This window comes from Streptococcus oralis, assembly GCF_004127215.1.
Taxonomy (GTDB): domain Bacteria; phylum Bacillota; class Bacilli; order Lactobacillales; family Streptococcaceae; genus Streptococcus; species Streptococcus oralis_BD.
Genome location: NZ_QEWJ01000002.1, coordinates 1 through 56,548, shown reverse-complemented (window position 1 = coordinate 56,548; position 56,548 = coordinate 1). Strand labels below are relative to the sequence as shown.

Annotated in this window: 70 protein-coding genes (1 of these 70 cut by a window edge); 4 read left to right on the top strand and 66 right to left on the bottom strand. The window is 40.7% G+C overall.

The window, feature by feature from the left end:
• From DF216_RS02795 to DF216_RS02735, 13 genes are all read right to left on the bottom strand, one after another.
• Positions 1–1,107 carry the 5' portion of an MATE family efflux transporter gene (locus tag DF216_RS02795; RefSeq protein WP_129325897.1) on the bottom strand. 174 nt of this gene lie to the left of the window's left edge, so the window shows 1,107 of its 1,281 coding nt (coding positions 1–1,107); the start codon lies at positions 1,105–1,107; its stop codon lies off the left edge, out of view.
• A 59-nt stretch (positions 1,108–1,166) separates the two neighbouring features.
• The gene (gene thrC, locus DF216_RS02790) at positions 1,167–2,651 is read right to left on the bottom strand and encodes a threonine synthase (RefSeq protein ID WP_129325896.1); all 1,485 of its coding nucleotides are present in this window, start codon (positions 2,649–2,651) and stop codon (positions 1,167–1,169) included.
• Positions 2,652–2,725: 74 nt separating this feature from the next.
• Positions 2,726–4,003, bottom strand: a complete 1,278-nt coding sequence (locus DF216_RS02785) for a gamma-glutamylcysteine synthetase (protein ID WP_129325895.1) — start codon at positions 4,001–4,003, stop codon at positions 2,726–2,728.
• 207 nt (positions 4,004–4,210) lie between these two features.
• On the bottom strand, positions 4,211–5,590 hold the full coding sequence (bglA, locus tag DF216_RS02780) for a 6-phospho-beta-glucosidase (protein ID WP_129325894.1): 1,380 nt from the start codon (positions 5,588–5,590) through the stop codon (positions 4,211–4,213).
• A gap of 203 nt (positions 5,591–5,793) precedes the next feature.
• A complete protein-coding gene (locus tag DF216_RS02775) occupies positions 5,794–7,647 on the bottom strand; it encodes a proline--tRNA ligase (protein ID WP_129325893.1) in 1,854 nt (617 codons plus the stop codon).
• A gap of 12 nt (positions 7,648–7,659) precedes the next feature.
• Positions 7,660–8,919: an RIP metalloprotease RseP gene (gene rseP / locus DF216_RS02770; RefSeq protein WP_129325892.1), complete on the bottom strand. Its 1,260-nt coding sequence runs from the start codon at positions 8,917–8,919 to the stop codon at positions 7,660–7,662.
• Between the two features lie 15 nt (positions 8,920–8,934).
• Complete coding sequence (locus tag DF216_RS02765; protein WP_129325891.1) at positions 8,935–9,738, bottom strand: phosphatidate cytidylyltransferase; 804 nt, start codon at positions 9,736–9,738, stop codon at positions 8,935–8,937.
• Positions 9,739–9,746: 8 nt separating this feature from the next.
• Complete coding sequence (locus DF216_RS02760) at positions 9,747–10,505, bottom strand: isoprenyl transferase (RefSeq protein ID WP_125827800.1); 759 nt, start codon at positions 10,503–10,505, stop codon at positions 9,747–9,749.
• 210 nt (positions 10,506–10,715) lie between these two features.
• Positions 10,716–11,300 carry a nucleotidyltransferase family protein gene (locus tag DF216_RS02755; protein ID WP_129325890.1) on the bottom strand — a complete coding sequence of 195 codons (585 nt, stop codon included), beginning with the start codon at positions 11,298–11,300 and terminating at the stop codon, positions 10,716–10,718.
• Complete coding sequence (gene ruvB, locus DF216_RS02750; RefSeq protein WP_129325889.1) at positions 11,281–12,279, bottom strand: Holliday junction branch migration DNA helicase RuvB; 999 nt, start codon at positions 12,277–12,279, stop codon at positions 11,281–11,283. Before ruvB ends, DF216_RS02755 begins: the two co-directional genes overlap by 20 nt.
• Before the next feature lie 383 nt (positions 12,280–12,662).
• Positions 12,663–13,079, bottom strand: coding sequence for a GNAT family N-acetyltransferase (locus DF216_RS02745; protein ID WP_129325888.1), 417 nt, complete (start codon positions 13,077–13,079; stop codon positions 12,663–12,665).
• 11 nt (positions 13,080–13,090) lie between these two features.
• Positions 13,091–13,786, bottom strand: a complete 696-nt coding sequence (locus DF216_RS02740) for a GNAT family N-acetyltransferase (RefSeq protein ID WP_129325887.1) — start codon at positions 13,784–13,786, stop codon at positions 13,091–13,093.
• A gap of 56 nt (positions 13,787–13,842) precedes the next feature.
• The gene (locus DF216_RS02735) at positions 13,843–14,025 is read right to left on the bottom strand and encodes a hypothetical protein (RefSeq protein WP_129325886.1); all 183 of its coding nucleotides are present in this window, start codon (positions 14,023–14,025) and stop codon (positions 13,843–13,845) included.
• A gap of 222 nt (positions 14,026–14,247) precedes the next feature.
• Between DF216_RS02735 and DF216_RS02730 the strand changes: the two genes are divergently transcribed.
• The 3 genes from DF216_RS02730 to DF216_RS02720 are packed head-to-tail and all read left to right on the top strand — an operon-like array spanning position 14,248 to position 17,176.
• Complete coding sequence (locus DF216_RS02730) at positions 14,248–14,544, top strand: helix-turn-helix transcriptional regulator (protein ID WP_129325885.1); 297 nt, start codon at positions 14,248–14,250, stop codon at positions 14,542–14,544.
• Positions 14,545–14,562: 18 nt separating this feature from the next.
• The gene (locus DF216_RS02725; RefSeq protein ID WP_129325884.1) at positions 14,563–15,528 is read left to right on the top strand and encodes a dsDNA nuclease domain-containing protein; all 966 of its coding nucleotides are present in this window, start codon (positions 14,563–14,565) and stop codon (positions 15,526–15,528) included.
• Positions 15,509–17,176, top strand: coding sequence for an endonuclease (locus tag DF216_RS02720; protein WP_129325883.1), 1,668 nt, complete (start codon positions 15,509–15,511; stop codon positions 17,174–17,176). The genes DF216_RS02725 and DF216_RS02720 overlap by 20 nt, the downstream gene beginning before the upstream one ends.
• A gap of 222 nt (positions 17,177–17,398) precedes the next feature.
• Here DF216_RS02720 and DF216_RS02715 read toward each other — a convergent pair whose 3' ends face one another.
• The 6 genes from DF216_RS02715 to DF216_RS02690 form a co-directional block, all read right to left on the bottom strand.
• On the bottom strand, positions 17,399–18,550 hold the full coding sequence (locus tag DF216_RS02715) for a tyrosine-type recombinase/integrase (protein WP_129325882.1): 1,152 nt from the start codon (positions 18,548–18,550) through the stop codon (positions 17,399–17,401).
• Entirely contained in the window at positions 18,543–18,743 is a 201-nt protein-coding gene (locus DF216_RS02710; protein ID WP_125827668.1) for a DUF3173 family protein, read from the bottom strand. Before DF216_RS02710 ends, DF216_RS02715 begins: the two co-directional genes overlap by 8 nt.
• Positions 18,736–20,064, bottom strand: coding sequence for a Rep family protein (locus DF216_RS02705; RefSeq protein ID WP_129325969.1), 1,329 nt, complete (start codon positions 20,062–20,064; stop codon positions 18,736–18,738). The genes DF216_RS02710 and DF216_RS02705 overlap by 8 nt, the downstream gene beginning before the upstream one ends.
• Before the next feature lie 503 nt (positions 20,065–20,567).
• A complete protein-coding gene (locus DF216_RS02700) occupies positions 20,568–20,987 on the bottom strand; it encodes a hypothetical protein (RefSeq protein ID WP_129325881.1) in 420 nt (139 codons plus the stop codon).
• 17 nt (positions 20,988–21,004) lie between these two features.
• The gene (locus tag DF216_RS02695; RefSeq protein WP_129325880.1) at positions 21,005–21,472 is read right to left on the bottom strand and encodes a hypothetical protein; all 468 of its coding nucleotides are present in this window, start codon (positions 21,470–21,472) and stop codon (positions 21,005–21,007) included.
• Positions 21,462–21,716 (bottom strand): hypothetical protein, encoded by a 255-nt coding sequence (locus DF216_RS02690; RefSeq protein WP_129325879.1) that lies wholly within the window; start codon positions 21,714–21,716, stop codon positions 21,462–21,464. Before DF216_RS02690 ends, DF216_RS02695 begins: the two co-directional genes overlap by 11 nt.
• 287 nt (positions 21,717–22,003) lie before the next feature.
• Between DF216_RS02690 and DF216_RS02685 the strand changes: the two genes are divergently transcribed.
• Entirely contained in the window at positions 22,004–22,303 is a 300-nt protein-coding gene (locus DF216_RS02685; RefSeq protein WP_129325878.1) for a helix-turn-helix domain-containing protein, read from the top strand.
• A 571-nt stretch (positions 22,304–22,874) separates the two neighbouring features.
• On the opposite strand, the gene DF216_RS02680 is transcribed toward DF216_RS02685, so the two are convergent.
• From DF216_RS02680 to DF216_RS02455, 47 genes are all read right to left on the bottom strand, one after another.
• Positions 22,875–23,288, bottom strand: coding sequence for a YjdF family protein (locus DF216_RS02680; protein ID WP_129325877.1), 414 nt, complete (start codon positions 23,286–23,288; stop codon positions 22,875–22,877).
• A gap of 139 nt (positions 23,289–23,427) precedes the next feature.
• Positions 23,428–24,660 (bottom strand): acyl-CoA thioesterase/BAAT N-terminal domain-containing protein, encoded by a 1,233-nt coding sequence (locus tag DF216_RS02675; protein WP_129325876.1) that lies wholly within the window; start codon positions 24,658–24,660, stop codon positions 23,428–23,430.
• A 55-nt stretch (positions 24,661–24,715) separates the two neighbouring features.
• Positions 24,716–25,171 (bottom strand): MarR family winged helix-turn-helix transcriptional regulator, encoded by a 456-nt coding sequence (locus DF216_RS02670; RefSeq protein WP_129325875.1) that lies wholly within the window; start codon positions 25,169–25,171, stop codon positions 24,716–24,718.
• Between the two features lie 194 nt (positions 25,172–25,365).
• On the bottom strand, positions 25,366–25,830 hold the full coding sequence (gene tnpA, locus DF216_RS02665) for an IS200/IS605 family transposase (protein WP_129325874.1): 465 nt from the start codon (positions 25,828–25,830) through the stop codon (positions 25,366–25,368).
• Between the two features lie 189 nt (positions 25,831–26,019).
• Entirely contained in the window at positions 26,020–28,521 is a 2,502-nt protein-coding gene (gene leuS / locus DF216_RS02660; protein WP_129325873.1) for a leucine--tRNA ligase, read from the bottom strand.
• 158 nt (positions 28,522–28,679) lie between these two features.
• A complete protein-coding gene (locus DF216_RS02655) occupies positions 28,680–29,372 on the bottom strand; it encodes a histidine phosphatase family protein (protein ID WP_125827795.1) in 693 nt (230 codons plus the stop codon).
• 236 nt (positions 29,373–29,608) lie between these two features.
• Positions 29,609–30,946 (bottom strand): PFL family protein, encoded by a 1,338-nt coding sequence (locus DF216_RS02650; RefSeq protein ID WP_125827794.1) that lies wholly within the window; start codon positions 30,944–30,946, stop codon positions 29,609–29,611.
• A 9-nt stretch (positions 30,947–30,955) separates the two neighbouring features.
• Entirely contained in the window at positions 30,956–31,222 is a 267-nt protein-coding gene (locus DF216_RS02645) for an ACT domain-containing protein (protein WP_125827793.1), read from the bottom strand.
• Between the two features lie 264 nt (positions 31,223–31,486).
• On the bottom strand, positions 31,487–31,873 hold the full coding sequence (gene rplQ, locus DF216_RS02640) for a 50S ribosomal protein L17 (RefSeq protein WP_000331493.1): 387 nt from the start codon (positions 31,871–31,873) through the stop codon (positions 31,487–31,489).
• 11 nt (positions 31,874–31,884) lie between these two features.
• Positions 31,885–32,820, bottom strand: coding sequence for a DNA-directed RNA polymerase subunit alpha (locus DF216_RS02635; RefSeq protein WP_000568993.1), 936 nt, complete (start codon positions 32,818–32,820; stop codon positions 31,885–31,887).
• A 42-nt stretch (positions 32,821–32,862) separates the two neighbouring features.
• Positions 32,863–33,246, bottom strand: a complete 384-nt coding sequence (rpsK, locus tag DF216_RS02630; RefSeq protein WP_001118386.1) for a 30S ribosomal protein S11 — start codon at positions 33,244–33,246, stop codon at positions 32,863–32,865.
• 17 nt (positions 33,247–33,263) lie between these two features.
• On the bottom strand, positions 33,264–33,629 hold the full coding sequence (gene rpsM, locus DF216_RS02625; protein WP_005591288.1) for a 30S ribosomal protein S13: 366 nt from the start codon (positions 33,627–33,629) through the stop codon (positions 33,264–33,266).
• 17 nt (positions 33,630–33,646) lie between these two features.
• Positions 33,647–33,763, bottom strand: a complete 117-nt coding sequence (gene rpmJ / locus DF216_RS02620; protein ID WP_001808836.1) for a 50S ribosomal protein L36 — start codon at positions 33,761–33,763, stop codon at positions 33,647–33,649.
• A 24-nt stretch (positions 33,764–33,787) separates the two neighbouring features.
• Positions 33,788–34,006, bottom strand: a complete 219-nt coding sequence (gene infA / locus DF216_RS02615; RefSeq protein ID WP_001029883.1) for a translation initiation factor IF-1 — start codon at positions 34,004–34,006, stop codon at positions 33,788–33,790.
• A 116-nt stretch (positions 34,007–34,122) separates the two neighbouring features.
• Positions 34,123–34,761, bottom strand: coding sequence for an adenylate kinase (locus DF216_RS02610; RefSeq protein ID WP_061453959.1), 639 nt, complete (start codon positions 34,759–34,761; stop codon positions 34,123–34,125).
• Between the two features lie 160 nt (positions 34,762–34,921).
• Entirely contained in the window at positions 34,922–36,232 is a 1,311-nt protein-coding gene (gene secY, locus DF216_RS02605; protein WP_061453958.1) for a preprotein translocase subunit SecY, read from the bottom strand.
• A gap of 12 nt (positions 36,233–36,244) precedes the next feature.
• Positions 36,245–36,685, bottom strand: coding sequence for a 50S ribosomal protein L15 (rplO, locus tag DF216_RS02600; protein ID WP_061453957.1), 441 nt, complete (start codon positions 36,683–36,685; stop codon positions 36,245–36,247).
• A 145-nt stretch (positions 36,686–36,830) separates the two neighbouring features.
• Entirely contained in the window at positions 36,831–37,013 is a 183-nt protein-coding gene (rpmD, locus tag DF216_RS02595) for a 50S ribosomal protein L30 (RefSeq protein ID WP_000057241.1), read from the bottom strand.
• 13 nt (positions 37,014–37,026) lie between these two features.
• Entirely contained in the window at positions 37,027–37,521 is a 495-nt protein-coding gene (rpsE, locus tag DF216_RS02590) for a 30S ribosomal protein S5 (RefSeq protein ID WP_125394927.1), read from the bottom strand.
• Between the two features lie 17 nt (positions 37,522–37,538).
• Positions 37,539–37,895, bottom strand: coding sequence for a 50S ribosomal protein L18 (gene rplR / locus DF216_RS02585; RefSeq protein WP_004251098.1), 357 nt, complete (start codon positions 37,893–37,895; stop codon positions 37,539–37,541).
• Between the two features lie 83 nt (positions 37,896–37,978).
• The gene (gene rplF / locus DF216_RS02580; RefSeq protein WP_084971906.1) at positions 37,979–38,515 is read right to left on the bottom strand and encodes a 50S ribosomal protein L6; all 537 of its coding nucleotides are present in this window, start codon (positions 38,513–38,515) and stop codon (positions 37,979–37,981) included.
• 62 nt (positions 38,516–38,577) lie between these two features.
• Positions 38,578–38,757: a hypothetical protein gene (locus DF216_RS02575; RefSeq protein ID WP_129325872.1), complete on the bottom strand. Its 180-nt coding sequence runs from the start codon at positions 38,755–38,757 to the stop codon at positions 38,578–38,580.
• 166 nt (positions 38,758–38,923) lie between these two features.
• Complete coding sequence (gene rpsH, locus DF216_RS02570; protein ID WP_000245504.1) at positions 38,924–39,322, bottom strand: 30S ribosomal protein S8; 399 nt, start codon at positions 39,320–39,322, stop codon at positions 38,924–38,926.
• Between the two features lie 284 nt (positions 39,323–39,606).
• Complete coding sequence (locus tag DF216_RS02565) at positions 39,607–39,792, bottom strand: type Z 30S ribosomal protein S14 (protein ID WP_001085697.1); 186 nt, start codon at positions 39,790–39,792, stop codon at positions 39,607–39,609.
• Positions 39,793–39,809: 17 nt separating this feature from the next.
• Positions 39,810–40,352, bottom strand: coding sequence for a 50S ribosomal protein L5 (gene rplE, locus DF216_RS02560; protein WP_000013542.1), 543 nt, complete (start codon positions 40,350–40,352; stop codon positions 39,810–39,812).
• 23 nt (positions 40,353–40,375) lie between these two features.
• The gene (gene rplX / locus DF216_RS02555; RefSeq protein WP_000497691.1) at positions 40,376–40,681 is read right to left on the bottom strand and encodes a 50S ribosomal protein L24; all 306 of its coding nucleotides are present in this window, start codon (positions 40,679–40,681) and stop codon (positions 40,376–40,378) included.
• 182 nt (positions 40,682–40,863) lie between these two features.
• Positions 40,864–41,232 (bottom strand): 50S ribosomal protein L14, encoded by a 369-nt coding sequence (rplN, locus tag DF216_RS02550; protein ID WP_000616548.1) that lies wholly within the window; start codon positions 41,230–41,232, stop codon positions 40,864–40,866.
• A gap of 25 nt (positions 41,233–41,257) precedes the next feature.
• Positions 41,258–41,518 carry a 30S ribosomal protein S17 gene (gene rpsQ / locus DF216_RS02545; protein WP_000440801.1) on the bottom strand — a complete coding sequence of 87 codons (261 nt, stop codon included), beginning with the start codon at positions 41,516–41,518 and terminating at the stop codon, positions 41,258–41,260.
• 24 nt (positions 41,519–41,542) lie between these two features.
• A complete protein-coding gene (gene rpmC, locus DF216_RS02540; RefSeq protein WP_000772918.1) occupies positions 41,543–41,749 on the bottom strand; it encodes a 50S ribosomal protein L29 in 207 nt (68 codons plus the stop codon).
• Between the two features lie 9 nt (positions 41,750–41,758).
• Positions 41,759–42,172 carry a 50S ribosomal protein L16 gene (gene rplP / locus DF216_RS02535; protein ID WP_000960948.1) on the bottom strand — a complete coding sequence of 138 codons (414 nt, stop codon included), beginning with the start codon at positions 42,170–42,172 and terminating at the stop codon, positions 41,759–41,761.
• Positions 42,173–42,175: 3 nt separating this feature from the next.
• Positions 42,176–42,829: a 30S ribosomal protein S3 gene (rpsC, locus tag DF216_RS02530; protein WP_000529936.1), complete on the bottom strand. Its 654-nt coding sequence runs from the start codon at positions 42,827–42,829 to the stop codon at positions 42,176–42,178.
• A 12-nt stretch (positions 42,830–42,841) separates the two neighbouring features.
• Positions 42,842–43,186, bottom strand: a complete 345-nt coding sequence (gene rplV, locus DF216_RS02525) for a 50S ribosomal protein L22 (RefSeq protein ID WP_129325871.1) — start codon at positions 43,184–43,186, stop codon at positions 42,842–42,844.
• An 11-nt stretch (positions 43,187–43,197) separates the two neighbouring features.
• Positions 43,198–43,479: a 30S ribosomal protein S19 gene (rpsS, locus tag DF216_RS02520; RefSeq protein WP_000533766.1), complete on the bottom strand. Its 282-nt coding sequence runs from the start codon at positions 43,477–43,479 to the stop codon at positions 43,198–43,200.
• Positions 43,480–43,581: 102 nt separating this feature from the next.
• Positions 43,582–44,415, bottom strand: a complete 834-nt coding sequence (gene rplB, locus DF216_RS02515; protein WP_006144707.1) for a 50S ribosomal protein L2 — start codon at positions 44,413–44,415, stop codon at positions 43,582–43,584.
• 17 nt (positions 44,416–44,432) lie between these two features.
• Positions 44,433–44,729 carry a 50S ribosomal protein L23 gene (locus tag DF216_RS02510; RefSeq protein ID WP_001055347.1) on the bottom strand — a complete coding sequence of 99 codons (297 nt, stop codon included), beginning with the start codon at positions 44,727–44,729 and terminating at the stop codon, positions 44,433–44,435.
• Positions 44,729–45,352, bottom strand: a complete 624-nt coding sequence (gene rplD, locus DF216_RS02505) for a 50S ribosomal protein L4 (protein WP_000024537.1) — start codon at positions 45,350–45,352, stop codon at positions 44,729–44,731. The genes DF216_RS02510 and rplD overlap by 1 nt, the downstream gene beginning before the upstream one ends.
• 24 nt (positions 45,353–45,376) lie before the next feature.
• On the bottom strand, positions 45,377–46,003 hold the full coding sequence (gene rplC / locus DF216_RS02500; RefSeq protein WP_000160197.1) for a 50S ribosomal protein L3: 627 nt from the start codon (positions 46,001–46,003) through the stop codon (positions 45,377–45,379).
• Positions 46,004–46,085: 82 nt separating this feature from the next.
• Positions 46,086–46,394: a 30S ribosomal protein S10 gene (gene rpsJ, locus DF216_RS02495; RefSeq protein ID WP_001284513.1), complete on the bottom strand. Its 309-nt coding sequence runs from the start codon at positions 46,392–46,394 to the stop codon at positions 46,086–46,088.
• Positions 46,395–46,658: 264 nt separating this feature from the next.
• Positions 46,659–47,285: a uridine kinase family protein gene (locus DF216_RS02490; protein ID WP_061453955.1), complete on the bottom strand. Its 627-nt coding sequence runs from the start codon at positions 47,283–47,285 to the stop codon at positions 46,659–46,661.
• Complete coding sequence (gene nrdG / locus DF216_RS02485) at positions 47,282–47,878, bottom strand: anaerobic ribonucleoside-triphosphate reductase activating protein (protein WP_129325870.1); 597 nt, start codon at positions 47,876–47,878, stop codon at positions 47,282–47,284. The genes DF216_RS02490 and nrdG overlap by 4 nt, the downstream gene beginning before the upstream one ends.
• A 5-nt stretch (positions 47,879–47,883) precedes the next feature.
• On the bottom strand, positions 47,884–48,390 hold the full coding sequence (locus DF216_RS02480; RefSeq protein WP_061453953.1) for a GNAT family N-acetyltransferase: 507 nt from the start codon (positions 48,388–48,390) through the stop codon (positions 47,884–47,886).
• 9 nt (positions 48,391–48,399) lie between these two features.
• Complete coding sequence (locus DF216_RS02475) at positions 48,400–48,900, bottom strand: GNAT family N-acetyltransferase (RefSeq protein WP_129325869.1); 501 nt, start codon at positions 48,898–48,900, stop codon at positions 48,400–48,402.
• Between the two features lie 38 nt (positions 48,901–48,938).
• A complete protein-coding gene (locus DF216_RS02470) occupies positions 48,939–49,079 on the bottom strand; it encodes a hypothetical protein (RefSeq protein ID WP_000521625.1) in 141 nt (46 codons plus the stop codon).
• Positions 49,080–49,090: 11 nt separating this feature from the next.
• Entirely contained in the window at positions 49,091–51,298 is a 2,208-nt protein-coding gene (gene nrdD, locus DF216_RS02465) for an anaerobic ribonucleoside-triphosphate reductase (protein ID WP_164978993.1), read from the bottom strand.
• 116 nt (positions 51,299–51,414) lie between these two features.
• Positions 51,415–52,968 (bottom strand): damage-inducible protein CinA, encoded by a 1,554-nt coding sequence (locus DF216_RS02460; RefSeq protein WP_129325867.1) that lies wholly within the window; start codon positions 52,966–52,968, stop codon positions 51,415–51,417.
• Positions 52,969–53,003: 35 nt separating this feature from the next.
• A complete protein-coding gene (locus DF216_RS10810) occupies positions 53,004–53,147 on the bottom strand; it encodes a hypothetical protein (RefSeq protein WP_164978991.1) in 144 nt (47 codons plus the stop codon).
• A 513-nt stretch (positions 53,148–53,660) separates the two neighbouring features.
• Positions 53,661–56,548 (bottom strand): mucin-binding protein (locus tag DF216_RS02455; RefSeq protein ID WP_129325866.1); only part of this gene is annotated, 2,888 nt, incomplete at its 5' end.

Sequence of the window (56,548 nt, the reverse complement as noted above, 5' to 3'; positions counted from 1 at the left end):
GGGGAGACGAGCATTCCCCAAGCCCTGCCAAACTGCCGTATAAATCACTGTCCCTATCGCCATAGGAGTCCCTAGTAGTGAGAAAAGCGCCACCAAAACACTAGCTTCAACCGCTACAGGATTCGTCGTAAAGAGATGTGTCAGTGGTGTCCCTAAGGCATAGATACTGAGAGTTAAGGGCAACATGAGAAGCAGAGAAAGCCAAAAGGTTTGTTTGCTCAAACTAGTGACTCTTTCCCAATTATCCTCTCCAACTGCTCGAGCCACCTGCATGACCGTCGCCGTAGCGACGCCAAAGGCAGGCATATAGTTAAACTGGGTCAAGACTTCTCCGACTGCATTCCCCGCTACTGCCTCCGTCCCAAAAGAAACAACCAAGGCAATGATCACTACATCTCCAGCCCGCATCATGAGACGTTCTCCTGCCGCTGGCAAAGCCAAAGTCAATAGTTCCTTATCTAAACCAAAAGTCGGTTTCTCAAAAGGCAACTTTAATTGCGACCACAAAATCACAAGACCGACTAAGCGAGACAAGATAGTCCCCCAAGCAACACCCGCTATGCCCATATCAAGGACAAAAATAGCTAGACTTGAAAAAAGAATATTCAAGGCATTGGATAAAAGACTAACATAGAGAGGCAGACGTGGATTATGCGTTGCACGAATCAAGGCACCTAGACTCGTCATCAAGCCCAAGAGAACAATCGATCCACCCACCAAAGATAGGTAGAGCCCACCACTCTCGGCCACATCCTGCTCAGTTCCCAAAAGTCCTATCATCTCTTGCCCAGCAAAGATGGATAAAGCGCCTAAAAGTGCACTCAGCAATAGGGTTATCTTGAGAGCCTCTGTCACGTGATAAGCCAACTTGGACTGATCTTTCTGCCCCATGCTTTTTGAAATAACACTAGAAATAGCAGCTCCCAGAGCGATGAAAATCGCTTGGTAAATCGTGATAATATTGCTAGCCACTGAAACACCCGAAATAGCGATCAAACCCAAGTGGGCGACCAAGTAGCTGTCCACCATCCCCATGAGCATCTGCAAAAAGTTTTCGCCAATAGCGGGCAATGCAATATTAAGAATGTCTTTATTTTTCCTAAACAATCTGTCCTCCTGATGAAAAGAAACTCAGTTGTTTCCCAACCGAGTTTACTTCCTCTGTCTTAAAGCCCTAGATAAGCTTCAACCGCTGCTTGCATGTCAGCAGCTGCCACTGTTGTCTTGTGACGAACAGGAGCTGTCTCAAGCCCGTCAACTGCTGGTGGCACTGCCACTCCTGAAATGTCATGTAATTGAGCCAAGGCTTCAAAGTCAGTCAAGCCTGCTTTCCCTGTTACAGCTTCTACTGCAACCACTGGAAACTTGTATGGACTAGCTGTTGAAGCAATCACGGTCTTGGTTACATCGCCAGTAGCCGCTTGGTATTTTTTATAAACTGCTGAGGCAACCGCCGTATGTGGATCCTCGATGTAGGCATCTGTTTGATAAACACGTTTAATTTCTGCCGCAGTTTCTTCCTCAGTCGCATATTCAGCTGCAAAGAGTTCCAGAATCTCAGCATCAAAGTCTGTCAATTCATATTGTCCTTGTGTACTCAAGGCATTCATGAGTTCAGTTGTCTTAACCGCATCATTCCCCAAAAGATGGAAAATCAAACGTTCCAAGTTTGAAGATACCAAGATATCCATAGATGGACTAGTTGTTACTTTAAACTCACGTTTCTTGTCATAGACACGGGTTTTAAAGAAATCTGTCAAGACATTGTTATCATTTGAAGCACAGATTAATTTGCCAACTGGTAGGCCGATTTGTTTAGCATAAAAGGCAGCTAAGATATTACCGAAGTTTCCAGTTGGTACTGTGAAGTTGACCTTTTCACCAGCCACAATCTCACCAGACTTAACCAACTGAGCGTAGGCATAGACATAATAAACAACCTGTGGTACCAAACGACCAATATTCATAGAGTTAGCTGATGAAAACTGTAGCTTATTAGCAGCCAATTTTTCACGAAGTTCCACATCGTTGAACATGTGCTTCACATTTGTTTGCGCATCGTCAAAGTTCCCATCAATGGCTATAACATGGGTATTATCTCCTGTTTGAGTGGTCATTTGCAACTCTTGAACCTTGCTGACACCGTCTTTTGGATAAAAGACGATAATCTCAGTTCCTGAAACATCCGCAAAACCTGCCATGGCAGCCTTACCTGTATCACCAGATGTCGCTGTCAAAATGACAATCTTGTTCTCTAGACCATGCCTCTTAGCCGCTGTTGTCATAAAGTAGGGTAAGATAGACAAGGCCATATCCTTAAAGGCAATCGTTGAACCATGGAAGAGTTCCAAGTTGTATTGCCCATCTAGTTTCACCAATGGTGCAATAGCTGGAGTATCAAATTTGCTATCGTAGGCATTGGTGATACAGTAATCCAACTCCTCAGCTGTAAAATCATCCAAAAATGCTGACAAAACTAACTTAGCCACTTCTTGGTAAGAAGCATCTTTTAATTTGTCAAAGTCCAAATCGACCTTTGGATAAGTAACTGGGGTAAAGAGACCACCGTCCGTCGCCAAACCTTGCAGAATAGCTTGGCTGGCAGTTACTGTATTATTCGCATCACGCGTTGATTGATAAACTAATGTCATAATCTCTATCCTTTATCTATAGTCTCTTCCATTATATCATGATTTTTCAGAAAATTCTCCCTTTATAAGAGAAATTATAGACCCAATTCTTCTTTCAAAGGCTGTAAATAGGTCATTTCTTGCTTGCCTCTCTTCTCCAGTCCTTCCTCAGCTAGAAGGAGTAAGTCTTTTGAAAACTCGACAATTGCAGTTTCTTCCTCATCTGTGAGCATTTTCTTAGAAAATTGTCTCCTCAATGACTTGCAATCACGACCAAATGTAGTAAAAAATGGTGCAGATTGCAAGTAAGCTTCTAACTTGTCTAAATGAAGTAACAAGCCCAAGTGAAAAGCTGCAGAAGCAAAGGTGCGGTCTAGCGGCTGTGTACAAACACTACGAAATTCAACAGTTCCTCGTGTTGTTAAGTCTTGGTACTGGTAACTACGGTGTGTTTGGAAGTCCTGCTCCTGAGGATAGATTAATACCTCATCCCCATTCAGGGTAAATGCTTGGATTTCAGGTGTAGTCAAATAATCTCTAGCCTGAATAGGATTAAAGTAATAGGTCTGTCCATCACGTTCCGCAGTAAAGATCGCAGAGTGATCCAGATAATCAAAAAAATCATCCTCATCTTTAAAGAGTCTGGCATTGACACCTACATTTTCAGGATAAATCCCGTGCATAGACTCTTCCCAAAAAATATCTCTTGAAATTTTAGTATCCCAATCCGCCCCTGAAAACTCAGAATTTGCAAATAAATAAGCTTTAGCCGCTTCAATTTGAGTAAAAGCATTGATAACACGCAGATAGTTGGACTTTGAAACATCTAATTGAACTTGACTGCCACAGATAAAAGCACCATATTGCGGATAATCGTGTAAATCCACATTAGTCTTACTTCTACTTAAGTTCAAATAAGCCATCAACATCTGATAGCGTGCATAAGCAACCGGTTGATTTTCATTCTTCTCCCAGTATGGATGTATTCCAGAACCAATAATGGCATGATTTGCTTCACCCAATTTTTTCTGAATCAAATCCATGTAGTCTCTAAAACGCTCTTCAACCTCTTGGATGGATTTAGCCCTACCAAAAGCAAACTCGATAGTTGTATAAGAGACTTCGAACAAGATAGTATCCTGACTTACGGGATCTAGCAACTGAATTGGATTTCCAAACTCATCTACTTTTTCGATAGTAAACCCCAGAACTGATGGTAAATATCGAAAGAGTTCCTTAACAACCTCAATATCCGTAGCCTTGCCCTCTAAATTTACAACAGGATACTCCAGCTCAACCCCAACAAATAAATCTGGGTTCTCTTTTATATTTTCTAAGTAGCGCTTCTTAAGCAAGTCAACCGAACGAGACATCAAACACCAACACTTTCATAATCAAAATAAAATGTGAATAAGTAATATTATACCAAAAATGTGGCAGGTTTCTAGTCAAAATATTCTTTGCCTTCCTATTTCTATTCTTTTTATAGCTGAAAACTTATTTTCGATGGGGAAGCATCGAAAAAATTAACGAATAAAAGAAAACTCTGACCAATTAAGATAATCGGTCAGAATCTCTTTTTAAAATCCATTATTATCGCTAAGTTCTTTGAACCAGTGGCCTGATTTCTTCAGGCGACGTTCTTGCGTTTCCAAGTCAAGCTCAACCAGACCATAGCGGTTTTTATAGCTATTGAGCCATGACCAGCAGTCGATAAAGGTCCAGATTAAGTAACCTTTACAGTTAGCTCCGTCTTCAATGGCACGATGGAGTTCACGCAAATGCCCTTTGACAAAATCGATACGATAGTCATCTTGAATCATGCCATTCTCACGGAATTTATCTTCACCTTCAACCCCCATGCCATTCTCTGTCAGCATCCACTCGATATTGCCATAGTTTTCCTTGATGTTTTGGGCAATATGGTAAATTCCTTGCTCATAGATTTCCCAACCGCGGTGAGGATTGATTTTACGTCCAGGCATAACATAAGGCTCATAGAAATGTTCTGGCAAGAGCGGGCTATCAGGATGCTTAGCAAAACGCGGCGCCATAACGCGCAAAGGTTGGTAGTAGTTGACTCCAAGGAAGTCCACAGTATGTTCACGGATAAGCTCTATCTCTTCAGCTGTAGAATCTGGTAGTAAATCATGCTCTGCTAAAATTTCCACTAACTCTCCTGGATAAGTCCCCAAGACAGACGGATCTAGGAAAGATTGAGCTTGAAAGAGATCCGCAATGCGAGCAGCCTTGACATCCGCGGGATGCTGGCTACGTGGGTAAGCTGGTGTCAAGTTAAGGACAATCCCAATCTTAGAATCAGGCAAAATCTCATGACAGGCCTTAACCGCAAGACTGCTAGCCAATTGCGTATGATAAGCAACCTTAACCGCCGCCTTAGCATCTACCTTGTGAGGATAATGGGCATCATAAAAATAACCAAATTCTACGGGGACGATGGGTTCATTGAAGGTAATCCATTGGTCCACCAAGTCACCGTAAGTCTCAAAACAAAAACGAGCATAGTCTTCATAGGCCCTGACGGTTGCCTTATTTTCCCAACCATCACCATCCTCTTGAAGGGCAAAAGGCAAATCAAAATGATAAAGATTGACTAAAAGACGAATCCCTTTGGCCTTAATAGCCTCAAAAACCTTACGGTAAAAGTCTACACCTTGAGGATTGACTTCCCCACGCCCTTGTGGAAAAATCCGTGACCACTGAATAGAAGTCCGAAAGGCCGTGTGACCAGTTTCTAACAAGAGGTCAATATCCTTTTCCCAGTTTTCATAAAAGGTTGATGTTTTATCTGGACCAATCCCATTATAGTAACGATTTGGCTCCACTTGGTACCAATAATCCCAGAGATTATCTCCCTTACCGTCACCAGCTACACGTCCTTCTGTCTGCGGTCCAGAAGTAGAGGAGCCCCAGACAAAATCCTTTGGAAATTTTAGCATACATTTACCTCTTTATCTACTCTACTCTTCGAAAATCAAATTCAAACCACGTCAGCATCGCCTTGCCGTACTCAAGTACAGCCTGCGGCTAGCTTCCTAGTTTGCTCTTTGATTTTCATTGAGTATCACTTTTCCCATTATACAGAAAAAACAAGGTAAAAACTAGTTACATTTTTTCCTTGTTTTTCTTCTGATTATAGTTTTTATTTCTTGCTGAGGATTTCAAGCGTTTCGAGCAAGTTATCTGCATGAACTTCGATGGTGTCACCAGTCGCTTTAATCTTCACTTCTACGATGCCATCGGCTGCTTTCTTCCCAACAGTGATACGGATTGGAAGACCAATCAAGTCACTATCGCTAAATTTAACACCAACACGTTCGTTACGGTCATCTGTCAAGACTTCGTAACCAGCTCCCATCAAGCTTGCTTCAAGCTTTTCTGTCAAGGCCTGCGCTTCTTCATCCTTGACATTGACAGTGATCAAGTGCACATCAAATGGTGCCAATTCTTTAGGGAAATTGATTCCCCAAGCGTAACGGTATTCACCTTTTGGCGTTTTGTTAACAAAGAGACGAGCGTGTTGCTCCATCACTGCTGAAAGGAGACGGCTGACACCGATACCATAACATCCCATGATAATTGGCACAGCGCGGCCATTTTCATCCAAAACATCTGCTCCCATGCTTGCTGAATAGCGAGTGCCGAGTTTGAAGATGTGACCAATTTCGATACCACGCGCAAAGTTAAGGACACCTTGTCCGTCTGGAGAAATTTCGCCCTCACGAACTTCACGGATATCCACGTATTCTGCAGTAAAGTCACGACCTGGGTTCACACCAGTCAAGTGGTAGCCATCTTCGTTAGCACCGACAACTGCATTGCGAACATCTTGTACCTTACGGTCTGCAATGATTTTAACATTCTCTGGCAAACCAACTGGACCAAGTGAACCGAATCCTGCTTTAACAACATTTGCTACTTCTTCTTCGCTAGCAACGTCAAAGAAATCTGCTCCCAAGTGGTTTTTCAACTTAACTTCGTTAAGCTGGTCATTTCCAAGTAGAAGAGCTGCAACAAGCTCACCATCTGCCATGTAGAAAAGAGTTTTAATCGTTTGTTCTTCCGGAACGTTGAGGAAGGCCGCAACTTCATCAATTGATTTAACATCTGGTGTCGCAACGCGAGTCACTTCTTCTTCAGCGACGACACGGTTGCTTGGTTTGTACTCGTTTGTTGCCATTTCCAAGTTAGCCGCGTAGCTAGACTCACTTGAGTAAGCAATGGTATCTTCACCAGAGACCATCCATTTGAGCAATTCTGCCTTGATTTCTTCTTGCACTTCTGCAGGAATTTCGTCAAATGAGGCAACTGACTTGTCCAAGACAACCCAGCGGTCAAGGTCTGTACGAGCAGGTGTAATGGCCATAAATTCTTGGCTGTCCTTACCACCCATGGCTCCACCATCACCAATGATAGCCTTGAAGTCTAAACCACTACGAGTAAAAATACGCTCATAAGCAGCCTTATACTCATCGTAAACACTGTCCAAGCTATCATAGTTAGCGTGGAAACTGTAAGCATCCTTCATGATAAACTCACGTGTACGAAGAAGTCCATTACGCGGACGTTTTTCATCACGATACTTAGGCTGAATTTGATAAAGATTAAGTGGCAATTGCTTGTAAGACTTAACAGAATCACGGACAATAGCTGTAAAGGTTTCTTCGTGAGTTGGACCTAGGATAAAGTCTGATTTTTCACGGTTTTTTAGTTTGTAAAGATCTTCACCGTAGGTTTCATAACGGCCAGATTCACGCCAAAGATCGGCACTAAGAAGAGCTGGAGCCAACATCTCAACAGCCCCAATCTTGTCGAATTCTTGGCGCATTATATTTTTAGCTTTCTCAATAACACGGTTAGCAAGTGGTAAGTATGAATAAACACCTGCTGATACTTGACGAACATAACCAGCACGCAACATAAGAGCGTGACTAATAACTTGAGCATCGCTTGGCATTTCGCGAAGCGTTGGGATAAGCATTTTACTTTGTTTCATAATATTCCTCGATTATCTAAAAAAGAGTCGCATAATGTCATTCCAGGTCACAGCAATCATCAGGACAACCATGATGACTACTCCGGCCAAGGTGACATAGGTTTCAATTTCTTGTTTAAGTGGTTTCCGGCGAATGGCTTCTAGGATATTGAGCACAATCTTACCACCATCCAGGGCTGGAATCGGAATAAGATTAAAAATCCCAATATTGATGGAAATTATTGCCAAGAAGTACAAGACATTCTCAATTCCATTTTTAGCAGCATCACTACTTGCCTTAAAGATGGCAACAGGTCCACCTAGCTTGTTCAAATCCGGTTGGAAAATCAGATTTTTCAGTTCTGAGAGAATTCGGAGGGCCGAGTCAGCAGCAGTTGTAAAACCACCTACAAACATAGATACAAAATCTGACTTAATCCCCGGTTGAACACCTAGAAGGTAACGGCCTTGACTTTCTTCCGGACTAACAGTGACTTGTTTGTCACTACCATTTTCAGAAATAGTCACATCCAAGGTCGGTGCCGTCTTATCTTTGGTTTCTGATTCCACAGCCTGAATCAAACTTTCCCAGTTGTTAATCTCATGTGAGCCAATCTTGGTAATTTGAGCCGTTTCTGGCACTCCTACCTTAGCTAAAGCCCCTTGGGGCATGACATGAAACTGGTTGGTAGCTACATCTCTGACACCCCCCTGCATAAAGATTAAAATCCAAAAAACAACGACACCTAAGATAAAGTTGTTCATAGGACCTGCAAAGTTGGTAATCAGTTTTCCCCAGATAGTTGCATTTTGATATTGAACATCTAGAGGAGCAATCCGAACCTCCGTTCCATCTGCTTCCACAACCGTTGCATCATGATCCACTGCAAATGTTTTTTCTTCTTCCAGAACCAAGCCCTTGATAAAGAGTTTATCTTCAAAGTCAAACTGGGTCACCTGCATAGGAAGAGCTGTTTGATCCAGTTTCTTCCCAGATAGATTGATCCGTTTGACCTTACCATCCTCTGCAAGTGTTAAACTGACCGGGGTTCCTGTCTTGATCTCCGTCGCATCATCACCCCAACCAGCCATACGAACATACCCTCCTAAAGGAAGGATCCGAATGGTATAAGCAGTGCCGTCCTTACCGATATGGGCAAAAATCTTGGGGCCCATACCAATAGCAAATTCACGGACTAAAATGCCTGATTTCTTGGCAAAATAAAAATGTCCAAACTCATGCACCACCACGATAATCCCAAAAACTAGGATAAAGGTTAGCAATCCAATCATTCAATATTCCTTTCTTTAGAAGAGGCCAAACAAGTGCATCATTGGAAACACAATCAACATACTATCAAAGCGATCCAACACACCACCATGCCCCGGGATAAATTTCCCAGAATCCTTGACACCGAAATGGCGTTTCATAGCACTCTCAATCAAGTCACCAAACTGACCTGCCACACTGAAGAAGATGGCAAAGAGGCTCATTCTATAAATTCCATAAGGGAGAGCAACTGTACTGTCTACCAGCATGAAGATTGCTGTTACTAGTACCGCACCTAGAATACCACCGATAAAGCCCTCAATACTCTTATTGGGAGAGACTCTCGGAGCCAACTTATGCTTGCCAAAATTCATCCCTATCAGGTAAGCTGCGCTATCTGTCGCCCAGACGATAAAGAGGGCCAGAAGCACCTTGTCAAAACCCGCCACCCGAGCATCTAGTAAGGCATTAAAGCCAAAACCAACATAAAAGCTCATCGCAATCGGGAAAACTGCATCTTCAATGGTATAGCTTTTACTGAAAACGGTGGTCCCTAGCATAATTGTAATAAGAACGCTGTAGGCAACCACATTCCCATCAACTGGCAAAAAAGTTAGGTAATTTTCTAAGGGGATTGTGAGGGCAAAGGTCGCAAAGAGGGTCAAGGTGCCCTCGATGGTCATGGTCTTTAGCCCCTTCATGTGCAAGAGTTCATGGACAGCCAGCATCGCTAACAAACCAATTCCTATCTGCAACAAGAACCCTCCCACAAATAAGACTGGGAGGAAAATGGCCAGGGCCAATACTGCAAACAATGTTCTCTTTTGTAAATCCTTGGTCATATCTTCTCCTAAACTCCTCCAAACCGGCGATTGCGATGGTTAAAGGCAGCAATAGCTTCCTGCAGAGCAGCTTCATCAAAATCAGGCCACAAGGTATCCGTAAAATAAAGCTCGCTATAGGCTGCTTGCCATGGCAAGAAATTACTCAAACGTAACTCACCACTCGTGCGGATAATCAAATCTGGGTCTCGCAAATCCTTTGGTAGGCGTTGCGTGAAAAGGTAGTCCCCAATCATATCTTCTGTGATATCGCCAGGATTGATTTTGGCATCTAGAACTTCCTGAGTCAAGCTCTTAAGAGCCTGCGTGATTTCAGCACGACCACCATAATTAAGGGCAAAATTGAGAATCAAGCCTGTATTGTTCTTGGTCAACTCCTCTGCTTTTTTCAAAGCTTCAAACGTCGGCTTAGGCAGACGGTCTGTCTCCCCAATCATCTGAATCTTAACATTATTTGCATGTAATTCAGGGACGTAGTTATCATAAAACTCGACTGGCAAGTTCATGATGAACTTGACCTCTTGATCTGGGCGCGTCCAATTTTCCGTTGAAAAGGCATAGACTGTGATGACCTTCACTCCCATCTTGTTAGCTGCCTTGGTCACCTTTTGGAGGGCTTCCATCCCCGCCTTATGGCCAAAAACTCGTGGTTGCATCCGTTTTTTAGCCCAGCGACCATTCCCATCCATGATGATTCCAATATGAGCAGGAACCTGTGTTGGAACCTCAACTTCTACAGCTTTATCTTTCTTAAAAAATCCAAACATGATCATATTCCTATTCAAAAATCTATCGTTTCATTATACCATATTTCCCTCTATTCTTCTATTGCTAAGTTACCGCCTTTGCTTGTAGACAAACAAAAAATAAGTCGCCTGATTGGGCGACTTTATTTTATAGGGAGATTATTATGAAAAAGTTTTAGGAGTTTAAGTTAAGTTCTTCTTAACTTATGAGCTTAGTATACACCTCCTAGCTTAAATTTTTCTTAAGTTTTTTGAGAAAGTCAGATTTTTCCATTTTTCTTGCCAATTTTTCTTGGACAAGCGTTCTTGATAGAGTTTCATTCGGTCTTCATTCTCTAGGAAATGAGGAGTTGGGGAAACCTGAAAGTTCAAAATATCTTCTAAACCATAGGGCGCAAAGAGCTCTAAAGTGGAATCTTCATTCAAGCGAAGGCCTACCGCCGTGCAACGTTCCGGATACTTACTCATAGCATCACGAGAACTTGTGTAGGGAGCAGTGTGGGGACTGTGCAGATGCATATAGACCTGATTTTTCAACTCCCACTGATACTGGGGGAAATCCTCTTTCAGCTTACTTTCTATAGCCAGCGTTTCTTCATAACTCACATCCGAATCAAAGAAAATCACATCCACATCTGTTTCACGGTCAAAAGGAGATTTATCTGACAAGAGATTCCAGATAAAATTTCTGACAGAACCTGCTGCCAACCAGGTATCTTTCAACTCCAGGTCACGGATGATAGTCAGAATAGCCATCATATCCGGATTTTTCCCAACACTGTCTAGGATTTCTTGCTTATTTTTCATTGTATTCATAACCTAAATGCTCATATGCCTTGGCTGTCGCCACCCGTCCAGATCGTGTCCGCATGATAAAGCCTTTCTGGATGAGGTAGGGTTCGTACATATCTTCCACCGTCTCACGCTCCTCGGCAATATTAACAGAAAGAGTTCCTAGACCGACAGGACCACCACCATACATCTCAATCATGGTACGAAGGATTTTCTGGTCCACATAGTCTAAGCCTTCGTGGTCTACATCCAGCATGGTCAAGGCCTTATCAGTAATGACATCATCGATTAAGCCATCCCCCATAATCTGGGCAAAATCGCGCACGCGCTTGAGGAGACGATTGGCGATACGGGGAGTTCCTCGACTGCGTAAGGCCAGCTCAGCAGCTGCCTCATGGGTAATTTCCATCTCAAAAATATCTGCCGTCCGCTCAACAATCTCTGTCAAGTCAGCATGGGCGTAGTATTCCATATGACCTGTAATCCCAAAACGGGCCCGTAGCGGATTTGAGAGCATCCCAGCTCGTGTCGTCGCACCAATCAAGGTAAAAGGTGGTAAGTCCAAGTGAACACTGCGACTGCCTTCACCCGCCCCAATCATGATATCAATGTAGAAGTCCTCCATTGCACTATAAAGCACCTCTTCCACCGACATGGGCAAGCGATGAATCTCGTCAATAAAGAGGACATCTCCAGGCTCCAAGTCATTCAAAATCGCTACCAGATCACCCGCTTTTTCGATAACAGGGCCAGACGTTTGCTTGAGATTGACTCCCAGTTCATTGGCAATGACAAAAGCCATGGTTGTTTTCCCAAGTCCTGGAGGGCCAAACAAAAGAACATGGTCCAGCGCCTCATCCCGCATTTTGGCAGCCTCGATAAATATTTGCAACTGATCCTTGACCTTGTCCTGACCGATATATTCACGTAAATATTGGGGACGGAGGGTACGTTCTACCAACTCCTCATCACCTATGATTTCATTATCTAAAATTCTACTCATGCTTCCATTATAGCAAAAATCCAGCCTACAAACAAAAAAGCCACCTGATTGGGTGGCTTCTTTAGGGAGATTATTATGAAAAAGAAAAGTTTAGGATTTCATTAAATAAAGTTAGGAGGTTTTTATTTAATGATTATATAATACAAGATGAATCTTAAAGCTAACTTAACTTTTTCTCTGATTTATCATTTTTTTAAAATTTTCCCCAAATGAAATTTCCTTTCTCAAACAACAAAAAAGCCACCTGATTGGGTGGCTTCTTTAGGAGATTATGATGAAAAAGAAAAGTTTGGGATTTCATTAAATAAAGTTAGGAGGTCTTTATCTAATATCTATATAATACACGAGGATACTTAAACTTTACTTAAGAAAAAATAATTATTTTATTTTTTTCGTTCTACCCAAATCATTCCTGTGCAATCATAAGTAGATAAGGTTTCAAAACCCAAGAAACGGTAGAATCCCAAATTTTTTTCTGTATGTTCGGTCGCTAGTTGGATTTGATAGGCCTCTTTGAAATCCCCTAAAGCCTCTTTCATCAAGGCGCTGCCAATCCCTTGGCGCTGATGGCTAGGCAAAACGATCAAATCCTGTACAAAAACCGATGAAAAACCATCTCCGACCAAACGAACCAAGCCCACTACGGCATCACCATCAAGTGCCAGGTAAATCGCTAATGAGTGAGACAAGGACTTCTCCAGCATCTGGGGTTGATATGTATAATTTGTCCAACCGACTGCCTGATAGAGATGCAAAACATTCTCTAACTTGACAACTTCTTGCTTTCTAACGATAATCATGTCACCATCTCTTAGAGTTCTCTCAAGCTCTTATACTGCCGTCCATTCTTGTCAAAATTTTCAGGAGTCAACCATGCCTCCAAACGATCTTTGACTTGAGGCCAGTCCCTATCAATCATAGACAGCCAATCCGTATCTCTAGTTCGCCCCTTATAAACGACAGCCTGACGGAAGGTTCCTTCATAGACAAAGCCCAAACGTTCTGCTGCTCGTCTTGATGGCAGATTTAGAGCATCGCATTTCCATTCATAGCGACGATAGTTAAGCTCCTCAAAAACATAGCGCGCCAGGAGATACTGAGCCTCTGTCCCTATCCTCGTCCCCTTAAGTGCTGGTGAAAAGGTGACAGCACCCACTTCTATTACTCGGTTATTCTGATCAATTCGCATCAGAGAAAAGGTTCCTAAAGTCTTACCAGTTGCCTTGTCTATAATCACGTAGTAAAAACGATCCCTACGAGTTAACATCTGATTCAAAACGCTAACCAGTTCCTCCATATCTGCCACTGGTTCCTGAAAGAGGTAGGTCCACATCTCCCGAGGTGTATCTAGACCATAAACAGCTAGCAAATCCTCCGCATGCTTTTCCACCGAAAGAGCCTCTATCCGAGCGTAGCGCCCTTCTAAGAAATCAATGGAAGGCAATTCACCTGGTGTATAACCTTCCATTGACTCACCAATCATCTGACCATATTCATTTACTGGCATTGTTTTCTCCTTGTTCATTCCTTGAATATAGTATAACATATCTCAATGTTCAAAGGCTAACTAAAATACTTGTCTAGAAACTGCGAAAGCAGTTCAAGTGCTCGAAGCTCAATTTCTTCGTCTCGAATGTCGTTAAATACATCATCATTTATTAGAACAGATGCTCCTAAACTAGGTGAATAAAAAGAACGATTGTTGTCAGTGCTATTTTCTTTTATTGCATATTGTGTAGATTTCATAATATCCTCAATCTAGCCATTTCTCGCTTTTTATGGACTTTGTATTACCATTTTAGTATAATTTGTATTGGTTTTAAACGAAAGCGTCAGAAACGCTTTGCAGAGCTTTCTGGGGTATTTTTGCATACTCATAAAGTTAACTAGTATCACTTATTTTGTAAGCTTTGTTTTTATATAACCATTTTGGTTATAAGTTAATAGAAAAACGAAAGGAATTTTAAAATGTTAAAAGACAATATAAAAAAAGCCCGACTAGATGCAGGACTTACTCAATTAGAAGTTGCTGAAAAGTTAGGTGTAGCTCAAGCCCAGTACGCTAGGTGGGAAAACGGAGGGAGAAACCCGAAAGATGAAACAGTAGAAAAATTATCTGAAATCTTTGGCACGTCTTTTGAGATTTTAAAAGGACGAGATGATGGACTCGAGGATATTATTAGTTTGTTAAAACGATATAATCTTTCTGATAAACAAAAGGAAGAAATAAAGTATTTGATTGAAGAATATATAAAAAAAGATTAGCCATGTTAGGAGGAGAATATGGTTCGAGATAATGGTGGAGCGATAGCTCAAAAAGGTTTTAATTATCAAAATCATGTCATTTCACTAACAGCGATTAGGAATTATACTAAGAATAATTTTGAGATTTTTGTTGAATCTGACGATGACTTTGAAGTATTATATGATGATAATTATCATGCTTACATACAGGTGAAAGGCAAGAAAAGAATAGGTCTAAAGAAGTTATTACAAAAACATGAAGATAAATGTTCTATTCTTGAGAAACACTTAACCCCGGGAGATGGACATTCAAAATATAAAATTGTTGTTTTTCATTTTACAGAAACAGAATTATCAAAAATGCAAGAGAATACTTCTGAGGAGTTGTTTGAGCATTCATTGAAATTAAGCACAGAACAAACAGATTACATTCTTGGACAACTAGATGAGAGCTTTAGCACAAAACTAGCTAATTTTTCTTTAGTGAAGACAAGCTTTAAGAATGATTATTTAGAAGCAAGAACATATTTAAAAGGTGAACTGATTAATCAAGGTATCTCAGTAGATGGAAGAGACGATTTAATTTTAGATGAGTTAGATAGACTTATTAAACAGAAATCAGAATATATAATAGAAAACGAAGATGATAAAAAATTAAAAAGAATCTCAGCAATTGAACTTCAACCTATATTGCAAAAAATTTCTTCAAAGGCTTTGTTTGAAAGTGAACTAGATAAATTTCCTTTTACATCCTTTATAAAAGCAAAAATAAAAAAAGAAGAGGTAAAAATTATACAACAACATATGTATAAAAAAAGACAAGTCATAGGACTGTTGGAGAGTGATATACATAGACTTGAAACTAAAAAATTGACTGAAATTGCTGAGGAAATAAAATTTTGTGACATTTTAAAACCCTTAGAATCTGATACGAAATATGCAATCATTATCTCAGCATATTGTGATATTGTAGAAGGAGTTGCCAATGAACCAATTAATCATTAACAAAATAAGTATAGTTGACTATGAAAATAAAAAAGCCAATAGTTTTGAATTTAATGAAGGTCCTAATTTGATAATTAGTGAACAAAATGGCCAGGGGAAATCTAGCTTAGTTAAATCTATCTATTATGGACTTGGTTGTCAGTTAACCTCCTTTCCTAAAGATTGGAAACCACAAAAATACATTATTCAACTTTATGTGCTCATTAATGGAGAATCGTATATCATTAAAAGACACAACAAAGTAATAAGTATAAAAAGTAGTGAAGACTCGTTTATTTTTAAAAATTTCAGAGATTATTCAGAGTGGTTACAGATTAAATTAGGCATGTCTTTAAAATTAACTTCTAAAGTACAATATGAACCAAAATATGCCTATGTCGATGCTCTTATGAGTCCGTTTTATGTAGACCAAGATAAAGGTTGGAGTGGAACATTGTATAAAGAAACTTTTGATGGTCTAGGTCAGTATCCGGCAAGTGTCTTCCCTAAAGATCTAATTGATTATTATTTAGGAATATCAAATGAAGAGCTAAATAATATGAAAAGTCAAAAAGAGGATTTTAGCATCAAGAGTAGGTCGCTTTTGCAGAAAATTAGTCAAATTGAAGCGGTTTATAATTCTTATCAAGAACAAAATGAAATAGTAGAATCTTTACCTAAAGATGTTGAAGAGTTAAAAATAGAGATTGACTACTATATTAAGAAAACAAATGAAATTTCTTTGGAAATTCAAAAAGTAACAAAGGGTATAGAAAAAACGAAGCTAGAATTAGACATACATAGACAAGATAAAAATGAACTAGAACTCCTATTGCTAGATACAAGTAAGCGTTTTGAAGATATTAAGTATGAATGCTCATATTGTCATTCATATTTAACCAGAGAGCAATCATTAACAAGACTAGAACTAGAGGATAATAGATTAGCTATCAATTCTCTGAAGGAATCATTAGTCCAGAGAATTTCTCTGTTAGAAGAATCACTAATAGACAAACAGAGTAAATTATATGAATTAAGCGAGAAAGTGGCTGCATATCAAAGAAAAATTGATGAAATAAAGGAAATAAAAGATATAGAAAACTATATTAGTCAATCTGTCTTAGTTGAATTAGGAAAGCTGGCCCGTAAAGAATCTATTGCCAAAGAAATACTAGATAAAGAAATTGCCCAACTAAATAACGATATTAGAGATTTGCAGAGTGAGTTAAGACATCATATCAATAGTCTTGAAGGCGATTATGAAGATTTGAAAAATAATTTATCTTCTTTACTTGAGTCCAATGGATTATCTGACAGAAAGTTTAGAGACTATAAAAAATTAAAAGGAAGTGGAACTAACTTAAATAAGGACTTGCTAGCAATATACCTAATTTATATGAATTTAATAGCAAGTAACAGTGAATTTAAGATTCCATTTGCTATTGACTCTTTCGTAAAGAATGAAATTGATACAATATCACAAGAGAGAATGTTTAGAGCTATAGGTTCATATTTTTTGACATTAAAGACTCAGACTTTCTTTTCAGTAATCAGAGAAAATTTATATAAAATTGATGGAGATTATTGTAAGATTAGAGTTGAATCACCTCTTTTAAAAGAAGATAGATATGAAGAAATATCAAGAGAAATCATTGAATTTGGCGTTTAAGATGAAAGACTTTCTTAAATTTGTGGTATCTTATTGGTAGCTAAACAGTCAAATCGCACCATTTTGTTCAAAAATAACATAAAAAGAATGTTGATTTATCAGCATTCTTTTTTATTTCAAATATATTCTCGGAATTAGTCATTTCTTGAAAAATGAGTTGAAAAGCCTATTAAATCAACAAAAAAACGAGCCACCTTTTATTTTGGTAGCTCATTATGGTAGCTATAAATCATTATGAGGAATAAAATCAGTAAACAAGGTTTCTAATTTTGAAGTGATTTCCGTATCAGCGTTAGGATAAAGATGACTATATACGCTTAAGGTAGTCTTGACGTCCGCATGACCTAAACGCTTCTGAATGTATAAGGCATTAACATTATACTCATTTATCAAAAGACTAGCGTGAGAGTGTCTCAAGCCTTTCGGTTGGATATATTTCACTCCTGCACGTTTCGCAACTTTCAAAATTTGGTCACGTATGCTCCGTTTAGAATACGGCGAGCCGTCCAGTGATATGATAAAATCGATCTCCGCAAGCTCCGCTTGTCTCATCTGCCAATCTTTCAAAACCGATAAAGTATTATCATCTAAACCTATTATACGCTTAGATGAGTCCGTTTTTAGCTTATCACTACGCTCCCAGTTATTACGGTTTACATACTGCAAATTATAGCGAATAGATAAAGTCTTACGCTCAAAGTCCACATCTTCCCAATATAAAGCCGTCGCTTCATTTACACGCATACCCGTAAAGTAATAAAGCCATAAAAAGGTAAAGACAAAATGCTCCGTGTAACTATCCTTATTTAAACAAGCAATCACCTTTTCAAATTCTTCCTTAGTCCAAAACTCCACGTTTTGTTTTTCTGTCAATATCGTACCGACTTTTTCAGTTGGAACATCTCCAAATATTAAACCGTGGTCTTTTGCACTTCTCAAAATCTGGTTAAGTAACCCCATTTTCCTTTTTGCATAAGAATTAGCATAATTCTCCACCACATATTTTTTATACATGGTAACATCTACTGGAGTAATAGCTCGAGGTTTCTTTTTCCCAAAGAATTTCACCAGTTCGCTAAAAATGACCTGGTTTTTGTCCTCAATTCCTTGCCTTGTAGAAGCGTAGAAATTCGGCTTAAAGATAATCTCAAGAAACTGCTCAAAATTCATCTGAGTATGCTTCAAAGTGCCTTTTTTATGGACTTTATTCATAGCTTGCGTTCGTGCCTCAAAAGCCTCCTTAGCTGTATCATAACCACGTCTACGCTCCTGATACGGTTTGCCAGTTGCCAAATCAACGCCAGCTTTAAAGTAATACATATACTTCCCTGTTGACTTGTCTTTGCTGACACCTGTATATTTTGTACTAGCCATTATTAAGCAACTCCGTGCCAATAATTTCTTCCACCACACGAGTTGGCACAGTTCCAAGACCTTTATTATTATAAAAGTCAAAACCTCTTTCAACCATAATGGCTTTAGCTTGTCTTAAAATACTGTAAGAGGTCCATTTTGTAAAGCCTAGGCTTTTAATATCTTCAACTGTCATCGTAGGTTTATCAATCATCTGTTACATCCTTTCTTGTCTGTGGTAAAATTCTAGGTAAAATATACCCACTTAACATTTTTTCTTCTGCATATTCTCTATCATCTGCAGTAAAAATATCTTCAAATACAAAGTTTAGAGGAATAATATCCCCATCTTTGGTTTGATAATGATCTGCACCATCACGTCTAACAACTTCTGAAAAAGTAAACCACCGTTTTTCAGTTCCTTTTTCCCGTGTTACTTCTGCCGAAAAATTGATACGTCTAATATATTGGTTCAAGTCTTCACCATTATAGCCCTTGAAAAATGACTTAGCAGACATAGGAGCGGTAACAATAATCAACCGTGGAGCTACTAGCTTATTTTGATATCGTGCGGTCATTCTAGCGGAATTAAGGGGGTCAAATAATTTCAGCCAATCCGTTTCAGAAAGGTTTTCCTTCCTAGCGTCATCAAGCAATAGAATTTCTTCACCGTAATAATTATCAAAGGGATTTTTGGAACTAGCCGTATAAATATCACCGTCAAAGCCCTCAGCACGTAATCGTTCTTGTGCCTTGGTAGCAATGGACTTCGCAATAGTTGACTTTCCACAATACGGTTTCCCCTCTACAAATACAACAGTCAACTTATACTCTCCGCGTTCAAGAGATTTCAAGCGTAAGAATGCTTGTCTTTCTCCGTAAAAGTGGAAATTTTCCCTAAATTTCTGTTGATTATTAGCAAATAAAATGGCAAGGTATTCATCTTCCATTACTTGATTATAGGTTAACTCTCCTTTTTGAACCTTGGAAATAACCAAATCTAGGCTTTCATCTGCTTTCTCTCGTTTTTTAGTAGCAGCATACTTCTCGAAATCTTCTTTATTCTGATTGATAAAGGCTTCATAATCAAGCGTTTCAAATGTTTCCACATCACTAGCAGGATACTGATACTTATCTTTATCCTTGGCATGGATAAGATAAGCTAAACTGTTGATACGTGTTAAGTTTCTACCTCCTCTTGATTTTGGGGTTTCTACTCGTTCTTTTTCCACTCCAAGAGCCAGGGCAACTTTTGAAAGGTCCATACGTCTTGGAAAATCAATATAGCCATGAATATGTGGTTCAACTAGTTTTGTCCCATAGGAAATATCCTTATCATGGACAATAAAAGCAACTTCCACAAATTCCTCTTCTTCAACTAGTTCACGGATACGATCAAAGATTAATCTAAAAATCTTTGTCTTATTCTCTTCCCAATTTTCAAGTAATTTCTTATCCGATACAGCCCAATCCCAAAAATCTGGTTTCAGTTGTTGCTCAAATAGAAAACGTCTATTTTGTATTCTTTTTGCCATTCTTTCTCCTCTATACATTTCTGTATATTTTTTCTATACTTTTGTTTTTTTATTCTCTCGATTTGAGTATATGCTCCATTTTTTGGAGAATATATTCACGCATATATTCACGTATATACCCAAGAAAACCCCTTAATTTTTTGGCATTTTTGCTTTTCCTAACGCTACGCTGACACCTTCGGTACTGTCTTCGGAAAGCTTGCCAATCAAGGGATTACCCTTGGTTTGCACCATTCTATCGTCAAGTCCTAGAATGGCGCCCGCGCATAGGTTTTGAGCACATGAGTATATAATACCTCAAAAAACTCTTTGGACTAAAATTTCTGTATATTTAGGTAGCTTGGTTGCATTGCCCTGCCGGAACAAGTGAGCCAACTAGTGCCCGCTGATACCCGCAACCGCTCAGGGCGAACCGCCCTTTTTGCGGTTGCTATCAGCTACTAGTTAGCTCACTTGTAAACCGACAGGAGCAAGGCGGCCAGCTCCCATCATATACAGAAATTTTAGACCTGCATAGCAAGTTTTAGCCCAGAGGCTACCAGTTTGACGGCTTTATATCCAGAATTGCGTCCTTCAACCCAATCCGCTTTGACCTGCACATCTAGCAACTCAACGAATAGAGAGCCACCAAACTCAATGTTTTCTTCAATCTCCTCGAAACTGCCATGAACTTCAATCTTGAACGCCTTAACGTCCTCTTGGTCTATTAAGCCATCATTTACAGCCTTAGCGGTTCGCTCATCAATTCCAAACATCACATAAGAGCCAATATAGTCAGTAGGTTTCCCATCTTTGTACTTCTTACTTGCTCGAGCTTTGGAAAAATCTACTAAGATTTTTTCAGGAATATCAAATTGAGAGCTTTCAAGAGCTACTTCTTTAAGTGAAAGCGGTGATGTTAGTTTAATTTTTTTGTTTGCCATTTTTTATATTTCCTTTTCTATTTTTTTAATTTTGAGAAAAACCCTTTACCCTGATTTTCTTCTAGGGCTTCAAGTCGTTCTTCTAGTTTTTCTAATCGTCTAATGCTATTTTTCAAAGAAATAATCTGAAAGGCTGTATTTTTGTTACTTTCTTTCTGTTTTTCTTGAAAATCTTTTAATTCTGCCACGTCTAGTTTAAGTGCCCTTTCTTCGGCACTCTTCAAGTCGCCCCATATAGCTGTTACAGCTTCAGTCATGTTTTTTGTTTCATCAATTCGCTTAGAAAGTTTGATAAACTTTTCAAACTCTTCTTCAGTAAATTGATAATGGTCTTTTACATGCTTACGAGTAACATGTATCTTGACCTTCTTAAACTCATAACCTGATAATCGTTCAATACTTATCCGCCATTTTTTAACAGCACTATAGGACTTGCCAGTGGCTTCCATAATGTCTTTATACTCGTAATAATCTTTATAGGCCATTCTCCCTTCCTTCTTCCATCATCTGCTCCTGGTAAACTTGTAAAGCAGCCTTATAAGCAACGTTCTCCAACTGTCTCACACTACTAGCGGATTCAACTTCTTGACTATCCAAAGCGTTATACAGTTCAGCGCTCAAAATAATCACTTGACCCAATTTAGGACTATAAACCACATAATCTCTTATCTCTAAATCAGAAACACTTCCTACAACATCACATAGATAGCTTGCGTTTACATAAGCCATTTATACTCACTTTCTAGCCTTATAACTTCGGCAATGTAGACAATTACACCAATTTTTGGTATAATAACAACGTTTGTTTTTGTAAAGTTCTTTCTCAGCTCGTTTCAGCATATTTTGAGTTGGGGGAACTTTTTTATTTTGGAAATCAACCGCATCACCTCCTTTACAATATGATATAATTAAAGTTAAAGTAAAATCGTTTGTTTAAAATATAAACATTTTGTTTATATAAGTATTATATAAGCATTTTGCTTATATGTCAAGAAAAAAATAAGGATTTTTTTAGTATGTTAAAAGAAAATATCAAAAAAGCTAGATTACAAGCCGGACTAACACAAAAAGAAGTTTCTGAAAAATTGGGAATAGCTCAGCCACAATATGCACAATGGGAACGCGGTACACGTAACCCCAAAGATGAGACACTAGAGAAACTAGCCCACATCTTCCAGACGACCACAGACGCCCTCAAAGGACGAGATGACGGCTTAGAGGATATCATCAGCACATTAAGAGACAACGAGCCCACAGAGGAAGACAAGGCTGTTATACGCTCCTATCTGGAGTCCTACTTCAAAAATAAGCGCTGAATGTCTTCCGTTACCACTCCAGAGGACACAAAAAAAGCGGTGGTTTTTCTAAAACCTCCGTCTTTTTTAGTGTAAATGTGATATAATCGTAGAGCAATGCTTTTTTCTCTTAAGCAAATTTTTGCGAGAGAGGAGGTGTATTATAATGAGTCATACCTTGGAGCTCCTTATTGCCATCATGGCAAATGTAATAGCTGGAATTATCCTCTATTTCATTTGTAAGTGGTTGGATGGCAAAAAATAAGCATCGCCAGCCCATATACACCCGTTAATCTTCATAGAACGTAAAAAAAGCCCTCAACTATTGGCACTAGTTGGGGGCTTTGGTGTTCTAATGAACCATACCTTAGTATCTAAAGTATACCCCATCTGGGGTATTTTGTCAAATCATACCCCTTTTTTCTGGTAGCATTTTGGTAGCCAAAGAGTAAAAAAAGCCTATTTTTGCCAATTTACACGTTAAAACAAAGCCTGTAAAATCAAGGTTTTCAATACGTACAAAGACCCATACACTCTTAGAAAAAACATCCCCCAGTTTATGGAGGAATGTTCAAATATGAAAACGAGTGAGTTAATGCCCCTTGTGCTTCTCTCTACGTTTTTGCTGTTTGCGTTCAAATTTCTCTTGCTTGAGCAATTGCTTTTGGAGACTGGACTGTTGTTTTGAATGCTTTTTTCGTTCCTCGTGCTGCAACTGCAAGAGCTCCTGTGACTTAGAAGAAACTTTCTGCTTCACCTGTTTCTTTACAACTCGCTGCAGACGCTTCGGATTCTTAATCTTCACATGCTGTTTGACTATTGCTTCTGGACTAAAAGATAACCGAGCAAACTGAGTCTGTAAAAGTTTCAAAATTTCATCCTCTTTTGGTTCCTGACCAAATGTCACACGACAAACTTGATAAGCTCCCTCATACTCTTGTTCAAACAATCCATGCCAAAATCCATCTTCAAAATAAACTGTCAAGCCAATTGAAACGATTTCCATGACAGCACCTCCTTAAATCTATCCCTAAGAATGGGCAACCAAGGAGGAAGGTTACTGATAGGCTTGCCTACGTCTGGACTACCAACCAGAACTGTGTTTTTATCTTAGTTGGGACTATTATAGCACGGTTCAGCACTATCTACAAATTTTTCAAATGTGTATCAAAAAAATTTATCGTAGCAAACCAAGAGTCTACACTTTCTTTCATTAATAAGTGCCAATCTTTTCGATAACGATGATTCGGTTGATAAGCAACCGTCAACATATGCCCCGTTTCATGGTATTTTTTAAACAAAATGGATTTCCCCTTATAATGTGAAATAATATCATCTATCGCAGATGACGCATCCCATATTTCATCAACATCGCTTCCTAGTAATAATAAAGGAGAGGCAATTTTACTCACATCAATCTGAGCCCTACTATCTTCAGGAATATGCTTTCCCAAAAACTTGTTTAACAAATAATTTCCTAGTTGAAACTTTTGATACGGAAGTTCTTTTTGCAAATATGTCCAAGAAGATGAATGAGAGTTGAGTTTTCCCTTTATTCCCTCAAATATTACATTTGAGGGGGAATTGAGTACCAAACATTGCACATCATCCAAAATACTTTGTCCAGCCAAAACAAGCTCGGCTCCTTTAGAGCGACCATATATTCCTATTTTTGTATCATCAACTTGAGGATGATGATATAGAAAATCTTTCGCTTCCTCCAGACATTCTATCGGAATTCGTTCTAAGTTTTGGGGTAATTCTTCTAAACCAAAATAAGCTATCGCAAGACAAATATAGCCTCTAGAAGATAAAAGTTGGGCAATGTTCTGAGCTTTTTCAATTCTTCCCTCACTACCACTAACAATAATCACGGCTGGCGCCTTTCTTAACTTTTCATCATAAAATAATCGACCTTGAAAATGCTTATCATAAATATCTTGATACCTTATTCCCAGATTCATATAACGCCTTACAAAATTTTGCTCCGCGACCACATCTTTCCCCAGCTTGATTTTAATTTCAACACCAAAACGATCTCGCAATGGAATTCTATCAAGAGAACTGGGTAATCTCCTTTTCCTATTCTTCAACGGTTTCGCATTAAAGAATAAGCCCATTCCTGAAATCCCTTTATAAGATCCCGAAATAGATGCTGTCTGAGAGGTATCAATCATACCGCCCTGATCAGATAAAAAAATTGCGGTTGATTTCCACATAACATCATGATCTAAAAGTAAGGGAGCATTTATACAGTAATAATCAGATAGGTACATTTCTACACAATACCTTGTCCTTGGTTCTAAACCATTGATAGTGATATAAAAAGATTCATCTGCTAAGTCAGTTTGTGAAATCAGTTCAATGTTTACAGTCATATCTTCTCCTTTTGTTAATATGCTTAACAACCAAATTTAAAATTTACCGTGACTTTTACCACGGTAATTTCCCCCATACCTTTTCAATATCATCCATCAATTTCACAACTGTCTGAAGCTCCTCCTCGCTATAGTTGTTTAAAACTGAAAAGACCGATTTTTCAATATATGCTTGTTGCTCCTTATGGATTTTAAAAACTTCGATGCCTTTTTCAGATAATCTCAAATATTTATTTTTCCCATTATTCGGAGCAAAACCAAAAACAACTAAATTTTTTTGAATCAATCTCCTAACACTTTGAGTTATTGCACTTCTTGAAACTTCTAATAATTCAGATAATTTTACTAGATTTAAGGGCTGATTTTCCCCAATCACAACAATCAAATGTACCTCATTCAAAGTAATGGATTTGTCAACACTAATTTTATGTTGATTCTTTTTTAACTGTTCAAACGCTAAAATAAATCTATTGAAACGATTATTAAATGTAATAAATTCTTTTTTATCCATAATCTCTCTTTTCTTTGTTAATCATATTAACAAAATAGAAACTTCCTGTCAAATCATAACCACCCGTCTAACGGGTGGTTTGCACCAGGGCTATAAGCCCAAATCACCAGCCAGCGCCTAAAGACGCTGGCTTTCACGTTGTTCAAGCCTCATTGCTCTTGACTCGTCACTTGCCTCTTAAAGAGACCTTGATACTACTTACCACTATCCCTAAAGGGATCCTCATATTCTTTTACACTTAATTTATCTGGTGCTATATCATGCTTTTCCTGCTCTTGAATATATTTCTTTATTGTGGCTTCATTAAGTCCTACTGTACTTACATAATAACCTTCTGCCCAAAAATGCCGGCTCCCAAACTTGTACTTGAGATTGGCGTGTTTGTCAAACATTATGAGTGCACTTTTGCCTTTTAAATAACCCATGAAACTTGAAACACTTATCCTTGGTGGAATACTTACTAACATATGTACATGATCAGGCATTAAGTGTCCTTCGATAATTTCAACACCTTTATAACTACATAATCGGTGGAATATTTCTCCCAAACTACTTCGATATTGATTATAAATGATTTTTCGTCTATACTTAGGGGTGAACACAATGTGATATTTACACATCCACTTTGTATGTGATAAACTATGTGCCTTTTGTGCCATATTTTTCTCCTTTCGCTTTACAATTGGCTTGAACACCTTTATTGTTATCGCGTTTGGAGTTTTTTTGGTATAACCTTCGACGCGCACCCGCATAGCGGGTGGTTTATTGGTCTCGCACCTTACGGAGCGAGACGGACTAATAGTCACATAATAAAAATCCTCCAGATTCTACTCTGAAGGATTCATTTCTTATTTCACAACGATATTAACGAGTTTATTAGGTATCGCAATCACTTTCACGATTTCCTTACCATTGATCTCTGCTTTGACTTTTTCGTCAGCAAGAGCGATTTCTTGTAATTCTTCGCGTGATAGATCTTTAGCAACCATGAGTTTGGCACGGACTTTTCCTTTGATTTGGACGACGATTTCAATTTCGTCTTCAACCAATTTGCTTTCGTCCCAAGTTGGCCAAGCTACGTAAGAGATTGACTCACCTGTTGCTGCAATAGTTTGCCAGAGCTCTTCTGCCAAGTGAGGTGCAAATGGGGCGATCAATTGGATAAAGCCTTTGGCATAGTCCACATAGAGTTTGTCTTCCTTGTTAGCAGCGTTGACAAAGACCATGAGTTGGGCAATGGCTGTGTTGAATTTCATGGACTCGATTTGCTCTGTTACAGACTTGACGGTCTCATTATAAACTTTGTCAAGAGCACCGCTATTTTTCGCAACGATTTCTTTGGTTGTCATCAAACGGTAAACACGGTCAAGGAACTTACGGCTTCCTTCCAGACCTTCTTCTGACCAAGCGATAGAAGCATCCAGCGGTCCCATGAACATTTCATAGACACGAAGAGTGTCAGCACCGTATTGTTCCACCACATCGTCTGGGTTGACAACGTTCTTGAGGGATTTAGACATCTTGGCTGGAGCCTGCTCCAACTCTTCTCCTGTTTCCACATGGAAGAAGGAACCATCACGTTTTTCAACCTTATCAGTTGCCACAAGAGCCCCGCGGTGGTCACGGTAGCTTGTTCCCAATATCATTCCTTGGTTAAAGAGTTTTTGGAATGGTTCCTTAGTCGGAACAACACCGAGGTCATAGAGGAATTTGTGCCAGAAACGAGCGTAAAGCAAGTGAAGCACAGCGTGTTCTGCACCACCCACATAGATATCGACTGGCAACCATTGTTTGAGGAGATCCTCATCAGCCAATTTCTCAGTATTGTGTGGGTCAATATAACGGAGGTAGTACCAGCTTGAACCAGCCCATTGTGGCATAGTGTTTGTTTCACGACGACCTTTGACACCATCTTCACGAGTCACTTCAAGCCAGTCTGTTACGTTAGCCAGTGGACTTTCCCCTGTACCTGAAGGGCGGATGTCCTTGGTTACTGGCAAGACAAGTGGCAATTCACTTTCAGGAACAGCTGTTGAAGTCCCATCTTCCCAATGAATGATTGGGATTGGCTCCCCCCAGTATCGTTGACGACTAAAGAGCCAGTCGCGGAGACGGTAGGTAACCTTCTCTTGACCACAACCTTTTTCTTCCAACCAAGCTACAATTTTAGCAATAGCATCTTCTTTATTGAGTCCGTTCAAAAAATCAGAATTGATATGAAGTCCATCCTCTGTGTAGGCAGCTTCTTCAACGTTTCCACCTTCTAGCACTTCTACGATTGGAAGACCAAACTGTTTGGCAAATTCCCAGTCACGTTGGTCGTGGGCTGGTACAGCCATGACAGCACCTGTTCCGTAGCTAGCAAGAACATAGTCCGCGATCCAGATCGGAATTTCCTTGCCATTGACAGGGTTGATGGCATAAGCACCAGTCCAAACACCAGTTTTTTCTTTGGCAAGGTCTGTACGAGCCAAGTCTGACTTGAGGCTGGCTTGGTGTTTGTAGTCTGCTACTGCCTCAGCTTGTTCTGGACTTGTGATGGCATCTACTAGCTCATGCTCAGGTGCCAGAACGGTGAAAGTCGCACCAAAAAGAGTATCGGGACGAGTGGTAAAGACTGTGAATTCCTTGTCTGTTCCCTTAACTTTAAAAGTTACATTAGCACCAGTTGATTTACCAATCCAGTTGCGTTGCATGTCCTTTATAGACTCTGGCCAGTCTAGTTCATCTAAGTCATTGAGCAATCGCTCTGCATAGGCCGTGATTTTAAGCATCCATTGGCGCATTGGTTTGCGGACAACGGGGTAGCCACCACGCTCAGAAGTTCCGTCAGGAAGGACTTCTTCGTTGGCAATGGCCGTTCCCAATTCTTCCACCCAGTTTACTGGCACTTCCGCTTCATAGGCCAAACCTTTTTCGTAAAGCTTGGTGAAAATCCACTGAGTCCATTTGTAGTAGTTTGGATCTGTTGTGTTGACTTCACGATCCCAGTCGTAAGAGAAGCCAAGCGCATTAATTTGGCGTTTGAAGTTAGCAATATTTTCCGCTGTAAATTCTGCTGGGTCATTTCCCGTATCCATGGCGTATTGCTCTGCAGGCAATCCAAAGGCATCCCAACCCATTGGGTGAAGAACATTGTAGCCTTGCGCACGTTTGTAACGGCTGAGGATATCGGTTGCTGTATAACCTTCTGGGTGTCCTACGTGCAATCCAGCTCCTGATGGATATGGGAACATATCGAGAGCATAAAACTTCGGTTTTGATGCGTCTGTTCCTGTCTTAAATGTATGATGGTCAGCCCAGTAGCCTTGCCACTTAGGCTCAATTTCCTTATGATTGTAAAATCTCATGCTATTTCTCCAATTTTATGATGTTACTATTATACCATTTTTGGGGGAATTTGAAAGTCGAGAAAGAATCTTTTCCCCTCCATTGTCAAGAAAGATTGGCTTTGAAAGCACTCTTGTCAAGCTGAATAAAAATAGCTCCTATACGGAGCTATCTTCTATCAATGCTTATTTTCTTCCATCTTCTCACGTCCTAGTTCTCGGTAACTACGGTCACCAACAACTTCTACGCTAAACTGGCCGTCCTCATATTCTAGGATGGTCACACTACCATTATCCAGACCATGCGGATGCATACCATTGATGAGATAAACCATCGTACCAATGGTCATCCCGTGGCTTACGACGAGAGCATTGCCCCCACCTTGTTCTTCCATTTCTTTGGCAATCGATTCAAAGCCTTCCTTGATTCGACCACTGAGTTTTTCCCAGCCTTCAGCCCAACCAGCAGTATCAACCTCTACCAAACCTTCTGCCAGCTCAGCATAGGATAACTGATGAACATGATCCACCTTGAAAACACGAGGAATGACCCCCATGAAGAGGTCCCCATCATAGGCCCCATCAAAACTACCAAAGCACCACTCACGGATGCGCTTATCCATACGGTAAGGGATTTTTCCTTGTAAGCCCAGTTCTTCTAGGATAATTCCCATAGTCTGAATGGTACGTCCTGAGTCACTGGAATAAGCGCGGTCAAATTGCAAACCAGACTCTCTCAAGCCAATTCCTAACTCATGAATTCCTAACTCACCTTCTGCTGTCAGAGGCGTATCACTCCATCCTTGAGCACGTCCAATCGTGTTAAACATGGTTTTCCCATGACGAACCAAGTACAATCTTACTTTAGACATTTTCTATCCTCCATTTTCTTCTATTATATCATGGATCAAAGAAATATTCGGCTTTCAAAAGCAAAGCTCCTTCTCCTAATTTTGCCACAAGAAAAGCTACCCTCATGGTAGCTTCCCTAGGAGATTATTATGAAAAAGTTTAGGATTTCTATTAAATAAAGTTAGGAGGTCTTTATTTAATGATTATAGTATACACAGTCATCCTTAAACTCAACTTAAATCCTCTCTCTTTTTTATTAATTTTTAAAACTATGGATTGGGGCAGGGATTTGGCCACCTCGAGAGATGAAATCGATAGACGAAGCCCCGTTGACTTTCATAACTGGTGCTGTACCTAGCAAGCCACCGAACTCAATCATATCGCCTTCTTTACCCTTTGGAATGATACGAACGGCCGTTGTTTTCATGTTAATGACACCGATTGCCGCCTCATCCGCAATCATAGCTGCAATGGTTTCAGCCGGCGTATCCTCTGGAATGGCAATCATATCCAGTCCAACAGAACAGATAGCCGTCATGGCCTCTAGTTTCTCTAAATTCAGAGAGCCATTTTGTACCGCAGCAATCATCCCCTCGTCTTCAGAAACAGGGATAAAAGCACCAGACAAGCCACCAACCTGGTTACAAGCCATCACTCCGCCCTTCTTAACTTGGTCATTCAAAAGAGCGAGTGCAGCTGTCGTCCCATGTGTACCAACTGTTTCTAGGCCCATTTCCTCCAGCACTCGAGCCACAGAGTCTCCAACTGCAGGAGTCGGTGCCAAACTTAGGTCTACAATCCCAAAGTCGACTCCAAGGCGTTCACTCGCCATTTGACCGACCAGTTGACCAATACGAGTAATCTTGAAGGCGGTTTTCTTGACTGTTTCTGCTACTACATCAAAGCTCTGTCCACGAACCTTTTCTAAGGCACGTTTGACGACACCAGGGCCTGAAACTCCAACATTGATGATGACATCTGCTTCACCGACACCATGGAAGGCCCCCGCCATAAAAGGATTGTCCTCAACAGCGTTCGCAAATACAACCAATTTGGCAGCTCCCATATCTGATAAGTTCGCAGTTTCCTTGATGATACGTCCCATATCTGCAACTGCAGTCATGTTGATTCCTGACTTGGTTGAGCCAATATTGACGGACGAACAGACCTTGTCTGTCTCAGCTAGAGCACGTGGGATAGAATTGATGAGAATCTCATCTCCTTTTTGGTAGCCTTTTTGTACCAAGGCCGAAAAACCACCAATAAAGTCAACACCAATCTCCTTGGCAGCCTTATCAAGTGCCTTTGCTAAAACGACATAGTCCGTCGCATCAGTCGCTGCTCCAATCAAGGAAATCGGAGTCACCGATACTCGTTTATTGACAATTGGAATCCCTAGTTCCGCAGCAATTTCATCTCCTACAGTCACTAGATTTGCAGCTTTAGTAGTAATTTTTTGATAAATCTTTTCAGCAGCACGTTCAATGTCTGGATCAATACAGTCCAAAAGGGAAATCCCCATGGTGATGGTTCTGATATCGAAGTTCTGCTCCTCGATCATGGCGATGGTTTCAGTAACTTGTCTAATATCCATGATACCCTCCTAGATATTGTACATAGCATCAAAAATCGCTGCACTTTGAATATTGATTTTAACATTCAAGGTCTGGCCGAAAGCTTCAAACTCATTTCGCAGAGTTGTAAAATCCTGTTTTTCATCACTAGATACGACTGCCATCATGGTAAAATACTCATCCAGTACTGTTTGAGAAATATCATCAATATTCAAACCCAATTCTGCAATCTTAGTAGACACGCCTGCAACAATACCAGTCTTGTCCTTGCCAACCACTGTAATAATAGCCTTCATCTTTAGACTCCCATTCTACGATTATTAGAAAACCTGAACGTTTTTGATTTTCTTTTTCCTTAGTATAGCATATTTCCGTAAAAAATTCTAAAAAACGCCTGCTTACGAAGTTGTTCTTAAACAAAAAAACAATTTCGTAAACAAGCGTCTACCCTATCAAATGATGATGAGTGTTCCCGCTAGGACCGAAGTCCCAGCGGTAGACCAGAGCTAGACTAAGAGCACAAGACTCCATCATCATAACACTCAACAAAATTGATGATTTTATACTAATTCGATGATTGCCATTGGCGCAGCATCACCACGACGTGGTTCAGTTTTAAGGATACGAGTGTATCCACCGTTACGTTCAGCATAACGAGGTGCGATTTCTGAGAACAATTTTTGAAGTGCTGTAGTAGAAGTGTACTTATCAGTTGCTTCATCATAGTTTTCAGATGCGATTTCATTACGTACGAAAGCAGCTGCTTGACGACGTGCATGCAAATCACCACGTTTACCTAGAGTAATCATTTTTTCAACAGTTTTACGGATTTCTTTAGCACGAGCTTCAGTTGTCACGATTGATTCGTTGATCAAAAGGTCAGTTGTCAAATCGCGAAGCATTGCTTTACGTTGTGAGCTAGTGCGTCCTAGTTTACGGTAAGCCATGTATTCCTCCTTTATTTATCTTTTAATCCAAGACCCAAGTCAATGAGTTTGAGTTTCACTTCTTCCAAACTCTTGCGTCCAAGATTTCGTACTTTCATCATCTCTGCTTCAGATTTTTCTGTCAAATCATGCACAGTATTGATACCGGCACGTTTCAAACAGTTGTATGAACGCACAGACAAGTCCAGTTCCTCAATCGTCCGATCCAAAATACGGTCGTCAGATTCAGTATCAGCTTCTTTCATCACTTCAGTTGACTTCGCAATCTCAGTAAGATTTGTAAACAAATCAAGATGTTCTGTCAAGATACGTGCTGAAAGCCCTAAAGCATCTTCTGGAATAATTGTTCCATTAGTCAAGATTTCAAGGGTTAATTTGTCAAAACCATCATTGCTACCTACACGAGCAGGTTCAACTTGATAGTTGACTTTTGTAACTGGTGTATAAATAGAATCTACAGCAAGTGTTCCAACTGGTGCATTATCTTTTTTATTTTCATCAGCAGGTACATATCCACGACCACTGTTAACAGTCATTGTCGCTTTTAGGGAAGACCCTTCACCGATTGTAAAGAGATAATGATCTGGATTTACAATTTCAATATCACTGTCAGTCAAAATGTCTCCAGCTGTAATTTCAGCAGGGCCTTCAACGTCAAGTTCAATGATTTTTTCATCTTCAACGTATGATTTCACTGCAATCCCTTTAATGTTCAGAATGATTTGCATCACGTCTTCACGAACACCTGGAACTGTGTCAAACTCATGCAAGACACCTTCAATGTTGATAGATGTCACTGCTGCTCCTGGTAGAGAAGCTAGTAGTACACGACGAAGAGAGTTACCAAGAGTTGTACCGTAGCCACGTTCAAGTGGTTCGATTACAAACTTGCCATAATCTTTATTTTCATCAATTTTTGTTATATTTGGTTTTTCAAACTCGATCATTTAGTTACTCCCTCTTAAACGAAAAGCAGTGTAATGCAATGATTATACACGGCGACGTTTTGGAGGACGAGCACCATTGTGTGGCACTGGAGTCACATCACGAATTGCTGTTACTTCAAGACCAGCGGCAGCAAGCGCACGAATAGCTGACTCACGACCAGAACCTGGACCTTTTACAGTAACTTCAACTGATTTAAGACCGTGTTCTTGTGCAGATTTAGCAGCAGCTTCAGAAGCCATTTGAGCAGCGAATGGTGTAGATTTACGAGAACCTTTGAAACCAAGAGCACCAGCTGATGACCAAGAAATTGCGTTACCATGCACATCAGTAATCATAACAATAGTGTTATTAAATGTAGCGTGAATATGAGCAATACCAGATTCGATATTCTTTTTCACACGACGTTTACGTGTTGGTTTAGCCAAGACTTTTACCTCCTATATTATTTTTTCTTACCAGCAATCGCAACAGCTTTACCTTTACGAGTGCGAGCGTTGTTTTTAGTATTTTGTCCACGGACAGGAAGTCCACGACGGTGACGGATACCACGGTAAGAACCGATTTCCATCAAACGTTTGATGTTCAAGTTTACTTCACGACGAAGATCACCTTCAACCTTGATTGCGTCCACTTCGCGACGGATTGCGTCTTCTTGATCTGATGTCAAATCTTTGACACGGATGTCTTCTGAGATTCCAGCCGCAGCCAAAATTTTCTTAGAAGTTGGAAGTCCGATACCATACACATAAGTAAGTGAAACGACTACACGTTTGTCATTTGGAATGTCAACTCCAGCAATACGAGCCATGTTTTCTCCTTTCTATCTTATCCTTGACGTTGTTTGTGTTTTGGATTTGCTGGGCAAATTACCATAACACGACCATTACGACGAATTACTTTACAGTATTCGCAAATTGGTTTGACCGATGGTCTTACTTTCATTTCTTATCCCTCCAAGTTTTTCGATTATTTAAAGCGGTAAGTGATACGTCCACGTGTCAAGTCATATGGACTCATTTCGACAGTAACACGATCTCCCGCTAAAATACGAATATAGTTTTTACGAATTTTACCAGAAACTGTTGCTAAAATCTGATGTCCATTTTCAAGTTCAACCGTAAACATTGCGTTAGGCATTGTATCGACTACTTTGCCTTCAACTTCAATCACATCGTCTTTTGCCACGCAAAAGCACCTCCATAAATTTCGATTTGATGCCTCTAAACACAGAGACAACAATTATAAGTCAGACTATCTCAGTATAACATTTGTAGCGATTTTTTGCAAGTGTGAAAAACGCTTTATTTCAAATTTGTCAATACTTTTTCGATGTCCTTGAACACATCATTGATATCTTGATTTCCTTCGATATCGTGGACCAAACCTTTAGCACGATAGTGTGCAATAATGGGTTCACCTTGGGCGATATTGACATCCAAACGGCGCTTAACTGTCTCAGGTTTGTCATCTTCGCGTTGGTAGTAATCTTCTTCTTTGTAGTCAGCTGGTGGGTTAAAAACTTTATGGAAGGTTTCACCTGTTTTGCGGTGGATGATACGGCCACTCAAACGTTCCAAGAGAGAGTCTGGATTCACTTCGATGTTGATCACACCTTCCAGTTCGATACCAAGTTCAGCCAATGTTTTGTCCAAGGCATGCGCTTGTTCAATCGTACGTGGGTAACCATCCAACAAGAAACCTGTTTCCTTGATATCGTCCTGTGAAAGGCGTTCTTTAACAATTCCATTTGTAACTTCATCCGGAACCAACTCACCTTTGTCAATATACGACTTGGCAAGTACACCCATTTCAGTTTGATTAGCTATAGCAGCACGGAACATATCTCCAGTTGAAATGTGTGCCACGTGGAATTGCTCCACAATTTTAGCTGCTTGCGTTCCCTTACCTGCTCCAGGTAAGCCCATAATCAAAAGATTCATGATAGGATCTCCTTATTTTGTATTTAAATAGAAACTGAAATCTCTTTCAACCCCTATTTAAAAACAAAATAGAAGAGGGGAGATGAAAGCCTCTCTGATAGGTAGACCTTCATACTCCACTCTCTGAGCTACCTTGTTCTATATCAAACAAGATTTGCTTCTATTCTGTTGTATTCATGAAACCGACATATTTCCGTTTCAATAGATAGCCTTCCAACTGTTTAATTCCCTCAATACCTGTCGAAATAATAATCAAAAGACTAGTCCCCCCAAAAGCAACGGCTTCTGAAAGTCCAAAAACATCTTTTGCCACAATCGGCATGATGGAAATGACCCCTAGGAAAAGGGAGCCGACGGTTGCAAGGCGACGAAGAAGTTTTGACATAAACTCTTCAGTACCTTTACCTGGACGAACACCATGGATATAGGCTCCACTCTTTTGTAAATTCTCTGCTGTTTTTTCAGGATTGATTTGTACAAATGTATAAAAGAAAGTAAAGAGAATAATTAAGAGAGCATAGGTAAAGATACCACTAATGGTTGTTGTCGCAAGAAGCGACTGGGCTGTTCGTACCCAAGATGCATTGTAACCCATGGCACTTACAAATTGGAAGATGGCTGCTGGCGCAGCTGTAATCGAACTTGCAAAGATAACTGGGATAACACCCGCAGGGTTGACCTTCAAAGGAAGATAAGAGCTTGATGGAGCACCTTGAGCAAGTTTTGTATATTGAATTGGAATTTTATATTCTGCTTGCTGTACATAAGTTGTAAAATAGATAATCAACAAAACAGCGACGACTAGGATAGCGACAAAGATTATAGACGAATTCAAACGACTGCTTGGAACGTTGACAAAATAGTCAACATAGATGCTATGAATCATCTCTGGGATTGAAGCCACAATCCCCGCAAAGATAATCATAGAAACTCCATTACCATATCCTTTATCAGTAATTTGTTCCCCTAGCCAAGTCACAATCATACTTCCAGCAGTAAGAATGATACCAATCGTAATAAAAACTTGTGGTGTAAGGTCAGTTGTCAATAATTTTGCACCCGAAAGAGTGTTAAAACCAGCTGTAATACCCACTGATTGCACAAAAGCAAGTACAAGCGCAATATAGCGAGTCGCTTGGTTTAATTTTCTCCGACCTACTTCCCCTTGTTTACCCCATTCTACAAACTTCGGTAAAATATCCATTTGTAGCAACTGGACAACGATAGAAGCAGTAATATACGGACTTACACCGAGTGCGAAAACGGAGAAGTTCTTCATGGCATTTCCTGAAACAAGGCTAAGCATGTTCAAGAAAGATAATCCACTCAGAGCTTCAAGACTTTTTGCATTCACACCTGGAACAGTAATGCTAGTCCCAACACGGAAAACAAGAATGATAAAAATTGTAAAGAGAATTTTTGATCGAACTTGTTTAACTTTGAGAGCCTCTTTTAATAATTTAAAAAACATAGGTCACCTCTCTTAGATGACTTCTACTGAACCACCTTTAGCAGTGATAGCTTCCTCAGCTGATTTAGAGAATTTAGCTGCTTTCACAGACAATTTCTTAGTCAACTCACCGTTACCAAGAATTTTAACACCTGATTTTTCAGCTTTCACAATTCCTGCTTCGATAAGCACAACTGGAGTAACTTCAGTACCATCTTCAAAGACGTTCAATTGGTCAAGGTTTACAATTGCGTATTCCTTAGCGTTGATGTTAGTAAATCCACGTTTTGGAAGACGACGGAACAATGGAGTTTGTCCACCTTCAAAACCAAGGCGAACTCCGCCACCGCTACGAGCTTTTTGACCTTTTTGACCGCGACCAGATGTTTTACCGTTACCTGATGAAGTACCACGACCAACACGGTTACGTACTTTACGAGAACCTTCTGCAGGTTTCAATTCATGAAGTTTCATTTATATTTTCTCCTCTTTTGTAAAATGCTAGCGCCGATAAGAGAGAAAAGGTTGTCTCCCTTATCAACTCGCCTATACATTCGTCATCTTAGATGACTATATCTAGTTTTAGGGGATGAGTATTGCCACATCCCCTAAAAATTCATTAGTTTACTTCTTCAACTGTTACCAAGTGAGATACTGCAGTGATCATACCACGGATAGCAGCGTTATCTTCTTTGATAACAGAGCTGTTCAATTTGCCAAGTCCAAGTGCTACAACAGTTTTACGTTGTGATGGAATGCGTCCGATTGGAGACTTAGTCAAAGTAATTTTAATTTGAGCCATTTTATCCCCTTTCTTATGCCAAATCAGAAACTGAAATACCACGAAGGGCAGCAACTTCTTCAGCGCGTTTCAATTGTTTCAAACCTTCAACAGTTGCACGAACAATGTTGATTGGAGTGTTAGAACCAAGTGATTTAGATGTAATATCTGCCACACCTGCCAATTCCACAACGGCACGAACTGCACCACCAGCGGCAACTCCAGAACCTTCTACAGCAGGTTTCAACAATACTTTAGCTCCACCAAATTCTGAAAGAACTTCGTGTGGGATTGTTGTTCCAACCATAGGAACTTCAATCAAGTTTTTCTTAGCATCTTCTACTGCTTTGCGGATTGCTTCTGGAACTTCTTGAGCTTTACCAGTACCAAATCCTACGCGGCCATTGTGGTCACCAACAACAACAAGAGCTGCGAAACGAAGACGACGTCCACCTTTAACAACTTTTGTAACACGGTTGACAGCAACTACGCGTTCTTCAAATTCAACTGCATTGTCTTTAAATGCCATTTTCTAGTGTCCTCCTATTAGAATTTCAATCCGTTTTCACGAGCTGCATCAGCCAAAGCTTTCACACGTCCGTGATATAGATATCCACCGCGGTCGAACACCACTTCTGAAATACCTTTAGCACTTGCACGTTCTGCAACGAGTTTACCGACAGCAACGGCTTGTTCAGTTTTAGTTCCTTTTGAAACTTCTTTGTCAAGAGTTGAAGCACTTGCGAGCGTTACACCCGCTACGTCATCAATCACTTGAGCGTAGATGCCTGTATTAGAACGGAATACGTTCAAACGTGGGCGATCAGCAGTTCCAGAGAGTTTTCCGCGAACGCGACGGTGGCGTTTTTGGCGGAGTTTGTTTTTATCTGGTTTAGAAATCACAGTTTTCACCTCTTTAGTTTTAAATCGTGTGCTATGCACAAAGTTGGAAAATAGGTAGGTGGTTGAAAATCAACCACTCAACATTATTTACCTGTTTTACCTTCTTTAAGACGAACGTATTCGCCAACGTAACGGATACCTTTACCTTTATATGGTTCTGGTGAGCGAAGGCTACGTACGTAAGCAGCTGTTTGACCGACTGCTTCTTTTGAAATTCCGCTAACAACGATTGTTGTTGGGTTTGGAAGTTCAAAAGTAATTCCTTCTGGAGCTTCAACTTCGTCTGGATGAGATTTACCTACAGCCAAGACAAGTTTGTTTCCTTGAAGTTGTGCACGGTAACCAACCCCGCGCATTTCAAGTTCTTTCTTGAATCCTTCTGATACACCAACAACCATGTTGTTCAAAAGGGCACGAGTAGTTCCGTGGATAGTTTTCATTTCTTTTGAATCGTTTGGACGGTGAAGAGTTACTTCAGTACCTTCCACACGGATTTCAATATCTTTTGAGAACTCACGAGTAAGCTCTCCTTTAGGTCCTTTTACAGTTACTACGTTGTCATTGTTAGTGAGTTCAACACCAGCAGGCAACACGATAACTTTATTACCAATACGTGACATGTTTATTTTCTCCTGTTAGATTGTCAGGCCATTACAGCCAGTTTTCACGGGGGGCATTCGGATTAGAGCAAACCTAGTTTCTTTCGAAAAGCTTTGACAAACTCCTGATATTCTGTCAATACATCAATAGCCGCAGGACTATAACCAATTTCACATAAAAGAGATACAAGGTCATCTTTTGACAATTCAGCCAAAGCGTCTTCTGCAACAATAAGTTTTTCATTCAATTCATTAGCTTTCATCTTTTTCTCCTAAACTAATTTACTCTCTATTTAGCTGATCAGTAAATCAGCTAAATTGAACACGAGCTATGGTCTGTGTGAAAAAGACAAATCTTCCTAGAGTGTTAACACTCTTTGTCAGATTTCCTATTTTCACATTGCCCATGACGCTCTTTGTATCTTGATTTTACCAAACGTAAGCGATAACCTCACCACCAACATTCTTTTGGCGAGCTTCTTTGTCAGTAAGCAAACCTTCAGAAGTTGAAAGGATAGCGATTCCAAGTCCGTTAAGAACTTTTGGAAGATCTTCACGTTTTTTGTAGACACGAAGTCCTGGTTTAGAAACACGTTTCAAGTTAGTGATAACTTTTTCACCGTTTGGTCCGTATTTAAGGAACACACGGATGATGCCTTGTTTGTCATCTTCGATGATTTCTACGTTCTTAACAAAACCTTCGCGTTTAAGGATTTCAGCAATCCCTTTTTTGATGTTTGATGCAGGTACTTCAAGTACTTCGTGTTTTGCTTGGTTAGCGTTACGAATACGAGTTAGGAAGTCTGCGATTGGGTCAGTCATAACCATTTTATTGTTCTCCTCTTACTAGTAGTTTGCAAGTTGCACTTGCTAGTTAATACATGATACAAAGAGCGTAACAGCAAGAGCAAAAATAGGCAATTTGATGCAGGAGCGATACTCCAAAGAAAATTGGTCTTTTTTGCCAAAGCTGTAGCTCGTGTTCAAATTGGCAAGCCCAACTGAACCCGGGCTAAACTCTATGTGAAAAAGATAAACTTTCCTAGAAACTTCAGTTTCTTCGTCAAGTTTCCTATTTTCACTTGGAGTTTTGACGCCCTTGATATCTTAAATTACCAAGATGCTTTTGTTACACCAGGGATTTGTCCTTTGTAAGCTAATTCACGGAAGCAAACACGGCAAAGTTTAAATTTGCGGTAAACTGAATGTGGGCGACCACATTTTTCACAACGAGTATAAGCTTGAGTAGAGAACTTCGCTGGACGTTTGTTCTTAGCAATCATTGATTTTTTAGCCATTAGATTTACCTCCTATATTATTTTGCAAAAGGCATTCCAAGGCCTGTAAGCAATGCACGTGACTCTTCGTCAGTGTTAGCAGTTGTTACGATAACGATGTCAAGACCACGAGTTTTGTCAACGTCATCAAAGTTGATTTCTGGGAAGATCAATTGTTCTTTCACACCAAGTGTGTAGTTTCCGCGTCCATCAAATGATTTTGTTGGAACACCGTGGAAGTCACGTACACGTGGAAGTGAAACTGAAACCAATTTGTCCAAGAATTCGTACATACGTTCACCACGAAGGGTAACTTTTGCACCGATCGCTACACCTTCACGAAGACGGAAGCCGGCGATTGATTTTTTAGCTTTAGTGATAAGTGGTTTTTGACCTGAGATAAGTGCTAATTCTTCAGCAGCTTTTTCAAGGCTTTTAGCGTTTGATACAGCTTCACCAACACCCATGTTCAAAACGATCTTATCTACTTTAGGCACAGCCATCACTGATGAGTAGTTGAATTGTTCTGTCAAAGCAGGAACTACTTCATTAAGATATTTTTCTTTTAAACGATTTGCCATTATACTTCTCCTTTCCTTCGTGATTAATCAAGCACTTCGCCTGATTTTTTGTTGTAGCGAACTTTTTTACCGTCTACAAATTTGTAACCAACACGACCAGCTACACCGTTTTTGTCCAAAACTTGAACGTTTGATACGTGGATAGCTGCTTCTTTCTCGATGATACCACCTTGAGGAAGCTCGTTAGTTGGACGTTGGTGTTTCTTAACGATGTTTACACCTTCAACGATAACTTTGTTTACTTTTGGAAGGGCAGTAAGGACAACAGCTTCTGTTCCCTTATCTTTACCAGCGATTACGCGAACTTTGTCGCCTTTTTTTACAAACATTAGGTTTCTCCTTGATTTTTCTTACGCCCATAGGGGCACCCTAGCTTCAAGCTAGGGGACTAGTTTGTTTGTTTTTGCTCTGCGAAAATCAAAGCAATCCTTCGTCAGTTTCAACTCACCTAACTTAAGTTATGCTTTCGTCTTACTTCCTAGACTTGTTTTAATTTTCTTTGAGCAACCAATTAAAGTACTTCTGGAGCAAGTGACACGATCTTCATGAAGCCGCCCTCACGCAATTCACGTGCAACTGGGCCAAAGATACGTGTTCCGCGAGGAGTTTTATCTTCACGGATGATAACTGCTGCGTTTTCGTCAAATTTGATGTATGAACCATCAGCACGACGGGCACCTGATTTAGTACGAACGATAACAGCTTTTACAACGTCACCTTTTTTAACCGCACCACCAGGAGTAGCTTGTTTTACAGATGCCACAATAACATCACCGATGTTCGCAAATTTACGTTTAGAACCACCAAGAACTTTGATAGTCAAGATTTCGCGTGCACCGCTGTTGTCTGCGACTTTCAAACGAGTTTCTGTTTGAATCATTTCAGTTTTCTCCTTTCAGGTTTGATTAGATGATGACCGCTTCTTCAACAACTTCTACAAGACGGAAACGTTTTGTAGCTGAAAGCGGACGAGTTTCCATGATACGTACGATATCGCCTTCTTTGGCAACATTGTTTTCATCATGCGCTTTGTATTTTTTAGAGTAGTTAATACGTTTACCATAGACTGGGTGGTTACGTTTTGTTTCAACTACAACTGTGATTGTCTTGTCCATTTTGTCAGATACAACACGTCCAACAAGAACTTTACGATTATTGCGTTCCATTGAAATTTCTCCTTCCCTAGTCTATTATTTCGCTTCAGATTGAACTGTTTTGATACGAGCGATTTGTTTTTTAACTTCTTTCAAGCGAGCTGTTTGTTCCAATTGACCAGTAGCAGCTTGGAAACGAAGTTCAAACAATTCTTTTTTCAATTCGTTTTCGCGCTTCGCGAGTTCTTCTTGAGAAAGACCACGAAGTTCTTTAACAAATTCTTTTACTTCATTAAGTTTCATGCCTTCTCCTTATTCTGCTTCACGTTTTACGAATTTACATTTAACTGGCAATTTGTGGCTTGCAAGACGAAGCGCTTCGCGAGCGATCTCTTCAGATACACCCGCAACTTCAAACATCACTTTACCACGTTTAACTGGTGCTACCCAACCTTCAGGCGCCCCTTTACCAGATCCCATACGCACACCGATAGCTTTAGCAGTGTATGATTTGTGTGGGAAGATTTTAATCCAAACTTTACCACCACGTTTCATGTAACGAGTCATGGCGATACGAGCAGCTTCGATTTGGCGGTTAGTGATCCAGTGGCTAGTTGTAGCTTGAAGACCGTATTCACCGAATGCTACTTCTTTTCCACCTTTTGCTTCACCGCGCATTTTTCCACGGAATTCACGACGGTGTTTAACACGTTTAGGTACTAACATTGGTTATTTACCTCCTTTAGTGTTTTTACGAGCTGGAAGAACTTCACCACGGTAGATCCATACTTTAACACCAAGTTTACCGTATGTAGTATCTGCTTCTTCCCAAGCGTAATCGATATCTGCACGAAGTGTGTGAAGTGGAACAGTTCCTTCTGAGTATCCTTCAGCACGGGCGATATCTGCACCGTTCAAACGACCTGATACTTGAGTTTTGATTCCTTTAGCTCCAGCACGCATTGCACGTTGGATTGCTTGTTTTTGTGCACGACGGAAAGCAACACGTTGCTCCAATTGACGAGCAATTCCTTCACCTACAAGGTGAGCATCCAAATCAGGTTGTTTGATTTCGATGATGTTGATGTGTACTTGTTTTCCAGTCAATTTGTTAAGTTTTGCACGGAGTGCATCAACGTTAGCACCGCCTTTACCGATAACCATACCTGGTTTAGCAGTGTGAAGTGAAACGTTAACTTTGTTTACTGCGCGTTCGATTTCGATAGTTGAAACTGCCGCGTCAGCAAGTTCTTTTTGAACGAATTTACGGATTGCAAGATCTTCATGAAGGTAATCCGCGTATTCTTTTTCAGCATACCATTTGGCATCCCAATCACGGATGATGCCGACACGCATACCAATTGGATGTACTTTTTGACCCACGATGTTACCTCCTTATTTTTCTGCAACAGCCACAGTGATGTGAGCTGTACGTTTGTTGATTGGTGAAGCTGAACCTTTCGCACGTGGACGGAAACGTTTCATAGTTGGTCCTTCGTTTGCTAATGCTTCAGATACTACCAAGTTAGCTTTATCCAAACCAAAGTTGTTTTCAGCGTTAGCTACAGCTGAGTTCAAAACTTTCAAGATGATCTCAGCAGCTTTGTTTGGAGTGAATGTCAAGATTGCAATAGCATCGGCTACGCTTTTACCACGGATGTTGTCAAGAACAAGACGTGATTTACGAGGTGAAACACGTACTGTACGAGCCATTGCTTTAGCTGAAGTAATTTCTGCCATTTATGTTCTCCTTATTTTCTACGTGTTTTCTTGTCGTCTGCAGCGTGACCTTTGTAAGTACGAGTTGGTGCAAATTCACCAAGTTTGTGACCTACCATGTCTTCTTGGATGTAAACAGGTACGTGTTTACGTCCGTCATAAACTGCGATAGTGTAACCAATGAAACTTGGGAAGATCGTTGAACGACGTGACCAAGTTTTAATAACTTTTTTCTTTTCGTCGTTAGCTTGAGCTTCAACTTTTTTCATCAAATGCTCATCGACGAAAGGTCCTTTTTTAAGACTGCGTCCCATTTTTATATTTTCTCCTTTAAATGTTGTACCACAGCGGCTTGCGCTCACATGGAGCGCTACCGAGTTGGCGGATTATCTAGCGCTTATGCGACTAGTTTTAAATTATTTCTCGTTGCGACGACGAACGATAAGTTTGTCAGATTTCGCTTTCTTGTTACGAGTTTTAAGACCAAGAGCAGGTTTGCCCCATGGAGTAGATGGCGCTTTACGACCAACTGGTGCTTTACCTTCACCACCACCGTGTGGGTGATCGTTAGGGTTCATTACAGAACCACGAACGGTTGGGCGGATACCTTTCCAACGGCTACGTCCTGCTTTACCAAGGTTCACAAGTCCATGTTGTTCGTTTCCGACAACACCAACTGTTGCACGACAAGTTCCAAGAATCATACGTACTTCGCCAGATTGAAGACGAACAAGAACGTATTTCCCTTCTTGACCCAATACTTGAGCAGAAGCTCCAGCTGCACGTACCAATTCTCCACCACGACCTGGTTTCAATTCGATGTTGTGGATCAAAGTACCAACTGGGATGTTGGCAAGTGGAAGTGCGTTTCCGACTTTGATATCTGCTTCTGGACCTGAAACGATACGTTGACCAACTTCAAGACCTTTTGGAGCGATGATGTATGCTTTCACACCGTCAGTGTAGTGTACAAGGGCGATGTTTGCAGAACGGTTTGGATCGTACTCGATTGTTTTAACAACCGCTTCAACGTTGTCTTTGTTACGTTTGAAGTCAACCAAACGGTAGAAACGTTTGTGTCCACCACCTTGGTGACGAACAGTGATACGACCGTTGTTGTTACGACCAGCCTTGTTCTTCAAAGCAACAAGCAATGTTTTTTCTGGTGTGCTTGTTGTGATTTCAGCGAAATCCAAAGAAGTCATATTACGGCGACCGTTTGTTGTTGGTTTATAAACACGAATTCCCACGATATTTCCTCCTTAGATTATTCAGCTTCAGCAGCAAACAACTCGATTGCTTTTGAATCAGCTGTAAGTGTGATGATAGCTTTTTTAGTTTTGTTAGTAAAACCAGTGTAACGTCCAACACGTTTAGCTTTTGGTTTTACGTTGATTGTGTTAACGTTGGCAACTTTAACACCTTCGAAAGCAGCTTCAACAGCTTGCTTGATCAAAAGTTTGTGTGCACGAGTGTCAACTTCAAATACATATTTACCTGCTTCAAGTTGAGCCATTGAGCTTTCAGTGATGACAGGTTTTTTGATAACATCATACAAATTCATTATGCAAGAACCTCCTCGATTTTAGAGATAGCTGCTTGTGTGACAAGAAGTTTGTCGCTATTTGCGATGTCAAGAACACTTGCAGTTGTAGCAGTTGCAACTTTCACATTTGGAAGGTTACGAGCTGAAAGAGCTGCGAATTCATTTCCTTCTTCAAGGATAACAAGAACTTTAGAATCGATGCTCAATGCTGCAAGAACTTTTGCAAATTCAGCAGTTTTTGGAGCTGTAAATGAAAGAGCGTCTACAGCTACGAATTTGTTTTCAGCAACTTTTTCAGAGTAAACTGATTTAAGTGCTAGGCGACGAACTTTTTGTGGAAGTTTGTAGCCGTATGAACGTGGAGTTGGTCCGAAGACAACACCACCACCACGCCATTGTGGCGAGCGGATAGAACCTTGACGAGCACGTCCAGTTCCTTTTTGACGCCATGGTTTGCGTCCACCACCTGATACTGCAGAGCGGTTTTTAACAGCGTGTGTTCCTTGACGAAGGCTTGCGCGTTGGCTGATGATCACATCAAACACAACTGATTCATTTGGTTCAATACCAAATACTGCGTCGTTAAGAACAACTTGGCCAGCTTCTTTACCAGTTTGGTCAAATAATGTTACGTTTGCCATTGTGACTGATTTCCCCTTTCTTTATTATTTACCAGCTTTAACTGCTGATTTGATAGTGATAAGAGATTTCTTAGCACCTGGTACGTTACCTTTGATAAGGATAACGTTCTTTTCTGGAACAACTTGTACAACTTCAAGGTTTTGAATTGTTACACGGTCGCCACCCATACGTCCTGCAAGGTTTTTACCTTTGAATACGCGGTTAGGTGCAACAGGTCCCATAGAACCTGGACGACGGTGGTAACGAGAACCGTGAGCCATTGGTCCACGTGATTGTCCGTGGCGTTTGATAACACCTTGGAAACCTTTACCTTTAGAAGTACCAGTTACGTCAACAACGTCTCCAGCTGCGAATGTTTCAACTGTGATTTCAGCACCAACTTCCAAGCCTTCAACGTTTTTGAATTCACGAATGAAGCGCTTAGGAGCCGTGTTAGCTTTCGCTACATGTCCTTTAGCAGGTTTGTTGCTCAATACTTCGCGTTTGTCATCGAAACCAACTTGGATAGCGTTGTAACCATCTGTTTCAACAGTTTTAACTTGAAGAACAACGTTTGGAGTTGCTTCGATAACTGTTACAGGGATCAATTCGCCAGCTTCAGTGAAGATTTGAGTCATTCCCACTTTTTTCCCTAAGATTCCTTTTGTCATGAGAAAATAGTTCCTTTTCTATATTTTTTATTCAAAAAGTTTTTAACGAGCGTTTTTCATGCTCAAGGTATCAAGCTTTAGATTAAAGTTTGATTTCTACGTTTACACCACTTGGAAGATCCAATTTCATCAAAGCATCAACTGTTTTTTGAGTTGGGTTAACGATATCGATCAAGCGTTTGTGTGTACGCATTTCAAATTGTTCGCGAGAGTCTTTGTATTTGTGAGTCGCACGAATGATTGTGTAGAGGCTACGCTCAGTTGGAAGTGGGATTGGACCCGCAACTTGTGCACCTGTACGAGTAGCTGATTCTACGATTTTTGCAGCCGCTGTGTCAAGCGTACGGTGTTCGTAAGCTTTCAAACGGATACGGATTTTTTTGTTTGCCATCTTTTTCTCCTTTTCGTCTATTTAAGATAATAGGCTAGCTCCACAAGAAAACCGACGCGTGTTGCGTGGCAATGCAACCGAGCGTGTCGCAACCTCTTGCATCAAAGCTAAGGCTGTAATTTACAGCACCATAATAGAATAACACAAAGCCCCTGCGATTGCAAGGGATTTGTTAGGTTTTTTTCGTTTTTTTAGGATGAAACTGTTTTCCTATACATCTTTCTAGAACTTCTGATTTACGATCATAAAAATCAATCTTTTCTTCTATATAGTATGTGCCATTCTGACCTTGAATTCATCTTCTGATTGATCCACTAAGATATCTGCTTTTGACTCGGTTTCTTTATAGTAACGCAGATACTGCTCCCGTCTCATCTGATGGCTAGCTAGTATAAAGGAAGCATCGCGATTTCTCATAGTCGTATCTCGAGCTAGGCGCCTCTTTAATTCCGTTTCTTCATCCGTGTAGAAACAGATTGTTTTGTCAAAGAGTTCCTTGGGTAGAAAGCCCACAGACATCCCTTCGACTATCAGTATTGGTTTTGAACCAGATAAGACTTCGCTTGGCTTCCAAGGTTCATCAATCGTCAAGATGTCCATGCCAGCCTTTAAGGCGAGAATATCCCTCTTCAAGCTTGCCAGTTCATGCGCCACTGGGAGACAAGCTGTCACTTTTTGATCTGGCGCTTGCTTCGGCACTACCAAATGACGTCCTGATGTGATATAGGGATCTGTTTCTAGTAGATTGGCTTTTTCAGCATCTAGGACTTGAAACAATTCTTGAGCAAAGGTAGACTTACCTGATGCCCCGTGACCGTAGATCCCCAGTGTTTTGACTTTTCCAGTTTCAATCTCTGAGACCAGTTGTTCTATTAAGTCTTTTCTCTTCATTCTCTCTTCACCTGTTCATAGGTTTCTTTTCCATCATTGAGCTTGTCCCAAATCACTATTTGCCCACTTTTGAGAGATTTTTGCACATCAATAATGCGTTGATTGGAAGATCCGCGGAACTGGAGCATGAGATTGCGCTTGCTTTTGTCATAACGACCATCGACAAGGATGTCAATCAGCGACAAGAGTTCCAGTTTGTCTGGAGTCTCCAGCATCATCTCTTCCCAAGTATAACCTGTCCAGGACCAGATGTCTTTATCTGACAATTCCTTACGAATGCGCTTAACGAGAGGCAAGAGAATCCCAGTATTTAGAAAAGGTTCTCCTCCCAGCAAAGTCAAGCCTTGAACATAGGGTTGGGCAAGATCTTCCATAATCTGTTCTTCTAACTCTGCTGTATAAGGAATGCCTGCATTGAAAGACCAAGTCGCAACATTATAGCACCCTTCACAGTGGAACATACAGCCTGCGACATAGAGAGAGTTGCGCACGCCTTCTCCATCTACAAAGTTAAAGGCTTTGTAGTCAATAATTCGCCCTTTACTAAGCTCCTCGCTTTTCCATTCACCTGGTTTTGGTGTATTCCATGTCATGCTGTCTACTCCAAGTCTATCCAATAGCGCTGACTTCTATCGATTGTATTTTCGTAAACACCGCCAGCAGAGAGAATCGTGCGGCGGCTGGCTTCGTTGTCTTCATCGCAGGTAATCAGCACTCGTTCCAATTCTTGCTTTCGAGCCTCTGCTAGTCCTAATCTCAACTGCTCCTTCCCATATCCTTTGCCTCGTTGACTGGGACGGATAGAATAGCCAATATGACCGCCTTCCACAAATAATTTGTCATTCAAGGACAAGCGCAGGGCTAAAAATCCCAAAGGCAAGCCAGTCTCATCAAAGGATAAAAATTTGATTGCAGGAACCCAGCCTACTGGCAGGTTGGCAGCATCCTCCTGCTGCTCTACAATCTTTAAACAATCCTCATAATCCTTTGCTCGCTTCCAAGCGGAGCCCATGCCACCGTGCATATAGGATTTTGCTGCATCGAACTCCGCAATCATCTCTAATATCGCTTCTTTATCTTCCAAAGTTGGTCGTCTTAGCTCCATGCTTCCTCCTTAATCGACATCAATCCAGTAGCGCTCTGTTCCATTACTAACATCTTCCAACTCCCCACCATTAGCTAAGATAACAGCTCGGCTTGCTGGATTTTCTGTGCTACAAGTTACCAGAGCTCGTTTAATATTCTTTCCCTTAGCAACTTGTAGACTTTGTCGGAGAGATTCTTTCGCATAACCCTTACCTCTTTCAGAGGGGCGGACGGAGTAGCCAATATGGCCCCCATTTTCTAGTAAGTAGTCATTTAATCGAAGACGAAGGTTGAGAAAGCCAAGAGCCTGGCCTGCTACGTCAAAACTAACCAGCTGGATAGCAGGAACCCAGTTTTCAGGAATATTGAGTCCCGCTTCCGCTTGAAGATTTTCTTCTAGCCACTCTTCATAAACAAAATTGTTGGCGTTCCAAAACCCACCATCGTGGGTTGATTGAGTCTGTTCAAACTCTGCCATCATCTCTAAAACTATTTCTTTATCTGCCAATGTCGGTCTGCGTAGTTCCATATTCCCCTCCCTGCTAAGAGAAAAGCGAGAGCGGACTCTCACTTTTTCTTGTTCTTGTTTAAAAACTGTTCTCTGAGGTTGAGCAAGCGTTCTTTTTTACCTGTTCCACCTTTCGAATGTTTCTCGTGATAACGGGTCACTTGAGCGCGTCCCTTATCGTCTAATTGGTATTTCCCCATTCTATTTCCTTCTAATTTGTTACTTCATGCCCAACTGTCTTAATAGTCGATCCATTCATGTGTTTGACCCGAGCAGCGATTTCTTTGTGGCGTCCGTTAACCATCGGACGCGCTTGAGGGTTTCCAAGATAGCCACAAGTTCGTTTCACAACATCTACTGTTTTTGGGTCGTTATTGCCACAGTTGGGACAAGCAAAACCTCTCTCAGTCGGTTCAAAATCCCCTTCAAAATCACACTTGTAGCAGCGATCAATCGGAGTATTGGTCCCTAGATAGCCAACACGGTCATAGGCATAGTCCCAGACAGCTTCCAGGGCCTTAGGATTTTGCTGAAGAACTGGATACTCACAATAGTGAATAAAGCCACCTGATGCACCTGCTTCTGGATAGACTTTCTCAAAATCCAGTTTTTCAAACGGTGTTGGATTTTTACGGACATCATAGTGGAAAGAGTTGGTGTAGTATTCCTTATCTGTGATATCCGGAATAGAGCCGAACTTCTCTGTATCTAGTCGACAGAAGCGGTCTGTCAGACTTTCAGATGGTGTGGAGTAGATAGAGAAATGGTAACCATATTGGTCTGACCACTCTTCTACACGTCGTTTCATATCACGAATGATGTCAAGCGTGAATTCCTTGGCTTCAGGATTACTTTCCCAGCTGTTGCCAAAGAAGACCGTCGCCACTTCATACAAACCGATATAGCCCAACGAAACTGTAGCTCGACGATTCTTAAAGAGCTGGTCAACACTTTCTTCTTTACCTAGACGATAACCAAAAGCTCCGTACTGATAAAGGATAGGAGCATTTGCTGGTGTCGCTTCCTTGGTCCGTTCGACACGGTAAACCAGAGCATCTTCTGCAATGTTCATACGCTCATTGAAGATTTCCCAGAACTTGTTCAGATCACCTTCGGACTCAAGGGCGATACGAGGCAGATTGACTGTCACAACACCTAGATTCATACGGCCTGAATTGACCTCGACACCATTCTCATCCTTCCATCCTTGGAGGAAAGAACGACAGCCCATAGGCACCTTGAAGGAACCTGTCAGCTCGATAATCTTATCATAGGACAAGACATCCGGGTACATCCGCTTGGTTGCACACTCAAGAGCCAACTGTTTGATGTCGTAGTTAGGTGAACCTTCCTCTAAGTTGAGTCCTCTTTTTAGCGTAAAGATGAGTTTAGGGAAGATGGCTGTTCGATGTTCTGAACCAAGGCCCTTGATACGAATGGTCAAGATAGCTTTTTGAATTTCACGCTCAAAACGATTGGTTCCCAGACCAAAACCTAGTGAAGTAAAAGGTGTTTGTCCATTTGAAGTGAAGAGAGTGTTGATTTCATACTCGAGAGATTGCATGGCATCGTAGATGTCCCTTTGCGTTTTCTTCCAAGCGTAATCTTCCCGTTTGTCAGGTAAGACCCACTCTTCCGCATCCTTGAGGTGTTTTTGGTAATTTTTCTCTGCATAGGGTGCCAAGACTTCATCGATACGGTCAGCTGAACAGCCCCCGTACTGGCTAGATGCTACATTAGCGATGATTTGTGAAATTTGAGCTGTAGCAGTCTGGATAGACTTGGGACTCTCTACTTCCGCATTCCCAATCTTAAAACCATTTTCCAACATGCCTTTAAAATCAATCAAACAGCAGTTGGTCATCGGTGTGTAGGGGCTGTAGTCCAAGTCATGATAGTGAATATCCCCTTTTTGGTGAGCATTGGCTACGTGCTTAGGAAGCATTTGCAGTCCGATTGATTTCCCAACAATCCCTGCTGTCAAATCGCGCTGGGTGTTGAAGACATCGCTGTCTTTATTGGCATTTTCATTGACAACTGCCTGGTCTTTATTGAGAAGTTTATGGATACTAAAGTTGATATCTGTCGCTTTTGAGCGCTCAAAATCCCTTTGTGTCCGATAAGTGATATACTCCTCAGCCAAGGCATATTCTTTGGCTTCAAGGAGTTCATGCTCTACGATATTTTGAATCTCGTAAATCTTGACACCTTGGGGGAAGCGACTGTGAATCTCCGCAACAATGCGCTCAAGCAATCCATTGAGACGTTTTTCAACCAAGGGAGTCACATCCATAACCTTGTCAGCTGCCTTGTGAAGCGCTTTGTCAATCTTGTCTACATCAAATAAAACTCGTCTGCCGTCCCGCTTTTCAACGAACAAGGTGGGAACGGTTGCAAGCTTTTCTTCCAATACAATCATATCCATGCTCTTTTCTATTTTACTTCTTAAGTGATATTATACCACTCTAAAAAGAAAAATCAATATCTTGTGTCAAAATTACTTAAAATTTTAAAATTCCACAAGATATTGATTGTTTATTTCATTTTATACAGTTTAAAGTCGTTTGTATCTGTCTTGACAAGCTCGTATTTTTCATTGAGTAAGTTTTCTACATCTGGCCACAAGGCAACTTTTTGATTGACCAAAATCATCTTCGGTTGATTTTCTTTCAAGTCATTGACTAGTCTCGTTTTATTCTCGTCGCTTGCAGTATAGAGTGTTGGTGTTACTAGAGAAGTCGGCGCCAAGCGTTCACTTGCTCGATAAAAATCTGGACGATCATCCCAAGCATAGACACGATTCTCAGAACTCGTTTGCTGTTTGACCAAGCTAGCAAGCTGCTCGCGTTCCTGATAAGTACTTGGATGCGAAATATAGCGACTCAAAACGGGTAGGAAAAGTAAATAGACTATCGCAACTAATGGTAGATAGAAATTTCCCTTGAGGTAGCGACCAAAGAGTGATGAGGATTCTGTACTTCGTCTACGACTCGTACGGCCGGGAAGCCCTTCTTTAATATTAGTTAGCAATAACAATATCAGAAAGGGCAAAACTACTGCCAAACGCGATCCATGTAAAGGCTCTTTCGAAAGAATTAACAGGATAAGACTTACTAGCAAGCCCAAGCTAGCCATTATTGAGACTGCATACTGCTTAGCAGGTTTAGATTGAACAATTCCTGAAACAATCAATGTCAACAATCCTAAAGCAAGGGCTAACAAGCCATAAAAAGCTGCGTTATCAATCAACTTGGTATTTGAAAGCAAGCCAAGGGTTACTACTGGATACAAGGTATGACTTATCGCATCACCAAAAGTTCCTGTCACTACTGTATAGTAGCCAATCGGATAAAATATGAGAGAGAATCCTAGAGCTGATGCGAAAAATTGATACAAACCATGAGCAAATCGACGCTTAGCAATATTAAATTCAAACAAACTCAAGGCAAGTGTAGCTGCAAACAAGGTTGTGGGAATAGGTGATAGGAAGAAAGCTAGTGCTAAACTCATCCCAACGAGTAAAAATCCTTTGTCGTTGATTGGATTCTTCAGATAGTCAGCCACTAGGCTAAAAGCATAGAATAAGAAGGGCATCGCTACAATCACTGCATAGCTACCACCAAAGCCCAGACTGGCTACAAGAAGATAGAAAATAGCCAATAATTGTCTAGCTTGACCTCTTTGACCTGTCAATGTATCTGCAGATTTAAATAGAAAAATACCAGCACCAAACAATGCTACCCACTCCACCAATGCAAATAGAATGCTACCTTGAGAGAGATAGGTTAGTAAATAATAAAGCAGTCCGTTTGAGCCATAATAGTCTGTGTAGATTTGGCCATTCTGGTGCAATGCCCAACCAGTATAAAAGTCTTGCATTTGTTGGGGGCTCACCAAACCAAAGATAAAGGGTACCACAATCGAGATGACTGTAGCGAATAGGCTCCAAATTAAGATACTAAAAAATGGAAAACCACTTGTTTTAGTAGCGTCTTGATTTAGTTTTAAATCCTCCTCTTTAACTCCTCTAAACTGTTGTTCATAGGGGTAAGTAGCTTCTCCCTCATCATTTTTTCCATATACATTCATTTGTCTTCTCCTCTAAGTTTATCTGTTTTAGTATATCAAAAACTTAGAGGAATGTCAGCTGGTGATTGACATTTCCTCAACTTCTTATCTAACTCAGCAAAACGTTCAATTTCACGGAACCGGTGCAAACTGCTTGTTTGAAACTCTAGCAAAAACTCATACTCTTCTTGTTTTATCATTTTCTCCCCTTATTTATCTATTCGAAAAAAATAAAAATTTGTTTCAAACCTGATTTTTTCATCTATTCTTGAACATTTATCACATAAAGCGATTCTGAGCACTACCTATGTTCTAGTAGAAAATTCATTATACTGGCTTAGATGGCATATCAGTCATTATCACAGCAACAATTGGTTTGAGAAATCAAAACATCAAGTTTTTATTCACCTTGCCATTTTAACCTCCGAGCAAACATAGGTTAAGCTTAGAGCTTGAACACTAAATTTTGTATTTTGTATTTTGAAACTTCACAACTGTAAAACTAAGATTCTCGTTATTCTGAATATTACAAAAGAGAGAACCACTCTGATTCTCTCTTCTGCCTAATTTGATATCAGTCACTACTGTTGTTGATAGAGGTCCAGTAGCATTGAATTAAAAAAACGATAACTTCGTTAAGAAGTTATCGTTTTTCAGAGTTGACACCTAATAGTTTTCAACTCTTCATTGATTAACCATCAAGACAAGATGAATTATTCTTCCTCTTCTCTCAATCTAGGTTTAATCAAGCTGATACCAGCAAGTGCTGCAGCAATTCCCAAGCCGAGTACGGCCGCAGAAGATGATTCCTCACCTGTATTTGGCAGAACAGCAGTTCTAGGAACTCGTGGTTCTACTGGCTTGTTCGGAGCTGGGGCTGGGGCTGGGGCTGGAGTTGGTGGTACCGGAGTTGGTGGTACTTCAGCCTTCTTGTAAGTTACGACTTCATCAGCTGGTTTAGCTGAATCTGCTGTAACCTTCACATCTGCTACGCTGGCTTTATCCGCTACGTAACCCTTGATGTCTGGTGAAGTTTGTCCCTTGATCACGTCATCCTGTGATGTCCATGCGCCTTTTTCTACGATTTCTTTCGTTACGACGTTGACTTTCAGAATACGCGTGAATTTCGCGCTATCTGTGAAGCTTGGTGCTGCTTCCTTGCCATCTTCGTATACGTACTTAATCGTACGGCTCAATTCTTTCACAGCTTCTTGTTGAGCTGACTTGATCTTATCATCTGTCCACTTAGGTCCATCCGGATTCTTAGGATCCATTGGATCGTTTGGTTTCGGTGGATTGTTTGGATCGAATGGTACTACACTTTCTTCCAATTGAACAGTGAAGTTTTGGTCCTTGCTTGCATCATCATCAAAGTTTTGTGGATCCTTGAACTCATCGTTCACAACCTTGTAACCTTGGTTTGTCAATTCTTTCAACTTCGCAAGGTATTGGTCACGGCTAATTGGTTCGCCTGACTTACCACCTTCTGAGATCTTCGCCAATTCTTTCTTAGCTTGGTCTACGAAGGTAATGGTTGCTTTTTGATCAGCCTTCTTGTAAGTTACGACTTCATCAGCTGGTTTAGCTGAATCTGCTGTAACCTTCACATCTGCTACGCTGGCTTTATCCGCTACGTAACCCTTGATGTCTGGTGAAGTTTGTCCCTTGATCACGTCATCTTGTGATGTCCATGCGCCTTTTTCTACGATTTCTTTCGTTACGACGTTGACTTTCAGAATACGCGTGAATTTCGCGCTATCTGTGAAGCTTGGTGCTGCTTCTTTGCCATCTTCGTATACGTACTTAATCGTACGGCTCAATTCTTTCACAGCTTCTTGTTGAGCTGACTTGATCTTATCATCTGTCCACTTAGGTCCATCCGGATTCTTAGGATCCATTGGATCGTTTGGTTTCGGTGGATTGTTTGGATCGAATGGTACTACAGCCTGACGAAGAGTGACAGTGAAGGTTTGATCCTTCTTATCATCATTGTCGAAGGTCTTAGGTCCTGCGAACTCATCCGTTACAACTTCGTAACCCTTGTCTGTCAATTCTTTCAGACGAGTTGCGTAGTTGCTTGTACCGATTGGCTCACCTGACTTACCGCTTTCAACAACCTTAGTCAATTCCTTATTACCGTCAGTTTGGTCTACGAAGCTGATAATCGCTTTTTGACCATCCTTCACGTAATTGATTGGTGTATCCTTAGTTGGATCACTTGGAACTGGTGGTGGGTTGTAACCCTTGCTTGGATCGCTCGGATCTTTCGGTGTCAATGGAGTTGTGCCATCTGGGCCTACTGGAGTAGTGCCTGGTACATGTGGAATTACTGGAAGATCAGTACCTGGTTTGCTTGGATCTGTTGGATCGTTTGGATATGGAAGATTTGGTACTTTTGGAAGTCCTTCTGGTACATTTGGTACGTATGAACCAAGTTTGCTGTACTTAACTGTTTCTTCGCTATCCTTATCATCAGGAGTTACTGTCTTCGCTGCTACATTAGCCTTATCTGCCACAAATCCAGTTACTACTGGTGTAGCTTCTTGTGCCAATTCTTTCGTAGCTGGTGTCCATGCACCGAAGGTTTCAACGCCAGTTACACGGTTACGTTCACCTGTACGTGTGAAGGCTGCTTCTTGAGTTACTGGAGCTTTCAGAGCTGGACGACCTGCTGTCTCACCATCTGCGTATTGGTACTTGATTGTACGAGATACTTTCTTGTTAAGCTTAGCTGGGTCTGTAATCTTCTCTGTACCTTGACGAAGAGTGACAGTGAAGGTTTGATCCTTCTTATCATCATTGTCGAAGGTCTTAGGTCCTGCGAACTCATCCGTTACAACTTCGTAACCCTTGTCTGTCAATTCTTTCAGACGAGTTGCGTAGTTGCTTGTACCGATTGGCTCACCTGACTTACCGCTTTCAACAACCTTAGTCAATTCCTTATTACCGTCAGTTTGGTCTACGAAGCTGATAATCGCTTTTTGACCATCCTTCACGTAATTGATTGGTGTATCCTTAGTTGGATCACTTGGAACTGGTGGTGGGTTGTAACCCTTGCTTGGATCGCTCGGATCTTTCGGTGTCAATGGAGTTGTGCCATCTGGGCCTACTGGAGTAGTGCCTGGTACATGTGGAATTACTGGAAGATCAGTACCTGGTTTGCTTGGATCTGTTGGATCGTTTGGATATGGAAGATTTGGTACTTTTGGAAGTCCTTCTGGTACATTTGGTACGTATGAACCAAGTTTGCTGTACTTAACTGTTTCTTCGCTATCCTTATCATCAGGAGTTACTGTCTTCGCTGCTACATTGGCCTTATCTGCCACAAATCCAGTTACTACTGGTGTAGCTTCTTGTGCCAATTCTTTCGTAGCTGGTGTCCATGCGCCGAAGGTTTCAACGCCTGTTACACGGTTACGTTCACCTGTACGTGTGAAGGCTGCTTCTTGAGTTACTGGAGCTTTCAGAGCTGGTCGACCTTCTGGTTTACCATCTGCGTATTGGTACTTGATCGTACGAGTAACCTTGCTATTCAATTTAGCTGGGTCTGTTACTGGCTCTTTACCTTGACGAAGAGTAACCACGAATTGTTGGTCTTTCT

Coding starts and splice junctions, on each gene's coding strand:
- DF216_RS02740 (WP_129325887.1), bottom strand. CDS start 13,786: ATGCCAGTAAATGAATATGGTCAGATGATTGGTGAGTCAATGGAAGGT.
- DF216_RS02755 (WP_129325890.1), bottom strand. CDS start 11,300: ATGAATACAATGAAAAATAAGCAAGAAATCCTAGACAGTGTTGGGAAA.
- DF216_RS02480 (WP_061453953.1), bottom strand. CDS start 48,390: ATGGAGCTAAGACGACCAACTTTGGAAGATAAAGAAGCGATATTAGAG.
- rpsQ (WP_000440801.1), bottom strand. CDS start 41,518: ATGGAACGCAATAATCGTAAAGTTCTTGTTGGACGTGTTGTATCTGAC.
- DF216_RS02745 (WP_129325888.1), bottom strand. CDS start 13,079: ATGATTATCGTTAGAAAGCAAGAAGTTGTCAAGTTAGAGAATGTTTTG.
- rplE (WP_000013542.1), bottom strand. CDS start 40,352: ATGGCAAATCGTTTAAAAGAAAAATATCTTAATGAAGTAGTTCCTGCT.
- ruvB (WP_129325889.1), bottom strand. CDS start 12,279: ATGAGTAGAATTTTAGATAATGAAATCATAGGTGATGAGGAGTTGGTA.
- DF216_RS02510 (WP_001055347.1), bottom strand. CDS start 44,729: ATGAATTTGTATGATGTTATCAAAAAACCTGTCATCACTGAAAGCTCA.
- DF216_RS02475 (WP_129325869.1), bottom strand. CDS start 48,900: ATGGAACTACGCAGACCGACATTGGCAGATAAAGAAATAGTTTTAGAG.
- rplO (WP_061453957.1), bottom strand. CDS start 36,685: ATGAAACTTCATGAATTGAAACCTGCAGAAGGTTCTCGTAAAGTACGT.
- DF216_RS02675 (WP_129325876.1), bottom strand. CDS start 24,660: ATGACTGTAAACATTGAACTGATTTCACAAACTGACTTAGCAGATGAA.
- rpmJ (WP_001808836.1), bottom strand. CDS start 33,763: ATGAAAGTAAGACCATCGGTCAAACCAATTTGCGAATACTGTAAAGTA.
- DF216_RS02785 (WP_129325895.1), bottom strand. CDS start 4,003: ATGTCTCGTTCGGTTGACTTGCTTAAGAAGCGCTACTTAGAAAATATA.
- rplC (WP_000160197.1), bottom strand. CDS start 46,003: ATGACAAAAGGAATCTTAGGGAAAAAAGTGGGAATGACTCAAATCTTC.
- DF216_RS02720 (WP_129325883.1), top strand. CDS start 15,509: ATGAACCAATTAATCATTAACAAAATAAGTATAGTTGACTATGAAAAT.
- DF216_RS02760 (WP_125827800.1), bottom strand. CDS start 10,505: ATGTTTGGATTTTTTAAGAAAGATAAAGCTGTAGAAGTTGAGGTTCCA.
- DF216_RS02635 (WP_000568993.1), bottom strand. CDS start 32,820: ATGATCGAGTTTGAAAAACCAAATATAACAAAAATTGATGAAAATAAA.
- DF216_RS02730 (WP_129325885.1), top strand. CDS start 14,248: ATGTTAAAAGACAATATAAAAAAAGCCCGACTAGATGCAGGACTTACT.
- DF216_RS02670 (WP_129325875.1), bottom strand. CDS start 25,171: ATGGATAAAAAAGAATTTATTACATTTAATAATCGTTTCAATAGATTT.
- DF216_RS02680 (WP_129325877.1), bottom strand. CDS start 23,288: ATGGAAATCGTTTCAATTGGCTTGACAGTTTATTTTGAAGATGGATTT.
- rplP (WP_000960948.1), bottom strand. CDS start 42,172: ATGTTAGTACCTAAACGTGTTAAACACCGTCGTGAATTCCGTGGAAAA.
- tnpA (WP_129325874.1), bottom strand. CDS start 25,830: ATGGCACAAAAGGCACATAGTTTATCACATACAAAGTGGATGTGTAAA.
- DF216_RS02470 (WP_000521625.1), bottom strand. CDS start 49,079: ATGGGGAAATACCAATTAGACGATAAGGGACGCGCTCAAGTGACCCGT.
- rplV (WP_129325871.1), bottom strand. CDS start 43,186: ATGGCAGAAATTACTTCAGCTAAAGCAATGGCTCGTACAGTACGTGTT.
- nrdD (WP_164978993.1), bottom strand. CDS start 51,298: ATGATTGTATTGGAAGAAAAGCTTGCAACCGTTCCCACCTTGTTCGTT.
- DF216_RS02715 (WP_129325882.1), bottom strand. CDS start 18,550: ATGGCTAGTACAAAATATACAGGTGTCAGCAAAGACAAGTCAACAGGG.
- DF216_RS02690 (WP_129325879.1), bottom strand. CDS start 21,716: ATGGCTTATGTAAACGCAAGCTATCTATGTGATGTTGTAGGAAGTGTT.
- DF216_RS02695 (WP_129325880.1), bottom strand. CDS start 21,472: ATGGCCTATAAAGATTATTACGAGTATAAAGACATTATGGAAGCCACT.
- rpsE (WP_125394927.1), bottom strand. CDS start 37,521: ATGGCATTTAAAGACAATGCAGTTGAATTTGAAGAACGCGTAGTTGCT.
- rplQ (WP_000331493.1), bottom strand. CDS start 31,873: ATGGCTTACCGTAAACTAGGACGCACTAGCTCACAACGTAAAGCAATG.
- rplF (WP_084971906.1), bottom strand. CDS start 38,515: ATGTCACGTATTGGTAATAAAGTTATCGTGTTGCCTGCTGGTGTTGAA.
- DF216_RS02735 (WP_129325886.1), bottom strand. CDS start 14,025: ATGAAATCTACACAATATGCAATAAAAGAAAATAGCACTGACAACAAT.
- rplX (WP_000497691.1), bottom strand. CDS start 40,681: ATGTTTGTAAAAAAAGGCGACAAAGTTCGCGTAATCGCTGGTAAAGAT.
- rpsS (WP_000533766.1), bottom strand. CDS start 43,479: ATGGGACGCAGTCTTAAAAAAGGACCTTTCGTCGATGAGCATTTGATG.
- DF216_RS02725 (WP_129325884.1), top strand. CDS start 14,563: ATGGTTCGAGATAATGGTGGAGCGATAGCTCAAAAAGGTTTTAATTAT.
- DF216_RS02710 (WP_125827668.1), bottom strand. CDS start 18,743: ATGATTGATAAACCTACGATGACAGTTGAAGATATTAAAAGCCTAGGC.
- DF216_RS02775 (WP_129325893.1), bottom strand. CDS start 7,647: ATGAAACAAAGTAAAATGCTTATCCCAACGCTTCGCGAAATGCCAAGC.
- rpmD (WP_000057241.1), bottom strand. CDS start 37,013: ATGGCTCAAATTAAAATTACTTTGACTAAGTCTCCAATCGGACGCATT.
- DF216_RS02610 (WP_061453959.1), bottom strand. CDS start 34,761: ATGAATCTTTTGATTATGGGCTTACCTGGAGCAGGTAAGGGAACGCAA.
- rpsJ (WP_001284513.1), bottom strand. CDS start 46,394: ATGGCAAACAAAAAAATCCGTATCCGTTTGAAAGCTTACGAACACCGT.
- nrdG (WP_129325870.1), bottom strand. CDS start 47,878: ATGACATGGAATACACCAAAACCAGGTGAATGGAAAAGCGAGGAGCTT.
- DF216_RS02765 (WP_129325891.1), bottom strand. CDS start 9,738: ATGACCAAGGATTTACAAAAGAGAACATTGTTTGCAGTATTGGCCCTG.
- thrC (WP_129325896.1), bottom strand. CDS start 2,651: ATGACATTAGTTTATCAATCAACGCGTGATGCGAATAATACAGTAACT.
- DF216_RS02565 (WP_001085697.1), bottom strand. CDS start 39,792: ATGGCTAAAAAATCAATGATTGCTAAGAACAAACGTCCAGCGAAGTTC.
- DF216_RS02700 (WP_129325881.1), bottom strand. CDS start 20,987: ATGGCAAACAAAAAAATTAAACTAACATCACCGCTTTCACTTAAAGAA.
- DF216_RS02645 (WP_125827793.1), bottom strand. CDS start 31,222: ATGAAGGCTATTATTACAGTGGTTGGCAAGGACAAGACTGGTATTGTT.
- rplD (WP_000024537.1), bottom strand. CDS start 45,352: ATGGCAAACGTAACATTATTTGACCAAACTGGTAAAGAAGCTGGCCAA.
- DF216_RS02650 (WP_125827794.1), bottom strand. CDS start 30,946: ATGGATATTAGACAAGTTACTGAAACCATCGCCATGATCGAGGAGCAG.
- rplN (WP_000616548.1), bottom strand. CDS start 41,232: ATGATTCAAACAGAAACTCGTTTGAAAGTCGCAGACAACAGCGGTGCA.
- rpmC (WP_000772918.1), bottom strand. CDS start 41,749: ATGAAACTTAATGAAGTAAAAGAATTTGTTAAAGAACTTCGTGGTCTT.
- DF216_RS10810 (WP_164978991.1), bottom strand. CDS start 53,147: ATGATAAAACAAGAAGAGTATGAGTTTTTGCTAGAGTTTCAAACAAGC.
- bglA (WP_129325894.1), bottom strand. CDS start 5,590: ATGCTAAAATTTCCAAAGGATTTTGTCTGGGGCTCCTCTACTTCTGGA.
- rseP (WP_129325892.1), bottom strand. CDS start 8,919: ATGATTGGATTGCTAACCTTTATCCTAGTTTTTGGGATTATCGTGGTG.
- DF216_RS02460 (WP_129325867.1), bottom strand. CDS start 52,968: ATGAATGTATATGGAAAAAATGATGAGGGAGAAGCTACTTACCCCTAT.
- rpsH (WP_000245504.1), bottom strand. CDS start 39,322: ATGGTTATGACTGACCCAATCGCAGACTTCCTAACTCGTATTCGTAAC.
- DF216_RS02655 (WP_125827795.1), bottom strand. CDS start 29,372: ATGTCTAAAGTAAGATTGTACTTGGTTCGTCATGGGAAAACCATGTTT.
- secY (WP_061453958.1), bottom strand. CDS start 36,232: ATGTTTTTTAAATTATTAAAAGAGGCTCTCAAAGTTAAACAAGTTCGA.
- DF216_RS02575 (WP_129325872.1), bottom strand. CDS start 38,757: ATGAAAGCTAATGAATTGAATGAAAAACTTATTGTTGCAGAAGACGCT.
- DF216_RS02490 (WP_061453955.1), bottom strand. CDS start 47,285: ATGAAGAGAAAAGACTTAATAGAACAACTGGTCTCAGAGATTGAAACT.
- rpsM (WP_005591288.1), bottom strand. CDS start 33,629: ATGGCTCGTATTGCTGGAGTTGACATTCCAAATGACAAACGTGTAGTC.
- DF216_RS02685 (WP_129325878.1), top strand. CDS start 22,004: ATGTTAAAAGAAAATATCAAAAAAGCTAGATTACAAGCCGGACTAACA.
- DF216_RS02705 (WP_129325969.1), bottom strand. CDS start 20,064: ATGGCAAAAAGAATACAAAATAGACGTTTTCTATTTGAGCAACAACTG.
- leuS (WP_129325873.1), bottom strand. CDS start 28,521: ATGAGATTTTACAATCATAAGGAAATTGAGCCTAAGTGGCAAGGCTAC.